The following is a 56670-nucleotide window of genomic DNA, read 5'->3' on the forward strand; positions in this document are numbered from 1 at the left end:
ACTTTGTCGACTGGTCGCCGACCGCGCCGCCTGTCTTTTTGGACGCACAAAGGACGCTGTAGAATTTTGATCTGCCGCATGATCGCCTCCGAAATCGGCCGCGGCCTTTGGGTTATCCGCCGGCGCTGCGGCATAAAGTTCCAAGCCCAGAACGCTCTTGCGTGGTGAGGCGGCTATCGATATAGAATTGACGTAAACGTAAATGAGCGCATTACGCCGTTTGCGATTTGTTTGTTGAAACCACGAGTGGAAGCACGCCCCCGCTTTCACTCAGGCGACGCAAGGTCCGCGACCGCGACGCCGCCAGACGGGGAAGCCAGTGACCATGAAACTTATTTCGCCCGGCCAAGCCGCGGCCAACACCAACGATATGTCGAGCGAAGCCGGTGAAGAGCTTGTCCGCATCGGCGAAATGGCCAAGAAATACGGAGTGACGCTGCGTACGCTGCGTTTCTATGAGGACAAGGGTCTACTCAACCCGCAGCGTGACGGATCGACCCGTCTCTATACGCGCCGCGACAGGGCCCGGCTGAAGCTGATCCTGCTTGGCCGCAAGGTCGGGTTCTCGCTGCGCGACGTCAAGCAGATGATGGACCTCTACGATCCGAACGGCTCCAACACCAAGCAGTTGCGGCTGGCGCTCGACAAGTCGGAGAAGCAGCTTGCCCGTCTGCAGAAGCAGCGGGCGCTGATCGACGACGCCATCAGCGAACTGAGTGCTTCGATGTCGACCGTCCGGCAAATGCTGATCGAGCGCTCGGCGCCGCAGGCCAGCGTGGCGAGCTAAACTAACCTGTCGATTTCCGACGAATGAGAACCGCGTGGCTTTCGCTGCGCGGTTCTTCGTCGTTTGCCGTCTTTCGTCGTTTGCCGTCTTTCGTCGTTTGCCGTCTTTCGTCGTTTGCCGTCTTGGCGCGCGGCAGAAAATTTGCCGCACCGCAGAATTGACGTTTACGCAAACGTCAATATTTGTTATCTCGACCGTAACGTTGGTCCGCCTGCCATCCTCATATGCTGGGGCTGATTTCGGGGCCAAGACCGCATGGTGGAGGAAACGCATGCCGATCTACAGAGCGCCGGTCCGGGACACGCTGTTCGTGCTGAACGAAGTGCTGGGATATCAGCGTTATTCCAATCTTCCCGGATTTTCCGACGCGACGTCGGATGTGCTCGAGGCCATCCTTGCCGAGGGCGCGAAGCTCGCCGAAAACGTGATGCAGCCGCTGAACCGTGTCGGCGACGTGGAAGGCTGCGTGCACAATGACGACGGTTCGGTAACGACGCCGAAAGGCTTCAAGGAAGCCTTCGACCAGTATCGCGAGGGCGGCTGGATGGGGCTCGCGGCACCTGTCGAGTTTGGCGGGCAAGGCTTGCCCTACGCGGTGCACACTGCGGTTGCCGAATATATGGTGTCGGCCAATATGTCGCTGATGATGTATGCCGGCCTGACGCAGGGCGCGATCGCTGCGATCATCACCCATGGCACCAAAGAGCAGAAGGCAACATGGTTGCCGAAGCTGGTCGAGGGCGCCTGGACCGGCACCATGAACCTGACCGAGCCGCACTGCGGAACCGATCTTGGCCTGCTGCGCACCAAGGCCGTCCCAAATGGCGACGGCACCTACAGGATCTCCGGCCAGAAGATATTCATCTCGGCCGGCGAGCATGACATGTCGGACAATATCGTCCACCTCGTGCTGGCCCGTATCGAGGGCGCGCCGGATGGCGTGAAGGGCATCTCGCTGTTCATCGTGCCGAAGCTCAAGCTCGATGCCTCAGGCAATCCGGGCGAGAAGAACACCGTCTCCTGTGGCTCGATCGAGGAGAAGATGGGTATCCATGGCAATTCGACCTGCGTCATGAATTACGACGACGCTGAAGGCACGCTGCTCGGCGAGGCCAATGGCGGCCTGAAAGCAATGTTCACCATGATGAATGAGGCGCGGCTTGGCGTCGGCCTGCAGGGGCTCTCACTGTCGGAGGTTGCCTACCAGAATGCGGTTTCCTACGCCAAGGATCGTCTGCAGGGCCGCTCGCTGTCAGGGCCGATGGCGCCGGACAGGAAGGCCGATCCGATCATCGTCCATCCGGACATCCGCCGCAGCCTGATGACCATGAAGGCTTTCAACGAGGCCGGCCGCGCGCTGGCGCTGTGGACGGCGATCAAGTCCGACATCGCTCACCGCTCCAGTGACGACAAGGATCGCCAGGCGGCCGACGACTACACCGGCCTGATGACGCCGGTGGTCAAGGGCGTGCTCACCGACAAGGGTTTCGATCATGCGGTAATGGCGCAGCAGGTGTTCGGCGGCCACGGCTATATAGAAGAGCACGGCATGAGCCAGTTCGTCCGCGATGCTCGCATCGCCATGATCTATGAGGGTGCCAACGGCATCCAGGCGCTCGACCTCGTCGGCCGCAAGTTGGCCTTGAATGGCGGTCGCGCGATCCAGGCTTTCTTTAAGGAAGTCGGCGAGTTCTGCGAGGAAAACCGCACCGACGAAAAGATTGCGCCCTTCACCAAGGCGCTGAAGAAGGGCCTCAACGATCTGCAGGCGGCGACGATGTGGCTGGTGCAGAACGGCATGGCCAAGCCCGACAATGCCGGTGCCGCCTCGACCGACTACATGCATCTCTTCGGCCTGGTGGCGCTGGGCTATATGTGGGCCCAGATGGCCAAGGTGGCCGCAGCGAAATTGACGAATGGCGCCGACGGCGCTTCGTCTTTCTACGACAACAAGCTGGTGACGGCGCGCTTCTTCATAGAGCGGATCATGCCGGAGACGTCGGCGCATCTTGCCCGCATCTCCAGCGGTGCCGACACATTGATGGCACTGCCGGCGGAAGCGTTCTAGGTTCGGCGTTCCCCTCCCCCTCGAGGGGAGGGTGGCCCGAAGGACCGGGAGGGGTCCTGCGTGCAGTGCGCCGACCTCCATTCTGGTGCATGCCTTGGGAGGAGAACGATCGCAATGCCGTGGCACGTAGCGCAGGTTGTAAAAGATAAGGTCGAGCACGTCATCGGCGACCCCACCCGGCCGCTTCGCGGCCACCCTCCCCTCGAGGGGGAGGGGAACGTCGGCGCGAGGGAGAAAGCATGACCAACCCCGCCGAAATCCTTGGCCTTCCCAAGCCCGCCTGGGCGGCGGACGAGGTCGGCATGCTTTACGACATGGCGCACCGCTTCATGTCTGAAGAGATCGCGCCGCGTTACGACGAGTTCGAGAAGAACGAGATGGTCGACCGCGAAAGCTGGCTGAAGGCGGGTGCTGCCGGCCTGCTCTGCGCCTCGATGCCGGAGGAATATGGCGGATCGGGCGGCACCTTCGCGCATGAGAGCGCCATCATCGAGGCGATCGGCCATGTCGGCGTCGACGGGTTCGGCATTGGCCTGCACAATTCGATCGTTGCCCCCTATATCCTCCACTACGGCTCGGAGGAGCAGAAGAAGAAGTGGCTGCCGAGGCTGGCGAGCGGCGAGCTGATCGGCGCCATCGCCATGACCGAGCCGGGTGCGGGCTCCGACCTTCAAGGCGTCAAGACGCGCGCCGAAAAGGACGGCAACCGGTACAAGCTCAACGGCTCGAAGACCTTTATCACCAACGGCCAGCTCGCCAATTTCATCATCGTCGTTACCAAGACCGATCCTGAGAAGGGCGCCAAGGGCATCTCGCTGATCGTCGTCGAGACTGACGAGGTGGAGGGTTTCGAGCGCGGCCGCAACCTCGACAAGATCGGCCTCAAGGCCAACGACACGTCGGAACTGTTCTTCAACGACGTGCGTGTGCCGACCTCGAACCTGCTCGGCAACGACGAAGGCCAGGGCTTCGTCCAGTTGATGCAACAATTGCCGCAGGAGCGGCTGCAGATCGGCACCACTGCTATCGCCATGGTCGAGCGGGCCCTGGCGCTTACCATCGACTACGTCAAGGAGCGCAAGGCCTTCGGCAAGGCCATCATCGAATTCCAGAACACCCAGTTCAAGCTTGCCGAATTGAAGACCGAGGCGACCATCGGCCGCGTCTTCTATAATGACTGCGTTGCCCGCCACATTAACGGTGGCCTCGACCCGGTGACGGCTTCGATGGCCAAATACTGGCTGTCAGACCTGCAAGGAAAAGTCGTCGACGAATGCCTTCAATTGCATGGCGGCTATGGCTACATGAATGAATATCCGATAGCGCGCATGTTCCGCGACGCCCGCGTCCAGCGCATCTACGGCGGCACCAACGAGATCATGAAATTGCTGATCGGGCGCTCGCTCTGAGCGAGTTTCAGCAAACCCAAGGAGCAGGAAAATGGCCGAAGCTTATGTCTATGATGCGGTGCGCACGCCGCGCGGCAGGGGCAAGAAGGATGGCTCGCTGCACGAAGTGCCGGCGGTGCGGCTCGGCGCCAAGGTGCTCGAGGCCATCCGCGACCGCAACGGACTGGACACCGCCGCTGTTGACGACATCATCTTCGGTTGTGTCGATCCGGTTGGCGAGGCGGGTGCGGTCATTCCACGTGCCGCTGCTTTCGAGGCCGGCTACGACACCAAGGCGCCTGGCATGCAGATATCGCGCTTCTGCGCCTCGGGCCTCGACGCCATCAATTTCGGCGCCGCCAAAATCGCGCAAGGCGCCGACGAGATCGTCATTGCCGGTGGCGTCGAATCGATGTCGCGCGTCGGCATGGGCGCCTCCGGCGGCGCCTGGTTCATGGACCCGTCGGTCGGCCTGCCGGGCTGGTTCGTGCCGCAAGGCATATCCGCCGACCTGATTGCCACCAAATACGGCTTTTCGCGCGACGATGTCGATGCCTACGCGGTCGAAAGCCAGAAGCGTGCCGCCAAGGCGTGGGGCGAGGGCCGCTTCAAGAATTCGGTGATCTCGGTCAAGGACCAGAACGGCCTGACCATCCTCGACCACGACGAACATATGCGGCCTTCGACCGACATGCAGTCACTGGCCGCTCTCAACCCGTCCTTCGTCATGCCCGGCGAAATGGGCGGCTTCGATGCCGTCGCCGTGCAGAAGCATCCGGAGGTGGAAGAGGTCAACCACGTCCACCATGCCGGCAATTCGTCCGGCATCGTCGACGGCGCGGCGGCCGTGCTGCTCGGCTCGAAAAAGGCGGGAAAGACGCTCGGTCTCAAGCCGCGCGCGCGCATTCGCGCCTTCGCCAACATCGGCTCGGAACCGGTGCTGATGCTGACCGGCCCGGTCGACGTCACCGAGAAGCTGTTGAAGCGGGCGAAGATGAAGCTGTCGGACATCGACCTGTTCGAGCTCAACGAGGCATTCGCTTCGGTGGTGCTGCGCTACATGCAGGCTTTCGACATTCCCCATGACCGGATCAACGTCAATGGCGGCGCCATCGCCATGGGCCATCCGCTCGGCGCCACCGGTGCGATGATCTTCGGTACGGTGCTGGACGAATTGGAACGCCGCGACCTCAACACCGCGCTGGTAACGCTTTGCATCGGCGCCGGCATGGGCACCGCGACGATCATCGAACGCGTCTGACGGAGAAAGATGATGAGCTACACCAATTTCACCGTCGACATCGACGCCGACGGCATCGCGCTGGTTACCTGGGACATGCCGGACCGTTCGATGAACGTCTTCACCGAGGAGGTGATGCTCGAGCTGAACGCTATCGTCGACAAAGTGGCGAACGATGCAGCGATCAAGGGCGCGGTGATCACCTCCGGCAAGGATACGTTCTCGGGCGGCGCCGACATCACCATGCTGCAGAAGATGCTGGCGACCTTCGCCGCCGACAAGGCCAAGGACCCTGAGAAGGCGACCAAGGCGCTGTTCGATAATGCGGGCACTATGAACGGACTGTTCCGTAAGCTGGAAACCTCGGGCAAGCCGTGGGTTTCGGCGATCAACGGCACCTGCATGGGCGGCGCGTTCGAATTGTCGCTCGCCTGCCATGGCCGTGTCGCGGCCGATTCCGACAAGGTGAGGATGGCGCTTCCCGAGGTGAAGATCGGCATTTTTCCAGGCGCCGGCGGCACCCAGCGCGTGCCGCGGCTGACCGACCAGCAGCAGGCGCTGCAAATGCTGACCTCCGGCCAGACGCTGTCGCCTCAGAAGGCCAAGTCGATGGGCTTGATCCATGAGATTGCCGAGCCGCAGAAGCTGGTCGAAACTGCCAAGGCGATGATCAAGAACGGCTTGAAACCGGTGGCGCCATGGGATGAAAAGGGCTTCAAGCTGCCCGGCGCCCCGGTCTATTCGGTGGCCGGTGCCAATCTGTGGCCGCCGGCCATCGCCATTCTGCGCCGCGAGACCTATGGCAATTATCCCGCCGCTGCCGCCATCCTGAAATGCGTCTACGAGGGCCTGCTGGTGCCGTTCGACACCGCCTTGCGGATCGAGCAACGCTATTTCACCGAGATCATGCAGACCAGGGAAGCGGCAGCGATGATCCGTTCGCTGTTCGTGTCGCTGCAGGAACTGAACAAGGGCGCGCGCCGCCCGGCCGGAGTGCCGGAAACGAAGTTCAAGAAGATCGGCGTACTCGGCGCCGGCTTCATGGGCGCCGGTATCGCCTATGTGACGGCCAAGGCCGGCATTCCGGTGGTGCTGCTCGACCGCGACATGGAATCCGCGGCCAAGGGCAAGGCGCATTCCGACAACCTGATCTCGGATCAGGTAAAGAAGGGCCGTGCCAAGCCACAGGACAAGGACCAGTTGCTATCGCTGATCACGCCGACGGCCGACTATGCGGATCTCGCCGGCTGCGATCTTGTGGTCGAGGCGGTATTCGAGGATTCGGCCGTAAAGAAGGCTGCCACCGAACAGGCCGAGGCTGTACTCAAGCCGTCGGCGATCTTCGCCTCGAATACGTCGACCATACCGATTACATCGCTGGCCAGGAATTCGGCGCGGCCGAAGAATTTCATCGGCATCCATTTCTTCTCGCCGGTCGACAAGATGATGCTGGTCGAGATCATCCTCGGCAAGAAGACCGGCGACAAGGCGCTGGCAACCGCTATCGACTTTGTCCGTGCCATCAAGAAAACGCCGATTGTCGTCAACGATACGCGCGGTTTCTATGTTAATCGCTGCGTGCTGCGCTACATGTCGGAGGCCTACAAGATGCTGATCGAAGGTGTTCCGGCGCCAATGATCGAGAACGCGGCCAAGGCCGCCGGCATGCCGGTCGGTCCTTTGGCGTTGACCGACGAGACGGCGATCGACCTTGCCCAGAAGATCATGAAGCAGACCATGCGCGACCTCGGCGACAAGGCGGTCGATCCGAAGCAGATGGCGCTGATCAACACGATGGTCGACACGCATGGTCGCTTGGGCCGTAAGAACAGCAAGGGCTTCTATGACTATCCGGCAAAACCGGCCAAAAAGAAGCTGTGGCCAGGCCTCAGGGATCTCTACCCGCAGCTGGCGCCGGAGCAGGTCGACTATGAGGAACTGAAGCAGCGGCTGCTGGTCACCATCGCGCTTGAGGCGGTACGGGTGATGGAAGAGGGCATCGTTACCGACCCACGCGAGGCCGATGTCGGCTCGATCCTGGCCTTCGGCTTCGCGCCTTATACAGGCGGTGCACTATCCTACATCGACGGCATCGGCGCGAAGAAATTCGTCAAACTCGCCAAGCGCCTGCAGAAGAAATACGGCACCGAGTTCAAGGCGCCGAAGCTGCTGCTCGATATGGCGGAGAAGGGCGAGACCTTCTACGAGCGCTTCGATCCCTATACCAGGGACGAGGCCAAGGAGGCAGCGTGACGCCGTCTTCGGCGGTGGACAAGATGGCGGCCAAGGGGTAGAACAGGGAAGGTATTTTTTCCTGTTTCGAAGGAAGAGCAAGGTGCTCTCGCACGACCGCGTTTGGGCCGCCATCGACGCTCTTGCCGAGCGTTATTCGCTTTCGGCCTCCGGACTGGCCAGGCGCGCTGGCCTCGACTCGACCGCCTTCAACAAATCGAAGCGGCTGTCCTCAGATGGACGGCCGCGATGGCCGTCGACCGAATCGCTGGCCAAGATCATCGAGGCGACCGGCGCCTCGCTGGATGAATTTGCGGGGCTGGTCGAGGGTCGGGGTAATTCCGGCGCACTGCCCGTGCAGAGATCGTCGGTGCCGCTGCTCGGCTTCGCCCAGGCGGGCGCCGGTGGCTTCTTCGACGACGCCGGGTTTCCGGCGGGGCAGGGATGGGACCTGATCGAGCTTCCGGCACGGGCAACCGAAACCTCCTATGCCTTGAAGGTCCAGGGCGATTCCATGCTGCCGCTCTACCGCAATGGCGATGTCCTGATCGTCGAACCGGGGGCTACCATACGAAAGGGTGATCGCGTCGTCGTCAAGACCAATGCCGGCGAGGTGATGGCCAAGGTGCTCGACCGCCAGACACCGAGGTCGATCGCGCTGGTCTCCCTCAATCCCGATCACCCTGACCGCGACATCCCCATGCGCGATGTCGAATGGGTGGCGCGGATTGTCTGGGCAAGCCAGTAGGCGCGGGGCCGGTGCGTCTGCCTCACCTTGCCTTGGCTGTTCTGGCGATCCCGGCGATGGCCACGGCAATTGTCGCCGGCGGCCGCGCCGTCCAGAGCGAAAGCGGCGGCCCTTGGGAGCAAATCCAGGTCGGCCCTGAACCGCACCCCGCCGCGCCGGCTACGTCGGCCATCCCGAAACCAGTGCCGGCCAAGCAGGCGGCGCATTCGAGGGCAATCGATCCAGAAATCGTGGTGCCGCCGCAGCTCGGTTCCAACGAGCTTGAACGGATAGAGCCGCGCGCCCCGTTGAGCGATCTGGCATTGGCCGGACCGCCCAAGCCGCCAAAAACGAAAATGCCCGACGACTGGAAAGGCACGAAACTATTCCAGCCCGTCGCGTCGGCCGCCGGGGTCATCGAAGCAAAGGGCTATTCGATTGCGGTTTCCGGTATCGACATCGTCAAGCAGGAGGAGACTTGCACCGACGGCGGCGAGTCCTGGAATTGCGGCATCCGGGCCCGAACGGCCTTCCGCGCCTTTCTCCGCAGTCGTGCGGTGGTCTGTGCCGTGCCGCCCGAAGGCGGTCGTGATCTGATCGCCGCCGAGTGCCGGATCGGCAATCAGGATATCGGCCAATGGCTGGTCGAAAATGGCTGGGCGCGCGCCGCCAAGGGCGGCCCTTACGTGGAAGCCGGCGAGAAGGCGCGTGCAGCAAAAAAAGGCGTCTTCGGGCCGGCGCCGAGCGTTTCAGGCCTGCCGCCGCTCCCGGCTGCGTCGCGATCCGCGCCTGTAGCGCCTAGCTCGATCCTGCAGGAGCAAGACGGCGTCCTCATGCCGCCAGCTGACCAGCCAGCGCCCGCTGAATGAGCTCGCGCGTTTCGGCGATGCCGTAGAGCGCGGCGAAGGAGCCGAAGCGCGGCCCGCGTTCCTGACCTATCAGCACCTGATAGATCATCTGGAAGAAGGCGACGGAGACTCCGGGTCCGCCCTCCGGGCTCTGCTTGGAATGATCCTGGTACCGCTCGATCTTGCGCGCAACATTGAGGGCAGCGTTCTGGATCGCCTCGCTGTCGGCATCGGCCGGCAGCGCGGCGAGCGCTTCCGAAAGCTTGGTCAGCGCCTCGCGCTCGACCGCGTCGGCAGCACGGTACACTTTGGCCGGCTTCACGAAATCGTCGAAATAGCGGATGGCATATTCGGCCAGCCGGTCGAGCTCGGGATGGGTCGTCGGCGTCACACCCGGCGCGTGGCGCGAAATGAAACCCCACAGCACGCTCCTGTTTTGGGCATTCGAAGCGCTGACCAGGTTGAGCAGCAGCGAGAACGGAACCGGCAGGTCGACTGCCGGGGGATTGCCGTCATGCATGTGCCAGACCGGATTGCCCAGCCGCTCCTTCCAGTCCTGCCGCTGATAGGCAGAGAGGAACGTGTAATATTCGTCTACCGCCTTCGGGATGACGTCGAAATAAAGCTTCTTCGCGGTTCGCGGGCGCTGGAACATATAAAGGCTAAGGCTCTCGGTTGGCGCGTAAGTCAGCCACTCGTCGATGGTCAGCCCATTGCCCTTCGACTTCGAGATCTTCTGGCCGTGCTCGTCGAGGAACAGCTCATAATTGAAGCCCTCCGGCGCCGGAGCATCAAGCGCGCGGCAAATCTGACCGGCGAGCTTGACGGAATCGATCAGATCCTTGCCGGACATCTCGTAGTCGACGCCGAGTGCTGCCCAGCGCATCGCCCAATCAGGCTTCCATTGCAGCTTGGCATGGCCGCCGGTCACCGGCGTCTCGAAGCGCTCGCCGGTGTCCGGGTCGCGCCACACGATGGTGCCGGCGTCGAGCTTGCGCTCGTCGATCGCGACTTGCATGACGATGCCGGTCTTGGGATGGATCGGCAGGAAGGGCGAATAGCTCAGCGCCCGCTCCTCGCGCAGCGACGGCAGCATAATTGCCATCACCTTATCGAAGCGCTCGAGCATCTTGAGCAGCGTCGCGTCGAAGCGGCCGGAAGTATAATAGTCGGTCGAGGAAGCGAATTCGTAATCGAAGCCGAAACGGTCGAGGAAAGCGCGCAGCCGTGCGTTATTGGCGGCGCCGAAGGACGGATACTCATTGGAGAACGGGTCCGGTATCCTGGTCAGCGGCTTGCCGAGATAGGCGCGCAGCATGTCCTTGTTAGGCACATTGTCCGGCACCTTGCGCAATCCGTCCATGTCGTCGGAGAAGCACAGCAGCCGCGTCTTGACCTTGTCTTCGGTCAGCACGCGGAAGGCGTGGCGCACCATAGATGTGCGCGCCACCTCGCCGAACGTGCCGATGTGCGGCAGGCCGGACGGGCCGTAGCCGGTCTCGAACAGCACCGTTTCCGGGTAGCCGCTGCTCGCGTAGCGGGCGACGATCTTTTTCGCTTCCTCGAATGGCCACGCCTTGCTTTCGGCGGCGGCGGCGAGGACTTCCGGGCTGAGATCGATCGGCTGTTGTTCGGCCATGATGCTATTCCTGCAACTTTGCCAGCATCCATGCCGGCAGCCGCATGCTCTAGACCATGATCCCGAAAAGTGGAACCCGGTTTTCGGGCAGGACCGTGATCAGGCAAGAAGATTAAGAGCCCCCGTCCCGATAGTCAGGATGGATCAAGTTCCAACGCGTGACCGGAGCGCCAACGATCGCGGCTGTTTTTCCTTGCGGCGCCGGTCCCTCGTTCCTAACTTCGGGACCATCTCAAGGAGTTGTAAATGCCATTGTCGCCACACGAAGCCATGATCTACCTGATGGTCATCACCTCGGCGTCAGACCGCGACATGACCGACGTCGAACTAGCGCGGATCGGCGACGTCGTTCGATCCTGGCCGGTGTTTGAGGATTTCAACCAGGAGCGGCTGGTCGAGGTCGCCCAGGCCTGCCAGAAAATGCTGCAGGAAAAGGACGGGCTGGAGGGCGTCCTGGCGCGCGTCGCCGAGGCGCTGCCCGAACGCCTGCGTGACACCGCCTATGCGGCCGCCTTCGAGGTCGCAGCCGTCGATCTCGAGATGCGCCTGGAGGAGGTGCGCGTCCTGCAGCTCGTCCGCCGGGAACTCGACCTCGATGCGCTGACGGTCGCCGCCATTGCGCGAGCCGCCAAGGCCCGCCTTCGCACGCTGACCTGAGCCGGCGGCCAAGCTCAGAAAAAACTGACGGGAAAATAGCGCAGATAGAACTCGGCGAACGTGCCTTTCACCGAGATTTCCTGCAGCGCGTAGTCGAAAGCGGCGGCCAGTGCCGGATCGTCGGCCCTGGTGGCGATTGCCATGCCTGAGCCGAGATATTCGGGCGCCAGATAGGGGCCGCCGGCAAAGCGGCAGCAGCCCGCTGCATCCGAACCGCCGAGCCAGAAGGCGAAACGCATGCCGTCGCCGAAGGCGGCGTCGATCTTGCCGGCTTTCAGCTCGCCATAAAGCTCCTCCGGCTTTGCGAAGGGGACGATTTGGACGTCGCCGAAATAATCGCGCAGCATCCGCTCGTGCGCGGAGCCGGCGATCACGCCGACACGCTTGCTGCGCAGCTTGTCGAACATTGGTTCGGTCAGCGCCTGTGTCTTCAGCATGATGAAGCGTGCCGGAAATTGCAGGTAGGAGCGTGAAAATGCGTATTTCGACCGCGACTCCGGCGTCGCGGCGATGCCGGCAATGATCGCTTCGCCCTCGCCTTTCCCGAGCGCACCTTCGAGCTCGGCCCAGGGCAGCGCCTGGATCTGGCATTTTTCGGCAATGCCGAGCTCGGCGCAGATGGCGCGCGCCAGGTCGACATGGAAGCCCGACAGCCGGCCTGCCCCATCGAGGAAATTGAACGGCGGGAAATCCGTGGTGGTCAGGAATCGCAGCCGCGGCAGCATAGAAAGGTCCGGCTTTGGCAGCCGCTCCTTGGCGTCCCAAAACACCGGCACCTGCGGCTCCGCGGCGAGCGCAGCAGCCGCAAGCGATTGCGCTCCGATCAATATCGAGATCAATGAAATGGATATGCGCCGAAATGCCACGCGACGACTCCGTCCGGTCTTGCCCCGGCTTTCGTACGAAATAACACAGGTTTTTGTACGAAAAAAACACAGGTACAACGGTTTTTGGTTTCATCATTGCAATTTAGGGATATTGTTTAGTGAGTTTGCAAGTGACTGCGTGATGCCGGCTGAAGAGGAGCAGTAGGACGCACAGGGGAAGCAGCTTTGCAGTCCGGGGTTGATGGCGTGGTGCGGGTTGATCACTGCCATTGGCCTCAAGAGCGGAAGGCAACATGGGGTAGATGTTGCGATGGGTCATTTCGATCGTACCCTGGAGTTGATAGATCAGTTGCAGCACGCCGGCACAGCCGCCGCCGTCTGCGAAAAGCTGCTGGGGGTAACAAGCGGGTTCGGGCTGACGGCGCTGATGGCCGGGACGGTTCCGCAACCTGGCACGCCGAGAAACCAGCAAAAGGACCATGTGCTGCTCTGCGACTGGCCGGCCGAATGGCTTGAGCGCTACGTCGCGCGTAATTACGTCGATCACGACCCCGTCGTCAGTCACATGAAGCAGCTTCAAGCGCCATTCCAGTGGCGGGAAGCGTCTCAGGGCATCCGCATCGGCAAGAGCGGCGGCGAGGTGATGGGCGATGCCGGCGAATTCAAGCTGCGCGACGGGCTGGCCTTCCCGCTGATCACGCTCGATGGCCAGATCGTCATGGTGTCGCTGGGCGGCGAGGCTGTCGAATTGTCGGGCGCCGAATTCGGGCTGGTGTCGCTGGTCTCGACTTATGCGATTGGCCGCGCCATGCAGCTCCACACCATGGCAGGCAAAACCATCGACCATGTCGAATTGACGCCGCGTGAGCGCGAATGCCTGCAATGGGCCGCCGTTGGCAAGTCGGAATGGGAGATTTCACAAATTCTCGGCATTTCGGAACACACGTCAGAGAAACACCTTCTTAACGCCAAAAGCAAACTCGGTGCCGTCAACCGGGTCCAGGCCGTCGCGGAAGCGATAAGGCGCGGCTATATTAACTAGGTCGGCCGCGCCGGCCTAGAAATTCTTGCCTACGCGATCGCGTAATTTTTTCGGGAAAGCACGGCCGTATCTTCCTATTGAAACTAGGAGACGGCAAATGCTTTTTTCCCTCACGACCCAGGAATTGATGGAACGGCCCGACCTCTGGGAGGCAGTTCATCGTTTGCGTTACAGAGTTTTCGTCGAAGAGATGGGATGGACCGATCTGCAGCGCCCCGATGGCCTCGAGATCGATCAATTCGACCACGACGAGGCAGTGCACCAGATCGTCATCCGCAATGGCGAGCTCGCCGGTTACCAGCGGATGTTGCCGACGACCCGGGCACATCTTCTAACCGATGTGCTGGCGGACCTTTATGAGGGAACCCCACCGTCGGGCCCGAATGTCTATGAACTGACCCGCTATGCGGTTGCGCCGGGATTCCGCGACGGTCGGCGCGGCGTGTCGACGGTCGGCACCGAGCTGATCGCCGGCTTCGTCGAGTGGGGTCTGAAGCGCAACGTCAACCAGGTGATCATCGAATTCGAGCCGATGTGGGTGCTTCGCGCGCTGCAGCTGCATTTCCTGGCAACGCCGCTCGGTTACCAGCGTACCTATGGCAACCAGCAGGTGGTTGCCACACTGCTCACCTTCAACGAGCACACGCTCGACGTGGTGCGTTCGCGCCGCAACCACTTTGCGCCGGTGCTGGCCAGAGGGTACCCGGACATGCTCGGACAGAGACGCGCCTCGTGAGATTGGAGAGAGGCCATGAACGTTCACTCAAAAACAGAATACCGCAATCACACGCTGATCGTCACGGTGTCGTCGGGTGACGGCCGCCCGGTGCTGGACAGGCGGGCCTATGAAAGCCTGGCCAGGACATTCCACGAAGCCGCTGTCGACGACGACGTCCGCGTTGTGGTCCTTCGCGGCTTGGCCGGGTGCTTCTGCCTCGGTGCCGATTTCTCCGAATTTCTCGACGCCACCAAACATCGGCGACTGATCGCCGCCGTCACCGATATGTTCCGCACGCTGGCGACGTTCCCGAAACCGGTCCTTGCCTGTGTCGACGGCGACGCCGTCGGCGTCGGCTGCACCATCCTGTTCCACTGCGACATGGTGATCGCCTCGAGCAAGAGCACGTTTCGGGTGCCGTTCGTCGATTTCGGCCTGGTGCCGGACGCGGCGACCAGCATCCTGGCGCCGCAGAAGCTCGGCTATGCCGGGGCGTTCCGCTTCTTCTGCCTGGGCGACACGCTCGCCGCCGAAGATGCCAGGGCACTGGGCCTTGTCGGAGAGATCGTGACGGACGGGAGCGTCGAGGAAGCCACGCTGGCAAGAGCCAGGCAACTCGCCAAGAAGCCTGTCGCGGCGCTGCTGCAGACGCGCGACCTGCTCAGGGGGGACACCGGCGCGCTCTGCGACCGCATCGACCAGGAGATCTCGCTTTTCCAGCAGGCGCTGCAGGACGACACCACGCTGAAGCGACTGCAGCGGATTGCCCGGCTGGCGGCATGAAAGCCGCGTATCGATGAGGTGAGCTTATTTTTCGAGTAAAGTCGGCCCTTCGCCGATGATCTTCTTGTCCTCCTTGCCGATGACGTCGAGGTCGCGGCCGTCATAGGGAAGCGAAAGGAGAATGCGCTGCATGACGGCCAGCCGCGCGCGCCGTTTGTCGTTCGCCCGCACAATGATCCAAGGCGCGAACTCCTTGTGCGTGCGCTCGACCATCAGGTCGCGCGCTTTGGTGTAGTCGTCCCATTTGGTGATGCCGGCGATGTCGATTGGCGAAAACTTCCAGCTCTTCAGCGGGCTCCAGCGGCGGTCATGGAATCGCTCGAGCTGCGTTTCCCGGCCGATGTTCAGCCAGAATTTGAAGAAATGTATGCCCTCGTTGCGGATCATCCGCTCGAAATGCGGAACCTCGTCCAGAAATTGCTCGTGCTGCTCGGGCGTGCAGAATCCCATCACCGGTTCAACGCCGGCGCGGTTATACCAGGAGCGGTCGAAAGTGACGAATTCGCCCGACGTCGGGAAGTGGTCGACGTAGCGCTGGAAGTACCATTGTCCAAGCTCGGTGGGTGTTGGCTTGGTCAGCGCCACGTTGCGCGCCGTGCGAGGGTTCAGATACTGGCGCAAAACGAAGATCGTGCCGCCCTTACCGGCAGCGTCGCGCCCCTCGAACAGCGACATTACCCGCTTGCCTGTCGACTGCAGCCACGCCTGCGCCTTGACCAGCTCGATCTGCAGCTTCTCAAGCCTCTCGTCATACTCCTCGCTCTTCATCTTCTTGTCGTAGGGATAGCCGCCGGCGGTCAGCTTGCGGTCCTCGACCCAGTGGGGAAGCGTGGGGGCCTCGATGTCGAACTCCCGCTCCTTGCCGTCGATCATGATCTTCAGCGGCCCCGATGAGGGTGCGGCGGGGATTTCCTTCGCGTTTTTCATCGAGGCGAACCTTTCCAGCTTCCGGACTCATGCTATTGGGAGCCTTACTGCATCGGCCCGAAAATCGGAATCGATTTTCGGAAAGAACGATGCAGCATATAAAGTGGTAGAGCGTCCTTTGTGCGCCCAATTGGACGCACTGTGCTCTAGCGCCGGTCCAGCAGGAAGTTCTTGAAGTGGCCGCAGACGGAGCGCAAATGGCCGACATCGGCACAGAGCGGAAAGGCAGGGCGCAAGCCGTCGCCATGCGGCTGTGGAACAGCCGCTGGCTGCTGGCGGCTGCCTTAATTGCGGTGCTGATGGTCTATGGTTTTGCCGGCATGTCCGGCTATGTGGTGCTCCTGGCAGGCGTCGTGCTGGTTGCCGCTGCGATGCTGCCGGCCGGCGTCGCGCGTCAATCGACCCAAAATGCCGCGGCCATCGAGGCGAGCGGTCTGCAACGGCTTTCCGGCGAATATCTCGCGGCGGCGGTTGCCGATCCGCTGATCATTTTCGATCGCTCCGCCGCCATCGTCCACGCCAACGCCGCCGCCTTTGCCGCCTTTGGCGGAATTGCCCCCGGCATGTCGCTGTCGCTGAAATTCCGCGCGCCGGAAATGCAGGCCTTGCTGGATAGTATCTTGGCGGGCAACGTCGCTTCGGACAGCGTCGACTACATAGAAAAGCTGCCGGTCGAACGAGCCTATCGGGTGAGCGCGTCTTCTGTCGGCCATGCCACGGATCTCTACGTGCTGGTGTTCAAGGACCAGAGTGAGGCGCGCCGGATCGACAGAATGCGTGCCGATTTCATTGCCAATGCCAGCCACGAGCTGCGCACGCCTCTCGCCTCGATCACCGGCTTCATCGAGACGCTGCGCGGGCCGGCCCGCAACGACCCCGTGGCGCGCGAGCAGTTCCTGCAGATCATGCAGAACCAGACCAGCCGCATGGCGCGCCTCATCGACGACCTTCTGTCGCTGTCGCGCCTAGAGATGAAGCCCTATCTCAAGCCGGGAACCGAGGTCGACCTGCGCCAGGCCATCGACAGCGTCATCGATTCGCTTGGGCCGCTCGCAAAGGAAAACGGCGTCGTCATCGAGCGTGATTTCGCGGAAGGGCCGCTCGACGTGCCCGGCGATCGGGACGAGCTTTTCCAGGTCTTCGAAAATCTGCTGGAAAACGCCTGCAAATACGGTCAGTCGGGCGGACGCGTCGTGGTGTCGATCACGCGCAGCGATAGCGATCCCGAACCGGGCATCGACGTCACCATCAGGGATTTCGGCCCCGGCATCCCCGAAGAACACATCCCGCGCATCACCGAGCGCTTCTACCGCGTCGACGTAGAGAACAGCCGGACCCAGAAGGGCACCGGCCTTGGCCTGTCCATCGTCAAGCATATCCTGACCCGCCACAACGCCAGGCTCTCCATCAGGTCGGAGGTCGGCAAGGGCGCTGCGTTCACGGTCCATTTGCCGGCTCGCTGACGCGGTACTATCTCTAGCACATAATGGGCCGTTTCTTTTTTCTGTCATCCGGCTAGCGTATCAGCGGGGATTCGAGGGAACGACTCAACCACGAGATCCCGGGAAGGCATTTCGTCCATGCAGTCCGTGCATATCGTCAGCGCCTATGACGAGGAGCTGAAATATCTGTCGAAGCGCATCGCGGCGATGGGCGGGCATGCCGAGCGCATGGTCGAGCAGGCGGTCGCGGCGTTGGTTAATGCGGATCCGGGGCTTGCCCAGAAAGTCATTCGAGACGACCTGGTTCTGGATGAGGGACAGCGCGAGATCGACGACAAGGCGATCATCATCATCGCCAAGCGCCAGCCGATGGCGACGGATCTGCGCGAGATCGTAGGCGCGATCCGCATCTCGGCGGACCTCGAACGGGTAGGCGACCTCGGCAAGAACGTCGCCAAGCGGGTGGTTGCGGTCGCAGACGGGCGCCAGCCGAACAGTCTGTTCCGCGGCCTCGAGGCTTTGGCCAATCTGGCACTGACCCAGCTCAAGGAAGTGCTCGACGTCTATGCGTCGCGGTCGGTGGAGAAAATCGGTTTCGTGCGCGACCGCGACGACCAGATCGACGCCATGTACACGTCGCTGTTTCGCGAATTGCTGACCTACATGATGGAAGACCCACGCAACATCACCCCCTGCACACATCTCCTGTTTTGCGCCAAGAACATCGAGCGCATCGGCGACCACGCCACCAACATCGCCGAGACGATCTACTATATCGTCACCGGCGATCAGATGCCGGCCGATCGTCCAAAGGGCGACAAGACGGACAAGATTATTCTTCCTGCAACGCCACCGGCGAAGTGAGTTCTCCCGACACCGATGCGAATTTCGGATTCGCCACCTGACAGAAAATTGCGCTAAGCTTTCGACGCGCCGACTTCTCAGTTCCGCGATGAAGGCCCCGCCTTCAGGAGGCTGCGATGGAATATGTCCGCGAGTTTGCTCCTGCGCCGCCGCTGTCGGGCATAATCGCCTGCGGTGTCTATACGGCTGGGCGGCGCATCGCCGACATACCGATCGAGGAAGCCGGTGAATGGGCCGGGAAGCCGGGCCACGTGGTCTGGATCGGACTGCTGGAGCCCGACCGCAATTTGTTGCTGCGCGTCCAGGCGCAATTCCATCTGCATGAGCTGGCGATCGAGGACGCCGAGCATCCGCACCAACGGCCGAAGATCGAGCAATATGGTGATGCCCTGTTCATCGTTGCCCGCACGGCGCAGTTGATCGACAGCCGTGTCACCTTCGGCGAGACACATTTGTTCGTCGGCGCCGGCTATATCGTCAGCGTCAGGCATGGCCCGTCGACCTCCTACGCCGCCGTTCGCCAGCATTGGGAAAGCTGCCCGCATTCCCTTGCCAAGGGCGAGGATTTCGTCCTCTACGCCATTCTCGATTTCATCGTCGACAACTACATGCCGGTGCTCGAGCAGATCGAAAACGAGGTCGAGGCGATCGAGGACAAGGTTCTGCTGAAACCGATGACCGGCTCCGATATCGAACGGCTTTATATGCTGCGCCGCGATCTCTTGCGCCTGCGTAATGCGGCCCTGCCGCTGGTGGAGGTCTGCCGGCGGCTCACCAGCGCCGATCTGCCGCAAATCCACACAGCCATGCACCCGCTGTTTCGCGACGTCACCGACCACATCCGCACTGTCCAGGAAAAGATCGACAGCCTGCGTGAGGTTCTCGCCTTCGCCTTCGAGGCGAGCCTTCTGGTCGGTCAAAGCCAGGAGACGGCGATCTCCAAGAAGCTTGCCTCATGGGCCGCCATCTTGGCCGTGCCGACGGCATTCGCCGGCATTTACGGCATGAATTTCAGCGACATGCCGGAACTGAGGATGGAGTATGGCTACCCGGCCGTCCTGGCGGCAATTGCCCTGATCTGCACGTTTCTTTACTGGCGGTTTCGCAAGAATGGGTGGCTATGAAGTGGGGTGAATGGTGAATAGTGAATAGGGCTAGACAAGAGCCTTGCTTCTTACTCCAAGCTCAACCCGCTACCATTCACCATTCACCATTCACCTGCTCCGCCGCCGCTCGGATGCCGGCTGAAACGCCACGCGGGCATGATACTTGCAGTAGGGCCCGGTTTCGGCGGCGTCGTTGCCGCAGAAATGGAAGTCTTCCGAAAGCGGATCGCCATTCGGCCATTTGCAGGTGCGCTCGTTCAGCTCGACGAGTTGCAGATGCCGCGAGATCGGCACGACGACGTTCTCGACCGGGCGGATATAGTGGCGCGCCACCGGTTCGGCATCGAACTGCGCCTTGAGCGCGGTCGCACCGATCGACATCGACGTGGTGGCATGGCGCGTGGCGCTTGCTGCCCGCGACACCGATTTCTGGATCGTCGATCCCTGTACCGTCTTCTTCTGGCGTGCCGGTGAGGCGGTCGTGCGTCCGCGACCGGACAGTTTCAGCCGGTGCACTTTGCCGATGACCGCATTGCGGCTGACCCCGCCAAGCTGCGCGGCGATCTGGCTGGCGCTGAGGCCCTCCGACCACAATTTTCTGAGAAGTTCGACTCGCTCGTCAGTCCAGTTCATGAGACCGCGCTCCTGCTGAAACGTGCGGCAATCGGAATCCATTCCCGACCCGGCTTCTGCCGGGCAGACACCACATATATCGGGTGATTAGGTCCGCCGCACGAAATCTAGTTATTTCTCTACTACAATTACCTTATGCGCTGACTCGGTGACAAGAGTCCCAAGGCCAACACGAATCGGTTTTTTCGGTTTTCCCCAACTTGCCCGGTCACTTACGAGCCGGCGTTGTGCTGGAGGGCTTGCCGCACGTCCTTACGCGACCTTTTCGTTGACTTCACGGCCGAAAAACACGATAAGCCACAAGGGCCGCCGCTTTGGCGGCTTTTTGATTTTTCCGGTTCCGGAGACGCATATAATGAGCGGTTCGGCGCTTTTCGAGACCTTTGTTCGCGCACCCCTGGCTTTCGACCACGGTGAAGGCACCTGGCTGGTCACCGATAAGGGCGAGCGATATCTCGACTTCGCCGGCGGCATCGCCGTGAATTCGTTGGGCTACAGCCATCCGCATCTGGTCGCGGCCCTCACCGAGCAGGCCGCCAAGCTCTGGCACGTCTCCAATCTGTACGAGATTCCGGGACAGAGCCGGCTCGGCGAGCGGCTGGCCGACGCCAGCTTCGCCGACAAGGTGTTCTTCACCAATTCCGGCGCAGAGGCACTCGAATGCGCCATCAAGACGGCGCGGCGCTACCACTTCGTCAAGGGCCATCCCGAGCGCTACCGCACAATCACCTTCGAAGGCGCGTTCCACGGCCGCACCCTGGCGACCATCGCCGCCGGCGGCCAGTACAAATACCTGGAAGGTTTCGGCCCCAAGGTCGACGGCTTCGACCAGGTCGGTTTCGACGATATCGACGCCGCCGAAAAGGCGATCACGCCTGAAACCGCGGCGATCCTGATCGAGCCGGTGCAAGGCGAGGGCGGCATCAGGCAAGTGCCGACGCAATCGCTGAAGCGCCTCCGGCAGCTCTGCGATCAGCACGGGCTGCTCCTGATTTTCGACGAGGTCCAATGCGGCGTCGGCCGCACCGGAAAGCTGTTCGCGCATGAGTGGGCGGGTGTCACACCCGACCTCATGGCGGTGGCCAAGGGCATCGGCGGCGGCTTTCCGATGGGTGCCTGCCTCGCCACCGACGAGGCAGCGGTCGGCATGACCGCCGGCGTGCACGGCACCACCTTCGGTGGCAATCCGCTGGCGATGGCGGTCGGCAACGCCGTGCTCGACGTGGTGCTGGAAGACGGCTTTCTCGAGGACGTCCGGCGCAAGGCGCTGCTGTTGAAGCAGGGGCTTGCCGGTGTCGCCGACGAATTTCCGGATGTTATCGAAAGCATCAGGGGCACCGGCCTGATGCTCGGGCTTAAATGCGCGATGCCCAACACCAAGGTCACGGTGGCACTGCGTGACCAGCATCTCTTGACGGTTCCGGCCGGCGACAACGTTATCCGCCTGCTGCCGCCTCTCACCGTCACCGACGCCGAGATCCACGAAGCGCTCGAGCGCATTCGTGCCGGCGCCAAAAGCCTGGCGGATGCCATCGTCGCTGCCGCCGCGAAGTAATCCTGGAATTCCTGATGTCCCTTCGCCATTTCACCGATCTTTCCGCCGTTTCCGAAGGCGATCTGCGCTTCATGCTCGACGACGCAGCTGTGCGAAAGGCAAGGCTCAAGGCCGGCGAACGCACCAAGCCGCTCGAAGGAAAGGTGCTGGCAATGATCTTCGACAAGCCGTCGACGCGCACGCGCGTGTCGTTCGACGTCGGTATGCGGCAGTTGGGTGGCGAGACGATCATGCTGACCGGCACCGAGATGCAGCTTGGCCGTTCCGAGACCATTGCCGACACGGCCAAGGTGCTGTCGCGCTATGTCGATGCCATCATGATCCGCACCACCTCGCATGACCGGCTGCTGGAACTGACGGAAAACGCTACGGTCCCCGTCATCAACGGGCTGACCGACGAGACCCATCCCTGCCAGCTGATGGCCGACATCATGACCTTCGAAGAGCATCGCGGTCCGGTGGCCGGCAAGACGATCGCCTGGACCGGCGACGGCAACAACGTGCTGCATTCGCTGCTGGAGGCTTCTGCGCGGTTCCGCTTCAAGCTGAACGTCGCCGTGCCCGAGGGCAGCGAACCGGCTCAGAAACATGTCGACTGGTCGAAAGCCAATGGCGGCAAGCTGAAATTCACCCGTTCGCCCGAGGAGGCCGTTCACGAGGCCGACTGCATCGTCACCGACTGCTGGGTGTCGATGGGCCAGGAGCACCGTGCCCGCGGCCACAATGTCTTCTTGCCCTATCAGGTCAATGCGGCACTGATGGCGAAAGCCAAGCCGGACGCGCTGTTCATGCACTGTCTGCCGGCGCATCGCGGTGAGGAGGTTACCGACGAGGTCATCGACGGGCCGCATTCGGTGGTGTTCGATGAGGCCGAGAACCGGCTCCATGCCCAGAAGGCGGTCTTGGCCTGGTGCCTGGGCGCTTGATACGGGCCGCGGTGATCCGGGCCGGCCTGATCCGCGCCGCCTTGATCTGCGCCGCCTTGATCCGGGCCGCCTTGATCCGGAAGTGGGTGGTGCCTATCTCAGGCGCATCACGCAAATCGAGCGCGTCTCGTCGCATGCGCCCCGGAGGGCGGCATCGCCGCGCCCCGGAGCTTTGTCATGTTGGAAACTCATCAATTGGCTGAACATAAACCCAAGCTCGGCGAATTCGGCTACGCCGGCGACGACCATGTCGTGCCGTTCGAGGTCGGCCCGCTCGACGTGCGCGGCCGCACCGTCCAGCTCGGGTCGATGCTCGACGCTATTCTCAGCCGCCACGACTATCCCGAGCCGGTCGCCCGGCTCCTGGCCGAAGCCTGTGTGCTGACGGTATTGCTCGGAACTTCGCTGAAGTTCGAGGGTAAGTTCATTCTGCAGACCCGCACCGACGGGCCGGTCGACATGCTGGTCGCGGATTTCTCCACGCCGCACGCGCTGCGCGCTTATGCCCGCTTCGATGCCGACCGGCTGCAGGCTTTGACTTCTGCCGGCGAGACGTCACCGCAGACGCTACTCGGCAGCGGCGTCCTGGCGCTGACCATCGACCAGGGCGCTCACACGCAACGCTACCAGGGCATCGTCCAGCTCGACGGCGTCACACTGGAAGATGCCGCACGCACCTATTTCCGCCAGTCGGAGCAGATTCCGACCGACCTCCGGCTTTCGGTTGCCAAGCTTCTGACGCCCGGCGTCGGCGGTGCCCGCGAGCAATGGCGGGCCGGTGGCTTGCTGGCACAATTCCTGCCGCAGTCGGCGGAGCGCATGCGCGTACCCGACCTTCCCGGTGGCGACGGCGATCCGCGTGAGGAAATCCACGACCCGACCGACAATTCCTGGCAGGAGCTGCTGGCGCTGCTTGGTACCATTGAACCGACCGAGCTGATCGATCCGACGATCGGCGCCGAACGGCTGCTTTACCGGCTTTTCCACGAGCATGGCGTCCGCGTCTTCGGCGGGGTGCCGGTCGCCGACCAGTGCTCATGCTCGAGGGAGAAGATCCGCGGCATCCTCGAAGGCTTTTCCGCCGAGGAGATCAGGGACAGCACCGAGGATGGCAGCATTCACGTCGCCTGCGAATTCTGCTCGAAGCAATATGACTTCGACCCGGCGGAGTTTGCAGCGGCTGGATGACGAGCCTCAATTGACGGTGCGCCGCGTGCCTGGCAAATCGAGCGAGAAGGCGGGGATGGCAACGTCGAACGTCTCGCCCCGTTTGTTGCGCATTGTGTAGTGCCCGACCATGATGCCGGACGGGGTCGAGAGCGGGCATCCAGACGTATACTGATAGCTGTCGCCGGGGTTGAGTCCGGGTTGCTCGCCGACGACCCCGGGACCGCGCACTTCCTCGACCTTGCCGGTGCCGTCGGTAATGTGCCAGTAGCGTGATAGAAGCTGCACGAACTCATCCGACTGATTGTCGATGGTCACCTGGTAGCCCCAGACATAGCGGTTTTGCGGCGGGTCGGAGTGATCCTCCAGATAGAACGGCCTGACCTGCACTTCGATGTTGCGGGTGACGGCGCTGTACATGAACTGCTCCAAAGCAATGTAGATGGAACTTTCGATGCTCAGCGCAGTTTGGTCAACGATGCGCGGCATCTTCTTGCCCGATCTCAAGCGCAGGTGCCGAAAAACAATGTCATTTGAGTGACACATGACAATGATGGTGTGCAGGCTTGTGCTGGGCGACTCAGCGTTTTGTCGAATTGTTGAAAACGGCCGTCATGCGGCCGGCATTTCTGGAGTGACCAGATCTCGATGGAACCGACATTCGCAGCCGCCCTCCTTTCCATAGCCCTCCTTCTTTCAAATCTCGCCAGCATCCTGTTAGCTTCGCTGAAGCTGAAGCGACCAGCCAGGATTGCACCGCCCGCGGCCGACGCGCCGCCGGTATCGATCGTCGTCCCGGCGCGCGGCGTCGAGCCGTTTGCCGAAGAGACTCTGGAGCGCGCCTTCTCCCTCGACTGGCCGCGCTACGAACTCATCTTCTGCGTCGCCCATACCGATGACCCGGTGGTCAAGCCGATCACCGCCGCAATGGCGCGGTTTCCAGCTATTCGCGCCCGCCTTCTAGTCGGTGACGACCGCATCAGCGGCAATCCAAAACTCAATAATTGCGTGAAGGGTTGGGAGGCGGCCCATTATCGCTGGGTCATCCTTGCCGATTCCAACGTGCTTATGCCGAGCGATTATGTCCAACAGCTGATGGCGGCATGGCGGCCCGATACCGGCCTCGTCTGCTCGACGCCGATCGGCTCGCGGCCGGACGGGTTTTGGGGGGAGGTCGAATGCGCCTTTCTCAACACGCTGCAGGCACGCTGGCAGTACGCTGGAGAGGCGCTCGGCCTCGGCTTCGCGCGGGGCAAGAGCATGTTGTGGAACAAGCCGATGCTCGATGCCAATGGCGGCATCCGCGCGCTTGCTGCCGAGATCGCCGAGGACGCCGCCGCGACCAAGCTGGTCAACGGGCTCGGACTGCGGGTCAATCTTGTCGCCTCGCCCTTCGAACAGCCGCTCGGCCGGCGCACGCTTGGCGAGATCTGGTCGCGGCAGGCGCGCTGGGCGCGGCTGCGCCGCGTCACCTTTGCACTGTTCTTTGCCCCCGAAATCCTGATCGGCGCGGCGCCGCCGCTGGTGCTTGCGCTGATCGCCGCGGCTGACGCCGGCGGCAGCCTGCCGGCAACCGCCATCGCCGTGCTGGTCGCGGCCTACCTGCCGGAATGCGTCTTGGCCTCGGCCAAGGGATGGCACCTGTCGCCGCGCACGATCCCGGCGATGATGGCGCGAGACCTGATGCTTCCCGCCATTTGGGCGCGCGGATGGCTGAGCGGCGCCGTCGACTGGCGCGGCAACGTGATGACCATCCAGACCAAGGCCGTCGCGGAGCTGGAAGAGACCCCGTCCGGCGCCTGATCGGCGCATCCCCGCTCGCCTCTGTTCGGCCAGTCCTTATCCGGCAGCTCTCAGCGCTTGCTCGATATCTTCGAGCAGATCGTTGGCATCTTCCAGGCCGACGGAAAGCCTGAGCGTTCCCGGTCCGATACCGAGCTCGGCGCGAGCCTCATCGGTCAAGTTCTTGTGCGTCGTCGTCGCCGGATGGGTGATCAGGCTCTTGGCATCGCCGAGATTGTTGGAAATCAGCACGATCTCGAGTGCGTTCTGGAAGGCAAAGGCCGCCTGCTTGCCGCCCTTCACATCCAGGCAGATCAGCGTCGAGCCGCCCGACATCTGCTTCTGGACCACGGCCGCTTGCGGGTGGTCGGCGCGGCCGGGATAGATGACGCGGGCGATTTGCGGGCGCTCGGCGAGGAAATCCGCGATGCGGCCGGCACTTTCCGTCTGCTGACGTACGCGCAGCGGCAGCGTCTCCAGGCCTTTCAGCAGCGTCCAGGCATTGAAGGGCGAGAGGCTGGGGCCGGTGTGGCGGAAATAGTCGTGCAGGTTCTCGTCGATCCATTTCTTGTCCGACAGGACGATGCCGCCAAGACAGCGCCCCTGGCCATCAATATGCTTGGTCGCGGAGTAGACGACGATGTGGGCGCCGAGCTGCAGGGGTTTCTGCTGCAAGGGCGTGGCGAAGACATTGTCGACGATCAGCCTGGCGCCAATCGAGTTGGCAAGTGCGGCGACGGCGGCGATGTCGACCACCTCCAGCGTCGGATTGGTCGGGCTTTCCAGGAAGAACAGTTTGGTGTTCGGCTTGACCGCCTTTTCCCAACTGGCGATGTCTGTGCCGTCGACCAGTGTTGCCTCGATGCCGTATTTCGGCGCCAGCGTCTCGACCACCCAGCGGCAGGAGCCGAACAGCGCGCGCGCCGCGACGATATGGTCGCCCGCCTTGGCGCTGCACAGCAGTGCTGCCGTCACCGCCGCCATGCCGGATGCCGTGGCGCGCGCGTCCTCGGCGCCTTCCAGCGCGCACATGCGTTTTTCAAACATGTCGACGGTCGGGTTGGCATAGCGCGAATAGATGAAGCCCGGCTCCTCGCCCTTGAAGCGGGCTTCCGCCGCTTGCGCCGTCTCGTAGACATAGCCTTGGGTGAGATACATCGCCTCGGAGGTCTCGCCGAAGCCGGAACGCAGCGTCCCGGCATGCACGAGTGCGGTCTGAGGCTTCCAGTCGCGCTTCTTGTTCATCATTCTATCCAACACCAAAAATGGTCCAAACAACAAAAAACCGGTCGCGAAAGTCGCAACCGGTCCATATGGCCTTGCGGCCCGACGGTCCTTTAGCGACTTGTTTAACGTGGCTGCAAGCCGACCGGCCAAATCACCACGGGATAACGACCTTTAGACCCGCGCCACGCTTGCGTCAATTGCCGGCATGATTAAGAGGGTTGTACCAAGCAGGTGCCAAAGGCGTCCACGGTCGGACCTGCGACAGAACAAGACCTCGCCCGGCGTTCGAACGGAGCCAGACCCTTGCGGCAGACAGGCATTCTTCCCGATCAGGATATTTCCGCGCTGTTCCAGTCGGGCGCGCTGAAATCGCCGCGCACGCTCGATGCCGATCAGATCCAGCCGGCCAGCCTTGACCTCAGGCTCGGCGACAAGGCCTGGCGGGTGCGTGCTTCCTTCTTGCCCGGCCCGGACCACAGGGTTGTCGATAAGCTCGACCGGCTGAAGCTGCACGAGATCAACCTCGCCGATGGTGCCGTGCTGGAAACCGGCTGCGTCTACATCGTGCCGCTGCTCGAAAGCCTGGCGCTGCCCGTGCATATTTCCGCCTCCGCCAACCCGAAAAGCTCGACCGGACGGCTCGATATCTTCACCCGGGTAATGACCGATCGCGGCCACGAGTTCGACAAGATCGCCGCCGGCTATGAAGGCCCGCTCTATCTGGAGGTCAGCCCGCGCACCTTCCCGATCGTGGTGCGGACCGGCTCGCGGCTGTCGCAGATCAGGTTCCGCACCGGCAATGCGCTTTTGTCGGAAAGCGAGCTGCACGAGTTGCACCGCGCCGAAATGCTGGTCGCCACCGAACCACCCAATATCTCAGGCGGTGGCATCGCGCTGTCGATCGATCTCGACGGCGACAAGGACGGGCTGGTCGGCTATCGCGGCAAGCACCACACCGGCCTGGTCGACGTCGACAAGCGCGCCGCGCAGGATGTCGTCGATTTCTGGGAGCCGCTCTACAAGAGCGGTGCCGGCGAGCTGGTGCTCGATCCGGACGAATTCTATATTCTGGTGTCGCGCGAGGCGGTGCATGTGCCGCCGCTCTACGCCGCCGAAATGACGCCCTTCGATCCGCTGGTCGGCGAGTTCCGCGTCCATTATGCCGGTTTCTTCGACCCGGGTTTCGGCCATTCGGCGTCGGGCGGCACCGGCAGCCGGGCGGTGCTCGAGGTACGCAGCCATGAAGTGCCGTTCATCCTCGACCACGGCCAGATCGTCGGGCGGCTAGTCTACGAGCACATGCTGAAACGGCCGCAAGCGCTCTACGGCACAGATCTCGGCTCGAACTATCAGGCGCAGGGCCTGAAACTGTCCAAGCATTTCCGCGCCGCGCGCTGAGCTTGTTCGCAAGCCGTCAGCCGCGAACAAGCCGTCAGCCGCGAAACAGATATTCTTTCGCGGCGCCAAGGCAGCCATGAAACTGACCGATAAAGAGCAGTTCTCGCACTGCCAATCGCTTCTTCCCCCAAAATCCTCTGGTTTGCTTCTCGTCAAGTGAGGCGCTTGAGCTGGACTGCAAGGGGAACAACTGCTTGCCGAGACATCCCAGCACATGGGCTCTGGCGGAGTCGATACCGCAGGCTCTGCCATTGTCGTTCATTCTGTCAGCGCGGAGTGCGGACGTCATGCGATCCGCGTTGCGCATCAGAAAGCTCACTTGCGATTTCGAATAGCCGGTGGCCAGAAGCCGGTTAGTCATCGACATCCGGGCTTCGCGATAGGATTTTGCGCTGCATTGTCCGGCGCTGTAAGCCGCTGGGGAGAAATAGGCGAGGAACAGGACTAAACTTACGAACACAGTGCCAATCCGCAGGCCGTTCATCTTTCGCCCCTGAATTCTGTCACCAGTTTACAACGCCTTCACCGCCACCTTCACCGGCTGCTCGATTTCAAGCGGGTTGCGCAGCGGCAGGCCGAAATCCTGGGCCTCGATTTCGAACACGTCGCCGGCCTCGGTCCTGATGCCGTCGGCGAAGGACAGCGTCGCCGTGCCGAACATGTGCACATGCACGTCGCCCGGCTGGCGGAAGGCCGAGTATTTGAAGTGGTGATGCTCGAGATTGCCAATGGTGTGCGACATGTTCGCCTCGCCCGACAGGAACGGCTTTTCCCAAAGCAGCTTGCCGTCACGCAGGATGCGTGAGGCGCCGCGGATGTCGGACGGCAGATCGCCGATCAGGATTTCGGGCCCGAACGAAGCGTTGCGCAGCTTGGAATGGGCAAGGAAGAGATAGTTCACGCGCTCGGTGACGTGGTCGGAAAACTCGTTCGACAGCGTGAAGCCGACGCGGAACGGGGCGCCGTCGTCGCCGATCACATAGATACCGGCGATTTCCGGCTCCTCGCCGGCATCCTGGGCGAAGGCCGGCGACATAAGCGGCGCCCCGGGCGCCACTGCCATGGTGCCATTGCCCTTGTAGAACCATTCCGGCTGCACGCCAGTCTGGCCCTTCGCCGGCTTGCCGCCCTCAAGCCCCATGCGGAACATCTTCATGGAATCGGTCAGCTGTTCCTCGCCGTCCGTGCTGAGCTTCTTATGCATGGAATCGCGGGTCGCGGCGGAGCCGAGATGCGTCAGCCCGGTGCCGGTGAGATGGAGATGCGCCGGATCGGGATGGTTGATCGGCGACAGCAGCCGCCCCTTCTTGTAGGCTGCGTCGAGATCGACGGTTTCGCCAAAGCCCTTGCGCTCGATCAGGGCGACAAGCCCGCTGCCGGTGCGCGCGGCCTCCATCGCCAGCGAATAGACGCTGCGGGCGCCGTTGATGACGCGGGTCTTGCCGCCGTTGCGGGCAACGACGCGGATCGTCTCGGCGTCGTCGAGGATCTGTGAGATCAGCATGGTAACCCTCTCTGAATTGCGGGCTGGCCTGCCTTTCTCGGCAAACCCTACCCTGCGCGGCCCGGACCCTGTCCTCGCCTCGGTTGAAATTCTTCGTCCGGATTGCGCTCGCGGATCAGGTCCTTCGGGGGACTTTTTCGCGTCGCCCGGCAGCGCCGCGATATGACCCGTATGCCTCCTGGTTGCCTCTCAAGCCTTGTTCTTGTTGTAGACGTCGAAGACGACGGCGCCGAGCAGCACCAGGCCTTTGACCACCTGCTGCCAGTCGACATTGACGCCCATGATCGACATGCCGTTGTTCATGACGCCCATGATAAAGCCGCCGACCACCGCGCCGATGACCTGGCCGACACCGCCCATCGCCGAAGCGCCACCGATGAACACCGCGGCGATGACGTCAAGCTCGCTGCCGAGGCCCGCCGCCGGCACAGCCTGGCCCAGGCGCGCAGCGATAATCAGGCCGCCGAGTGCCGACAGCACGCCCATATTGATGAACACCATCAACGTCAGCCGTTCGGTCTTGATGCCCGATAGCTGGGCTGCCTTGGCATTGCCGCCCATCGCATAGATGCGACGGCCGATCGTCATGCGTTTGGTAACGAAGACGAACAACGCGATCAGCACGCCCATCACCATGAGAACGATGGGGAGACCCCTATAGGTGGCGAATTGGTAGACGAGAAACAGCGCCAGCGCGCTGATCACCAGGGTCTTGACGACGAACAGCGAGAAGGGCTCGGCTTCGTAGCCATGCTTCTCGCGGGTGCGCCGTGCCCTGAGTCCGAAATAGGCATAGGCGAGCACGGCGACGAGGCCGATCACGATCGTCGTCAGGTGCAGCGTCAGGCCGCTGCCGACAATGGTTTTGCCGGCGGCGTTCACGGTTGGCGGTATCAGCGTCAATGGGCCGATCAGGTCCGGAATGAAGCCGGAACTGAGCGCCTTGAAGCCGACGGGGAGCGGCCCCACGGAAGACCCGCCACCCAGCAGCGCCTGGCAGATGCCGCGGAAGATCAGCATGCCCGCCAGTGTGACGATGAAGCTCGGTATTCGATGATAGGCAATCCAGTAGCCTTGTGCCGCGCCGATCGCGCCACCGACGATCAGGCAGATGATCGACACCACCAGCGGATTGCTCAACGGGCCAAGCGGCCAGATGACCATCATCATCGCCGCCAGCGCGCCGATGAAGCCGGCGACGGAGCCGACGCTGAGATCGATGTGGCCCGAAACGATCACCAGAAGCATGCCCAGCGCCATCACGATGATGAAGCTGTTCTGCTGAACCAGATTGCTGAGGTTCACCGGCTTGAACAGCGTTCCGGACGTGGTGAACTGGAAGAACACCATGATTGCGATCAACGCCAGCACCAACCCGTATTCGCGCAGGTTGGTGACCAGCGCCGAGACGGCAATGCGAGGTCCCTGTTGTAGGTCCTGGGCAACGCCGGTCTGCGGCCCGGGAGCGCTTTCGGTGCTCATGATGCTTTTCCTTCTCCGCGGACGATGGCGCGCATTATCTTTTCCTGGCTGGCGTCGCTCGCCGCCATTTCGCCGACGATGCGTCCTTCGTTCATGACGTAGATGCGGTCGGTGATGCCGAGCAGTTCGGGCATTTCCGACGAGATGACGATGATTGCCTTACCCTCGGAGGCGAGACGCGCGATGATCGTATAGATTTCATACTTGGCACCGACGTCGATACCGCGTGTCGGCTCGTCGAGAATCAGCACTTCCGGATTGGCGAACAGCCATTTCGACAGCACCACCTTCTGTTGATTTCCGCCAGAAAGGTTGCCGGTCATCTGGTAGACGCTCGAGGCTCGGATATTGGTCCTGCCGCGATAATCATTGGCGACCGAGAGCTCGCGCAAATCGTCGATCACGCCGTGGCGCGACACGCCGGGCAGGTTGGCCAGCGTGATGTTGTGCTTGATGTGGTCGATCAAGTTGAGACCGTAGGTCTTGCGGTCCTCGGTAACGTAGGCGATGCCGTGCTCCACCGCCTTGCTCACCGAAGAGACATCGATCGGCTTGCCGTTAAGGAACGCCTCGCCGGTGATGCGACGGCCATAGGACCGGCCGAACAGGCTCATGGCAAACTCGGTCCGGCCGGCGCCCATGAGCCCGGCAATGCCGACCACTTCGCCCTTGCGGGCGTTGAGGTTGATGCCCTTGATGACCTGCCGCTCGGCATGGATGGGGTGGTAGACCGACCAGTTTTTCACTTCGAGGACGGTCTCGCCGATCTTCGGCTCGCGCGGCGGATAGCGGTCGTCGAGCGAACGGCCGACCATCGAGGTAATGATGCGGTCCTCCGAGATGTCCTTCTTGGCCAGCGTCTCGATGGTCCGGCCGTCACGGATGATGGTGACCTTGTCGGCGACCCGGTTCACCTCGTTGAGCTTGTGCGAGATCAGGATCGAAGTGATGCCTTGCCGCTTGAATTCGAGCAGCAGATCGAGCAGCGCCTGGCTGTCCTTTTCGGACAGGCTCGCGGTCGGCTCGTCGAGAATGAGCAACTTCACTTCCTTGCTGAGCGCCTTGGCGATCTCGACCAGCTGCTGCTTGCCGACGCCGATATTGGTGATCAGCGTGTTGGGGTCTTCCTTGAGGCCGACCTTCTTGAGCAGGGCGCTGGTGCGCGTCTCGTTGGCATTCCAGTCGATGACGCCGTATCTGGCGTGCTCGTTGCCGAGAAAGATGTTTTCGGCAATCGACAACATCGGCACCAGCGCAAGCTCCTGATGGATGATGACGATGCCCTTGCGTTCGCTATCATGGATGCCTTTGAAATGGCACTCATCGCCGCGATAGATGATCTGGCCGTCATAGGTGCCGGACGGATACACGCCCGACAGCACCTTCATCAGCGTCGACTTGCCGGCGCCGTTCTCGCCGACCACGGCATGGATCTCGCCTTCCTCGACCATGAGCTTGACGTTCGACAGCGCCTTGACGCCGGGAAACGTCTTGGTGATGTCGCGCATCTCCAAAATCGTCGATGCCATTGAGAATACCACTCCTGCGAGGTCCGCAAACAATACCGGGCTGGCTCGCCAACGAAAAGGGGCCCTGCCTGCGCAGGACCCCAGGCTTTGTAACCGCGATTACTTCAGTTCTTCGGCCTTGATGTAGCCGGAGTCGACCACCAGCGCCTGGTAGTTCGACTTGTCGACGTCATGCGGCGTCAACAGGATCGAGGGAACGACCTTGACATCGTTGTTGTAGGTCGTGGTGTCGAGGCCTTCCGGCTTGCCGCCCGAGAGCACCTTGTCGACGAGTTCGACCGTCGCCTTGGCGAGTTCGCGGGTGTCCTTAAACACGGTCGAATACTGTTCGCCGGCGATGATCGCTTTGACCGAAGCGGTCTCGGCGTCCTGTCCGGTGACGATCGGCCATGGCTGATCGGCAGTACCGTAGCCTACGGCGCGCAGCGAAGCGATGATGCCGCGCGACAGGCCGTCATAGGGCGAGAGCACGCCATCGACGCGGCTGCCGTCCGAGTAGTTGGCGGAGAGCAGATTGTCCATGCGGGCCTGGGCGGTTGCCGCCAGCCAGCGCAGCGTGCCGACCTTGTCCATGCCCATCTGGCCGGACTTCACGACGAGGGTCTTATCGTCGATCAGCGGCTGAAGAACCGACATGGCGCCGTTATAGAAGAAGAACGCATTGTTGTCGTCCGGCGAACCGCCGAACAGCTCGATGTTGAACGGACCCTTCTTCTCGGGATAGCCGAGGCCCTTGAGCAGCGATTTGGCCTGGATGACGCCGACGCCGAAATTGTCGAAGGTGGTGTAGTAGTCGACATTTGGCGTCTTCTTGATCAGGCGGTCGTAAGCGACGACGACAACGCCTGCGTCATTCGCCTTCTGCAGCGCATCGCCCATCGTGGTGCCGTCGATCGAAGCGATGATCAGCGCCTTCGGGCCCTTGGTGATTTCGTTTTCCAGCTGGCTGAGCTGGTTCGGAATGTCGTCCTGCGCATATTGCAGGTCGACGGTGTAGCCCAGAGCCTCGAGCTGGGACTTGACGGCGTCGCCGTCGTTGATCCAGCGCTGCGAGGTCTTGGTGGGCATCAGCACGCCGATCAGGCCTTCGCCCGCCTGCGCCGGCAGCGTCATGGCCGCGATGCCTAGGGCCGCGACGGCGGCCAGTGTCTTGATAATCTTCACATTAACTCTCCCTGGTTGATGGACGCGTACCCTTGGGTTTCGTGGGCCGCGCAATCGTGCAGGAGCGCCAAACGCGCCGCTGCCGTCAATCGATCTCCGGTATCCTCCCAATCGGCCCCGAAACTCTGGTTTCAATCGATACGAATTTTCCCTCGTCACCGATCGTCAAGTCTCAGGACGCGCGAAGGGTGTGTCGCTTTGCCATAACTGTCAAATGCGATCTTTGATGGTTGCTATATCGAGACTGATATGGCTTAGGCTAGTGACGACGCTGCCGGATTCAGCCGGGGCGCCGGGCGTAGGAGTAGGGAAAAAATCATGGCGGCGCTGCGAAATCCTGGCGGAATATCAGCCGGTTACGATGAGATTCCGGGTGATGGCGGAACCTTGCTGCGCAGCGGCTTGAGCCTGCGTCACATGCGCATGATCGCGGCCCTCGACGAGCACGGCCGGGTGAGTGCCGCGGCCCAGGTCATGAACATCTCGCAGCCGGCCGCCTCGCGCATGATCGCCGAGATGGAGGCCGTGCTCGACGTCAAGCTCTGCGAAAGGCTGCCGCGCGGCATCACGCTGACGCCTTATGGCAAGGCGTTGGCACGGCGCGCGCGATCGATCCTGCTCGAGATGCGCGAGGTCGACCGTGAGATATTCGAGCTCAAGGCGGGCAAGGGTGGCTCGGTGTTTCTGGGCGCGGTGACAGCACCGGCGATCGAGCTGGCAGTGCCGGCGATCCGCGAGATCCGGCGCCTCTATCCGCGCATCGAAATCACCATGCAGGTCGAGACCTCGAACGTGCTTGCGCGCGAGCTGATCGCCTCGCGCCACGATTTCATCATCGCCCGCATCCCCGACGATCTCAATCCGCGGCTGTTCGAAGCGCGAGTCATCGGCGTCGAGAAGGCCTGCCTGATCGTGCGCCGCGGCCATCCGCTGACCAAGGGCAAGGCAGTGCGGCTGGAAGACACCGCCGCCTATGACTGGGTCTTCCAGTCGGGCGGTTCGCCGCTGCGCCAGGCGATGGAGAGCAACTTCCTGAACCGAAACATCGCCCTGCCGGACCGCATCCTCAACACCAGCTCGCTGCTATTGACTCTGGTCATGGTCGCGCAATCCGACGCCATCGCGCCGGTGTCGATCCAGGTCGCGAAGTTCATCCAGAACCCGGAAGGCCTGGCCGGCGCCATCGATGTTGTCCAGACCGAATTCGACATCGAGGTCAGGCCCTACAGCCTGATCACGGTAAAGAACCGCGCGCTGTCGCCGGCAGCCAAGATGCTGCACGATTTTATTCTGCGAGAGGTGGGCTGAGGGTTGGAGCGGGTAGCGGGCGCATCCCGTGGTCGGCCAGACGACCAGACAGGCCCGCCAGCAGCGGCGCCGATGCACGTCCGCCCCTATTGCGTGATGCTTAAAAAAGCCCGCCAGCAGAAGCCAGCGGGCCAAGGGTAGACTTTCCGGTTGGGGTCATTCGAGGCCCCGCCGACCCTCAATGTGAGATATTCCACGAACTGGCACATCGGCCAAACAGATGAAAGACGGCCAGCCGGGCTATAAAAAAATTGCCTGTGAATTTCGCTGGTTTTCAGCCTGGCCAAAACAAGTTTAATGCAGTGGGGCAGAAGCTGGAGCGGGTAGCGGGAATCGAACCCGCGCGTTCAGCTTGGGAAGCTGACAAGCTACCATTACATCATACCCGCGCTGTTCCTCCGATATCATGGCCCGGCGCCGATGCGCAATCCGATTTGAGGCGCCGCCTTGATGCAGCGCGGTCGACTGCGTATTTCTGGGCATGTGCCCGAATCGCGGCACCCGACTGTGGAGACAGGCCTTGTCCGCACTGAACCGCTTTCTCGGCGATACGCCGCTCCGGGTGATCTTGAAGCTGCTTGTGGTGTCGTTCCTCGTCGGCCTGGTCATGAACGCTTTCGGCTGGTCGCCGATGGACGTGCTTTATGGCATCCGCAAATTCTTTATCGACCTGTGGAATTTGGGCTTCCACGCCATCGACCGCTTCCTCGGCTACATCCTGCTCGGTGCTGCGATCGTCGTGCCGGCGTTCATCCTGCTCAGGATCGCTAACTACCGGAAGTGAATTTTCAGTCGTAGGCAGCGGCCACCTCGAACAGGATGGCATGGCGTGCGGCAAGTGCTGCGACATCCGTTGAATAGCCGCCGCCGATGACGCCGCACACCGGTATGCCAAGCGTAAGGAAATGGCGGATCACCATATCGTCGCGGGCGCGCAGCCCGTCATCCGTGAGCGACAACCTGCCGAGCCGGTCCTCGGCATGGACATCGACCCCGGCATTGTAGAAGACGAGGTCCCAGCGCCTTCGCGCCGACAGCTCCGGCAGGGTGGCGTCCAGCCGCTCCAGATAGGCTGCATCGCCGGCGCCGTCGGGCAGGGCGACATCGAGATCGGAGGCGATCTTGCGCGCGGGGTAGTTGCGGTCGCCATGCATGGAGAAGGTAAACACGCGCGGCTCGTCGTTCAGGATATCCGCCGTGCCGTCGCCCTGATGCACGTCGAGATCGACCACCAGGATGTTTTGGACAGCAGCTTCGGCAAGCAGCACCAGCGCAGCCACGGCCACATCGTTAAAGGTGCAGAAGCCGGCGCCTTGCGCGCGCCGCGCATGATGGGTACCGCCGGCGGTGTTGCAGGCGATTCCGTTCAGCAAAGCCAGCCGCGCCGCCAGCACCGTGCCGGCCGTTGCGAGCTGCGCCCTCAGCGAAACCCGCGGTCCAACGGGAAAGCCGATCTCGCGCTCGATCCCCACCGGCACTTCGCAGGCAAGCACCTGATCGACATAGTCGGCCGCGTGGGCAAGCTTCAGCCATGATGGCCGCGCCGCCGCTGGCATGTTGAGCGCTTCGGGCCGCGCCAGGCCGCGTGCCCGCAAGGCGTCCATCAGCAGCGGATATTTGCTCATCGGGAAGCGGTGGTTGACGGCGAAGCCGGCGTCGTAATCGGGATGATGAACGATCTGCAAGGGCATGGGACGGCCGGTGCGCCAGAGGCGGGTTTCGGTTGACCATAGCGGGGTGGATGGTTGCGCGAGGTCCGCAAACTGGGGCACATCGGCTAGCCGATCAAGCGGCAACAGGAAGCAACACGCGTTTGGAGCAGGCTTTACCCACCGAAGCCCACGCCCCCGAAGCCAGGGCCTTCGTCGTCACCAACCGCTCGGTGCTCGCCATCGCCGTGCCGATGACGCTTGCCTATCTGACGACGCCGTTGCTCGGAATTGTCGACACGGCGGTGGTCGGACAGTTCGGCGACGCCGCCCTTCTCGGCGGCCTGGCGGCCGGCGCCCTGATCTTCGATGTCGTCTTCACCACCTTCAACTTCCTGCGCTCCGGCACCACCGGCTTGGTCGCCCAGGCCTTCGGGCGCGGCGATGCGCTGGAGGAGCAGGCGGTGTTCTGGCGCGCCGTGCTGATCGCGGTCGTCGCCGGCATTGTGCTTGCCGCACTTGCGCCGCTGGTCTCCACCGCCGGGCAATGGTTCATCGGCGCCGAGCCGCGCGTCAGCGCGGCGATGGACGTGTATATCCACATCAGGATGCTCGCAGCACCGTTCTCGCTGATCAATTACGCCATCCTCGGTTACGTGCTGGGGCGCGGCGAAGGCGGGCTCGGGCTGATGCTGCAATTGATACTGAACGGCATCAACATCGCCCTCTGCTTCCTGCTTGGCCTGGAGCTCGGCTGGGGCGTTGCCGGCGTTGCCTGGGCAACGGTCACCGGCGAATTCGTCGCCATGCTGCTTGGTCTCGCCATTGTCGGCCGGCGCTTTTGGGCGGCGCCCAGGTTGCCGCGCCACCACGTCCTCGATCTGCCGGCATTCCTGCGCATGATGTCGCTCAATGGCGATATCATGATCCGCTCCTTTTCGCTGCTCGCCGCCTTCGCGCTGTTCACGCGCCAAGGGGCGCAATTCGGCACGCTGACCCTGGCCGCCAACGCCGTGCTGATGAACCTCTTCCTGATTGCCGGCTATTTCCTCGATGGTTTCGCCACCGCCGCTGAACAGCTCGCCGGGCGCGCCATCGGTGCTCGTGCCGCCACGGCGTTCGACCGGGCGGTGCGGCTGACGCTGCTTTGGGGGCTCGGGCTGGCGGGCACGGCGACGCTCTTCCTCCTGCTGGAGGGCACCGATCTCGTCGCCCTGATCACGACCTCGACGGACGTCCGCGCCATTGCCGACATCTACTTGCCCTGGGCGGCGTTCACCGCGCTCAGCGGCGCGCTGGCTTTCGAGATGGACGGGGTTTTCATCGGCGCGACGTGGTCGCGCGACATGCGCAACATGATGCTGGTGTCGTTCCTGGCGTTCAGCGCCGCGCTGCTGATCCTGTCGCCGGCCTTCGGCAATCACGGCCTATGGGCGGCGTTGCATGTGTTCCTGCTTGTACGCGGCTTCAGCCTGCTCGCCATATTGCGGCTGCGGATGCGCACGGCCTTTGGCTGATCGCTAAAGCGGTTTCGCTGCCCAGTGATCGAGGCGGCTGTCGCGAAGCTCGCGCAGCGACTTCAGCCCATGACTGTCCATGAAACGGGCCATGCCGGAAAGAATGCGTCCCGGCAGCGCAGGCCCGGCATAGATCATGCCGGTATAGAGCTGCACGAGATCGGCGCCGGCACGAATCTTTTCCAGCGCCGTCTCGGCGGAATCCACGCCGCCGACGCCGATGATGGCGCGATCCGGCCCAAGCAGTTTTCGCATCTTAGCCAGCACGATCGTCGAGCGTTCGAACAAGGGTTTCCCCGAAAGCCCGCCGGCCTCGCCGGCAAGGCCGGCGCTGCTCAGGCCGGCTCGCGCGATCGTGGTGTTGGAGACGATGACGCCGTGTATTTGCTTCTCAGTGACCTCGGCGGCGATATCCTCCAGCTCGGCCTCGACCAGATCCGGCGCGATCTTGAGGAAGACGGGCGGTCTTGCCGGTGCCGCCGCACGCGCGGCCATGACCCGCGACAGGAGCTCGCCAAGCTGTTCGCGCGCCTGCATGTTGCGCAGGCCCGGCGTGTTCGGCGAGGAGATATTGATTGTCAGATAGCTGGCATATCGCGCGAACCGGATCACGCCGCTCTCAAAGTCACTGACGCGGTCGGCGCTGTCCTTGTTGGCCCCTATGTTGATTCCGACGATGCCGGCGCGGCCCTTACGGGTGGCAAGGCGCTTTTCCGCGGCGGCGTGGCCCTCATTGTTGAAGCCCAGCCGGTTGATCACTGCCCCGTCCGAAGGCAGCCGGAAGATGCGCGGCTTCGGATTGCCCGTCTGCGGCAGCGGTGTGATCGTGCCGACCTCGGCGAAGCCGAAAGCGAGGCCGAGCAGCGCGTCCGGCACTTCGGCATTCTTGTCGTAACCCGCGGCCATGCCGAGCGGGTTCGGGAAATCGAGCCCGCAAAGGCTGACCTTTAGCCTGTTGTCCTGCGGCGGACGACCGGCGACCGGCAGCCCGCATCTCAGCGCGGCGATCGACAGCCCATGCGCGGTTTCCGGATCGAGCGTGAACAGCAGTTTCTGGCCGATCCGGTCGAACGCGCTCATTCGGCCTCCAGCGCCGGGAATTCATGCCGGCCGTCGGCGCCGAGCGGCAATGCCTGCACCGAAACGACCGCATCGAGGCCGAGCGCGCCGTAGAGATGCGGGAACAAGGCGCCGCCGCGCGAGACCTCATATTTCAGCGCATCGCCGAGACGCGCCCCGTCGACGGCGACCAGCAGCAACCCGCTCCGGTCGGCGAAATGTCTGGCCGCCGTTTCCCGAACCTGCCCGGCGGTGGAAAAATGGATGAAGCCGTCGGTGACGTCGATCGGCGCGCCGGTGAAGCGGCCTTCTCTTTCGGCCTCGCGCCAAAGCGCCTCGGGAACTATCTTGTAGATGATCTCGGACATGGTTGCGCTATAGTCCGAACAGATCATGCGGGGAAGGGGCAAGCGGGTTTCGGAGGCTCCGAACTCTTCCCCATTTCAGGCGCAAACATGTGATACATTGAGCCAACTGGCTCATGGAGGAAAACATGCGTCTGAAACACGTCTTGATCCCCGCAGCACTGGTGTCGCTTGTCGCGGCGTCGGCCTTTTCCGAGGAAGCCGATCGCTACCGGTTGGAAAAATCGGCCAATGGCTATGTCCGCATGGATACGCAAACCGGCGCCATGTCGCTCTGCGAGGAGCGCTCCGGTCAGCTCGTCTGCAAGACGGCGGCCGACGAACGTGCCGCCTTCCAGGATCAGGTCGACCGGCTGCAAAATTCGGTGAAGGCGCTCGACGAACGCGTCGCCAAGCTCGAAAATTCGCTTGCCGCGCGTTTCGAATCGACTTTGCCCAGCGAGGAGGATTTCAACAAGACGATGGGCTATATGGAGCGCTTCCTGCGCAGCTTCATGGATATCGTCAAGGACATGGACAAGGACGAAGACGGCGCCAAGCCCAATTCGCAAAAGACCTAGGCAATTCGCAAAAAGACCTGGGGCGGGAATAGCAAGCCGGCCACGCCGAACAGCAGGCGAAGCGTTATAATCGTTCAGATCCTGCAAGGCGGAAAATCGCCAATGGGAGTCGGGGAGGGATATCACTGTTGGGCTACACATTCGTCATTGCCGACGATCACCCGCTTTTTCGCGGTGCATTGAGGGAGGCACTCGCGGGCATCGGGGATGTTGCCGCCATTCACGAGGCCGGCGATTTCGAAAGCGCCAAGGCGCTGGTCCTGGCCAATGAGGATGTCGATCTGGTGCTGCTCGATCTCTCGATGCCGGGGGCAAGCGGTCTTTCCGGCCTGATTTCGTTGCGCGGCATCCATCCGGCGGTGCCGATGATGGTGGTCTCGGCGCATGACGATCCGGTGACGATCCGGCGCGCGCTCGATCTCGGCGCCTCCGGCTTCATCTCCAAATCGGCCAGCATGGAGGAGATCCGCAATGCGGTGCAGTCGGTGCTCGCAGGTGATATCGCGGCACCCGCCGGGGTCGATCTCGGCGTCGAGCGCGATCCCGAGATTTCCGACCTGATCAAGCGGCTGCAGGCGCTGACCCCACAGCAGACGCGCGTGCTCGGCATGCTGGCCGAGGGACTGCTCAACAAGCAGATCGCCTATGAGCTCGGGGTCTCTGAAGCGACGATCAAAGCGCATGTCTCGGCCATCCTGCAGAAGCTCGGCGTCGACAGCCGCACCCAGGCGGTGATCCTTTTGTCCAAAATCGGCAGCGACCCGTTGCAGACGGCCGGCTGATTCCTATTCGGCCGCCGGCGCCAGCGGCCTGACCCTGGCCATCATCGAGCGCAGCATCGCCGGTTTCAGTGGTTTGCTGATCACCGGCACGTCGAGCCTGCCGGCGGCGGCGCGAACCTCGCTGGAGCGGTCGGCAGTGACCAGCACGGCCGGCAGGTCCTCGCCATGGATCGCACGCAACTCGGCGATCAATTCGAGGCCGGTCTTGTCGTCGAGATGATAGTCGGCAAGCACGATGTCCGGCCGATGCATACCGGACCTGTCGAGATCCTCCGCGCCGGAAAGCGTGTCGACGCTGCAGCCCCAGCCCTCGAGCAACAGCCGCATGCCGTCGAGGATGCGGCCGTCATTGTCGATGCAGAGCACATGCAGCCCGGCAAGCGAGGCCGCGGCACGGGCAGGCGGCTTCGCCTCGGCCTCGCGCCGCGGTGCCTGCACGGCCACCACCGGCAGCAACACGGAAAAGCGCGTGCCCTTGCCGGGATTGGAGAATATCCGGATTTCGAGGCGCAGGACGCGGGCGATGCGGTCGACGATGGAGAGCCCCAAGCCGAGGCCTTCCGCCTCGCGCATGCCCTCGTCGAGCCGGGTGAATTCGCGAAACACGGTGTTGAGCTTGTCGCCGGCAATGCCGATGCCAGTGTCGATAACCTGGATCTCGGCCAGTTCGCCGCGCCGCCGCACGCCGACCAGGATACGGCCACGGCGCGTATACTTGATGGCGTTTGAGACCAGGTTCTGGATCAGCCGGCGCAGCAGATTTCGATCCGTCATGACGCTGAGCGACGACGGCATGATCGAGAGTTCGAGTTTCTTTTCGGCGGCAAGCGGCCGGAAGTCGTTGCCGATCTGGCGCAGCAGCCCGTCGAGGCCGAAGCTCGTATCGTCCGGCTTCATCGCGCCGGCATCGAGGCGCGAAATGTCGAGCACCGCGCCGAGGATGGTCTCGACCGATTCCAGCGACGATTCGATGTTCATCGCCGCCTTGCCGGCAGGTCCCTTGCCGGTCTTCTCGATCAGCGACGAGCAATAGAGGCGGGCGGCGTTCAGCGGCTGCAGGATGTCGTGGCCGGCGGCGGCGAGGAAGCGGGTCTTGCCGAGATTGGCCTCCTCGGCCAGCATCTGCGCCTGCGCCAGCTCCTCGTTGACGCGGGTGAGCTCGGCGGTGCGGTTCTTCACTCGCTGTTCCAGTGATTCGTTGGCGCGCTTCAGCGCCAGATCCTGCTCGACGCGTCCGGAAATGTCGGCATAGGTGGCGACGATGCCGCCGTCCGGCATCGGATTGGAGCGCAATTCGAGAATGCGTCCGCTGGTCTTCAACTCCATCTGCCAGGGGCTGACGAAGCTGGTCAGGCGGTTGAGCATGGTAACGCGCTGGTCTGCCGGTATATCACCGCGCTCGGCAAGGTGGCGCAGGATACGATCGAGCGAGACGCCGACCTGGCCCATCTCGTCGGGCAGGTCGAACAGCGCCCGGTACTGGCGGTTCCAGCAGATCAACCGGAAATCGCGGTCGAAGACAGTGATGCCCTGCTCCATCTGATCGAGTGCGATCTGCAGCAGGTCGCGATTGTGCTGCAGCGCCTCGGTGGCGTCGTCGAGCAGGCGGAAGGCGTCCTTGGATTCGCGGTCGTTGCGGCGCAGCAGCAGCGACAGGATCAGCCGCGCCGAAGAGGAGCCGACGGCACTGGCCAGAAGCTGCTCGGAGAAGCGGATAACATCCATGCTGGCCTGTTCGTTGCCGTGCAGTGAAGTGCCGCTGCTCTTCTCGAACGACTGGAAGGAGCGCTCGGTGCGTTCGACACCGAGATAGCGCGCAATCGTGTCCTTCAGGTCGTTGACGGTGATGGTGGTGCGGAAGCGGCGCAGGCTCGGCAGCGGCCCCGCCTCGCGCGGCACGAAGATCGATGCCTGGATGCGCTCCAGCGGCACCGACGCGCGCGACAGTGAGCCGAACACAAAAAACAGCGTGTTGATAGACAGGCTCCACAGCACGCCATGGTTCAGCGGCTCGGCGACGGTGCCGAACAGGGATTGCGGCCGCAACGCATCGAAGCCGAACAGCCCGTGGACGAGGATGCCGGTATCGGCCGCGGCGAGCGATGGAAGCAGCAGCGTGTAGCTCCAGACGACGATGCCGGCGACCATGCCGAGTGCCGCCCCCCTTCCGTTGGCGCCGCGCCAGACCAGGCCGCCGATCATTGCCGGCGCGAACTGCGCGATCGCCGCGAACGACATCAGGCCGATCGAGGACAGCCGCGCGCTGTTGGTGCTCTCGCGGTAGTAGAGGAAGGCGATGAACAGCATGATGAAGATCGCCGCCCGTCGCACATTCAAGATGAGCGTCGACCAGTCCTCGTTCTCGGATGTCGTAGTCCGCAGCAATCGCCTCACGAACAGCGGAATGACCAAGTCGTTGGAGATCATGATCGACAGCGCGACGCTTTCGACGATCACCATCGCGGTCGCCGCCGACAGGCCGCCGATGAAGGCCGCCATCGCCAGCACGTCGTGGCCGCTGAACAGCGGCAGCGACAGCACGTAGAGGTCGCTGCTGGTCCTGGTGCCGACCAGTTCCAGGCCGGCCAGCGCGATCGGCAGCACGAACAGGTTGATCGCCACAAGATAGAGCGGAAACACCCATGTCGCGGTGCGCAGCTCGGCCTCGCTGCGGTTCTCGACGATGGTGACGTAGAACTGGCGCGGCAGCATGAGAATGGCAAAGCCGCTCAGGCATGTCAGCACAAGCCAGGTGGCGAGTGAGGTGTTGTAGCCCATCGCCTGGCGCACCTGCGTGTTTTCGGCGAGCCGGTCGAACATATCGCCCGGCCCGCCGAAGATCAGAAACATGACCATCAGGCCGATCGCCAGGAAGGCGGCCAGCTTGACCACGGTCTCGACCGCCACCGCCAGCACCAGTCCGTCCTGGTGCTCGGTGGCATCCGCATGGCGCGTGCCGAACAGCACCGCAAACAGCGCCAGCAGCATGGCCACGACCAGCGAGATGTCGCTGACGAACGGATCGAACGACGGGGGCGAGCCGGTATAGTGCTCGACCATCAGGCTGACCGAGCCGGAGATCGCCTTCAATTGCAGCGCGATATAGGGCACGGCGCCGATGGTCGCGATCAGCGTGGCGATCGCCGCGACAGCGAAGCTCTTGCCGTAGCGGGCACCGAGAAAGTCGGCGATCGAGGTGATCTTCTCGGTCTTGGCCAGCCTGACGATGCGCTGCAGCAGCGGAAAGCCGAACACGAACACCAGGACCGGTCCGATATAGATGCCGAGGAACTCGAGACCGCGCTCGGAGGACAGCCCGACCGAGCCGAAGAAGGTCCAGGAGGTGCAGTAAATGGCGAGGCTGAGCGCATAGATGAACGGCCGGGCGCGGCCGGGCCCGGATGAAGTCGAGCGGCGGTCGCCCAGGCTGGCGATGACGAACAGCAACGTCACATAGGCGATCGCGATGATGACGATGAACCAGCCCTGCACGCCTCGAACTTCCTCCCTGCGCCGGCTTTTTCATCCGGCCTTGCAGACGCAATCACAGCTTGGCGATCGAGTCCATCGCGGCTTTCGGCGTATCATATCGATTGCGTCGGGCAATCGTGACCGGCTGAAACCAGCTTTTGTTCCTGTTGCAACCGCAGGTTTTTGCTATTCTGCCTGCCGGTCGATGCCGGAGGAGCGGACGGCAGAACGGCCGGTCAGGACAAGGAGGAGTCGAATGCTGAAAGAGTTTCAGGAATTCATTTCCAGGGGCAATGTGGTGGACCTGGCCGTCGCCGTCATCATTGGCGCTGCCTTCGGCAAGATCGTCACCTCGCTGGTCGACGACATCATCATGCCTATTGTAGGTGCGATCTTCGGAGGACTGGACTTCAACAACTACTTCATACCCCTGTCTTCTGCGGTGAATGCAACCTCGCTGGCTGATGCAAAGAAACAGGGTGCGGTCTTCGCCTATGGCAGCTTCATCACCGTGGCGCTGAATTTCCTTATCCTCGCCCTCATCATCTTCCTGATGGTCAAGGCGGTGAACAATCTGCGCCAGCGTCTGGAGCGCGAGAAACCGGCCGCCCCGGCCGCTCCGCCGCCAGCCGACGTCGCGCTGCTCACCGAAATTCGCGATCTCCTCGCCAGAAAATAGCGCCTGCGAGAACCTTTCTGGACCAAAACCCCGGTCGCTTGCGGCCGGGGTTTTCTGTTTTCGTCCGCCCTGAAACACGCTAGCAGTCGAGCAAACGAAAACGGATCCATCCATGACCCTGATCGATACTCTGCGCGCCGAAGCGCGGGCGGCGCCTGAAAGCGGCATTGTCGCCGTCATGAACCGTGGCCGCGGCCGCGACGGCATGATCCCGCTCTGGGCCGGCGAGGGCGACCTGCCGACGCCTGCCTTCATCACCGATGCCGCCGCCAAGGCACTCGCCGGCGGCGAGACCTTCTACACCTGGCAGCGGGGCATTCCTGAACTCAGGCAGGCGCTCGCCCGCTACTACACCAGGCATTTCGGCAAGACTTTCGCCAACGAAGAATTTATCGTCACCGGCTCCGGCATGCACGCTATCCAGTTGGCCATCGATGCGGTGGCCGGCAAGGGCGACGAACTCGTCTACCTGTCGCCGGCATGGCCGAACTTCGCCGCCGCCGCCGGGGTGGCCGGCGCCGTGCCCGTCGCGGTCACGCTCGACCAGTCGGGCAATGGCTGGTCCTGCGATGTCGACAAGATCGCAGCGGCGATCACGTCGCGAACCAAGGCGCTGTTCGTCAACACGCCGTCCAACCCGACCGGCTGGACCGCCGACAAGGAAACGCTGCAGGCGATCCTCGATCTCGCCCGCGAGAGGGGCCTGTGGATCATCGCCGACGAGATCTACGCGCTGTTTCATTACGGCCATGGCCGCGCGCCGTCCTTCATCGACATCATGGCTGATGAGGACCGCATCCTGTTCGTCAATTCCTTTTCCAAGAACTGGGCGATGACCGGCTGGCGCATCGGCTGGATCAAGATCCATCCCGCCTTGCAGCAGGTGTTCGAGAACCTGGTCCAGTATTCGACCTCCGGCGTTGCGCAGTTCATGCAGCGCGGCGCCGTCGTCGCGCTCGACGAGGGCGATGCCTTCATCGTCGAACAGGTAGAGCGGGCGAGGGCGGCGCGCGACTTGGTCTGCGGCATTCTCGCCGAAACCGGCAGGGCCCGGTTCACCGTACCGCAGGGCGCATTCTATCTGTTCTTCGCCGTCGACGGCATCACCGATTCCCGCGCTGCCGCCTTCGACATGGTCGACCGCGCCAATGTCGGCCTGGCTCCCGGCACCGCCTTCGGCCCCGGCGGTGAAGCCTTCCTCAGGCTGTGCTTCCACCGCCGTCTCGACCAGCTCGAGGAAGCCGCGCACCGGCTGGCGAAATTGATGAAGAGTGTGTGAGGTGTGTTGAGGTTCGCGCCAGGCATCGCAGCACTGAAAAATGAGGCGGCACCGATAGGCGGCTACCGCAATGATGCCCGTGGCGGCGGAGTTACCCGCCCGACTTTGGCACCAGCAACGGAATGACGCGGTCGCTCTTGGCGACCGACGGTCGGCCCGCCGAACCGTAGGAAATCCCCAACGCGTCCCATGTCTCGACCAGCGCGTCCTGCAGAGAGGCGATCAGCGCGTCCGAATGGAACGGTGTCGGCGTGATGCGCAGCCGCTCGGTGCCGCGCGGCACTGTCGGGTAGTTGATCGGCTGGATGTAGATGCCGTGCACACCGAGCAGGCGGTCGCTGGCCATCTTGCAGAGCTCGGGATCGCCGACCAGAAGCGGCACGATGTGGGTAGGCGACTCCATCACCGGCAGGCCGGCCGCGGCCAGCACTTGCTTGGTCCGTGTTGCCTGACGCAGCTGCGCATCGCGCTCGGCCTGCGAGCGCTTGAGATGGCGGATCGAGGTGGTTGCCGCGGCAGCGATCGCCGGCGGCAACGCCGTGGTGAAGATGAAGCCCGGCGCATAGGAGCGCACCGCGTCGATCACCGCAGTGTTGCCGGCGATGTAGCCGCCAAGCGTGCCGAACGCCTTGGCCAGTGTGCCCTCGATGATGTCGATGCGGTCGGCCAGCCCTTCGCGCTCGGTGATGCCGCCGCCGCGCGGCCCGTACATGCCGACGGCGTGGACCTCGTCGATGTAGGTCATGGCGTTGTAGCGCTCGGCGAGATCGACGATCTGCTTGATCGGCGCGATGTCGCCGTCCATCGAATAAACGCTCTCGAAGACGATCAGCTTGGCGCGCTCGCGGCCGGCCGTCTGCAGCAGGCTTTCGAGATGCGCGACGTCGTTATGGCGGAAAATCTTCTTCTCGGCGCCCGAGCGCCGCACGCCTTCGATCATCGAAGCGTGGTTGAGCTCGTCCGAGATGATCAGGCAATTGGGAAGCAGCTTTGCAATGGTCGAGATCGACGCCTCGTTGGAAACGAAGCCGGAGGTGAAAACCAGTGCGGCTTCCTTGTCGTGCAGGTCGGCCAGCTCCAGTTCGAGCTCGACCAGCGGGTTGCTGGTGCCGGAAATGTTGCGGGTGCCGCCAGCCCCCGACCCCATCTTGCCTGCCGCCTTCTGGAACGCGGCAATGACGTCCGGATGCTGGCCCATGCCGAGATAGTCGTTGGAGCACCAGACGGTAATTTCCTCGGCGCGGCCATTGGCGCGCCAGATGGCGCGCGGGAATTTCCCTACGATACGCTCAAGGTCGGCGAAGACGCGGTAGCGACGCTCTGCATGGAGCTGGTCGATCGCTTCCTCGAAAAACCGCTGATAGTTCATGTCGCCTTCCCAGTTTTGCGCGGGATCATAGTCATTGGCCCATTCGTCGTCCACCTGGCCTTTTTGGTCAAAATGCCACGCCCCGAGCCTGTTCCTAACGACCACGGAACGTGGCCTATTCCCTTGATGTGGATCAATCTTGTTTCAGGACAATGCCACGCGCCGATGAGACCGGTTACCGCAGGTTCTAATGGCTTGGCGGCAGGTTTTCCAGTAAGGCGACGATTGAGACAGTGCCGATAAATCATGAATAGCGAGGATGCGGATGACGGTTTTGGTGACAGGCGGTGCCGGCTATATCGGTAGCCATATGGTCTGGGAATTGCTGGACACGGGTGACAGCGTCGTCGTCCTCGACCGGCTTTCGACCGGCTTTGAATGGGCGGTGGCTCCGGAAGCAAAGCTCGTCGTCGGCGACGTCGCCGACAGGGAACTGGTCGCCTCGATCATTCGCGACAATAAGGTCGACGCGATCATCCATTTCGCCGGCTCGATCGTGGTCCCCGAATCGGTCGCCGACCCGCTTGCCTATTACGAGAACAACACCTGCAAGACACGCACCTTGATCGAGACCGCGGTGCGCGAAGGCGTGCCCAATTTCATCTTTTCCTCGACCGCCGCCGTCTATGGCGGCGCGGGCCTGGAGCCGGTGCGCGAGGATGCCCAGCTTGCGCCGGAATCGCCGTACGGCCTGTCCAAGCTGATGAGCGAATGGATGCTGCGCGACGCGGCAATTGCCCATGGGTTGCGCTATACGGCGCTGCGCTATTTCAACGTCGCCGGCGCCGACCCGAAGGGCCGCACCGGCCAGTCGACGCCCGGTGCCACGCATTTGATCAAGGTCGCTTGCGAGACGGCGCTCGGCAAGCGCCCCTTCATGCAGGTGTTCGGCACCGACTATCCGACGCCGGACGGCACCTGCATGCGCGACTATATCCATGTCAGCGACCTGGCGGCGGCGCATCGGCTGGCGCTGCAGCGGCTGCGTGCCGGCGGATCGAGCCTGGTCGCCAATTGCGGCTACAGCCACGGCTATTCGGTGCTCGAGGTCATCGACAGCGTACGCCGCGTCTTCGGCCATGATTTCGAGGTACGGATGGGCGATCGCCGCGCCGGCGACGCCGCCGCGGTGGTCGCCAATTCGGAGCTGGCGCGCGGCGAACTCGGCTGGGTTCCGCAGCGCGACAACCTCGACCAGATCGTTGCCGATGCGCTTGCCTGGGAGCGCATCCTGACCAGCAAGAATTCGGCTCTGGGGTGATATGGCCTCTCCGCAAGGACTCGTTCAGCGCGCTGGGGGCGGAATGAAAATCCTGGTGCTTGGAGCCGGCGTCGTCGGCACGGCGGCGGCCTATTGTCTGGCCAGCGACGGCCATGAGGTGACGGTGATCGAGCGCCATCCGGCGGCGGCGCGCGGCACCAGCCGGTCGAATGCTGGCCTGGTGTCTCCTGGCGATGCCACCGCCTGGGCCTCGCCCGCCGCACTTAAAACGTTCCTGCGCGGCCTCTACAACCACGATCTCGGCATCAAGGTGCGGCTGCGCTTCGATCCGTATTTTTTCGCCTGGAGCCTGCGCTTCCTGCGCCAGTGCACGCATAAGCGCATGCGCGCCAACACCGACGTCAAGCTGCGTCTGGCGCTCTATTCGCGCGACTGCATCAACGCCGTCTCCGCCGAAACCGGCATCCATTATGACGAGCGCAAGAAGGGGATTCTGTATTTCTTCCGCTCGCAGCAGAGCTTTGATACCGGCACCGACAATTACCGCTATCTCGGCGAACACGGCCTGCCGATCGAGATCGTCGGCCGCGATCGGCTGGTCGAGCTCGAGCCAGGCCTCGCCGGCGCCAAGGACAAGATTGCCGGCGGCGTCTATTCGCTGATCGACCAGACCGGCGACTCCAGCCAATTCACGCAGGGCCTCGCTACCTATGCCGCCGAGAAACTCGGCGTCCAGTTTCTCTACGGCACCACTGTCGAAGGCCTCGACATCGACGGCGGCCGCGTGCGCGCGGTGATGACCTCGGCCGGCCCCGTGGCCGGCGATGCGGTGGTCATCTCGATGGGGCCGGAGAGCGGTCTGCTCGGCCGCCGCTACGGCATCGACCTGCCCGTCTATCCCGTGAAGGGCTATACCGTGACCGTTCCGCTAGAAGATGAAAGCAAGGGGCCGATCATGGGCGGCGCCGACGAGGACCGGCTGATCGGCTATTCCAGGCTGGGAAATCGGCTGCGGATGTCCTCGACGGCGGAGTTCACCGGTTTCGACCGCACGTTCAAGCCGCGCGATTTCAACTCGATCCTGAACACCGGCAAGGACCTGTTCCCCGGCACCTTCGACGAGAGCAAGGCCGAGCTCTGGGCTGGACTTCGCCCGATGATGCCGAACTCCGTGCCGGTCATCGGCCGGGCGCGGTACGACAATCTCTACCTCGACACCGGCCACGGCCATCTCGGCTGGACCATGGCCTGCGGCTCGGGAAAGTTCCTCGCCGACGTGGTTGCCGGCCGCAAGCCGGAGATCGATCCGCAAGGATTGCTTTACGGGAATTGATCAATCGTCATGTCGATCCAGTATCCACTCGCCCACGACCCATTCCGCGAGCCAGCCGGGTTCAAGTTCGACAACCTGCGCTAGGTTGTCTTGCCTGGCAGCAAGATGTCCGAAGCCGACAACTTGGAAATCAGAACAGTTAGCGGGATGATCATACTCCCCGCATGTTAGCTGCCACTCGCCGTCGAAATGGCGAATGGCCAATTTTATCGATCTCTCCGCCCGAAGGACGTGCCCACATACGATAGTTCTTGTGTCCGGCTTTGAAGCTGCCATGGCGGATTGCCCGTCGATTGTCGTCCTCGCCCACTCTCAATCGCACGGATCGATCATGGTGCGCCATGCCCGAACATAATCGAGCCACGCCGGATCGGCCGGCGGGTCAGTCCGCTCGCCATGGTTCTTTGCCGCAGCGCCATCCGACGCCAGCAAGGCGGCGCCGATGCTGGTGCCTGTCGCGGCCTCGGAGGCAATGACGGCGCGCGCCGTCGCCGCAGCCAGCATGCGGGTGAACTGCCGGTTGCGGGCGAAGGGTCCTTCGACGATGGTTGACCCCTCGCCGCCGATCAGGTCGAGGCAGGTCGCGGTCATCAGCGCCAGGTAGAACGAGATGGCGACAAAGCGCTGGCCGGCGCTCATACCGTCCGCGTTAACCCATGATGCGGTATGATGTGGAAACGGCCCCGAACCCTGTTGGGTCGAGGGCAACAGGGACGTCTTCCGCGCCAGCACCGTGGCAACATCGTCGTCCGTCCAGTTCTCCGATTGGCCCTCGGTCAGCACGGAAAACTCGCGGCCGCCCATGAAGCGCGCCGAGGGCACGGGATCGCCGAGCGCGTTGACATTGACCAACGTGTCGCGTGCAGGATCGAGCGTGACCTTGCTGCCACCTACCGCCATCGACACCACCCAGGTGCCGGTCGAGACGACGGAGAAGGGCGGCTTGTCGGACAGGAGATGCGGCAGCAGCGAGGCGTTGGAATCGTGCAGGCCGCAAAACACCGGCGTTTGCGGGTCGAGGCCGGTTTGCCGCGCGAGAGCGGGCAGGATCGGGCCCAAGCGGTCCTTGGCCTGCCGCACCGGCGCCATTAGCCGGCGCCATTGCAGCCGGTCGACCAGTGAGGAAAAATCCGCTTTCCACGGGTTCCACAGATCGGTGTGGCAGCCGAGCGAAGTCACCTCGCTGGCGGCGACGCCGGTCAGGCGCAAGGCCCAGTATTGCGGATACATCAGCATCGCGGCGGTTCTGGCGAAATCCGCCGGAAAGCGCTTCTGCTGCCAAAACAGCTGCGCGCCGAGATTGAGGCCGGCCGGCAGGCGTGGCGTGCCGGTCTCGAAGAATGCCGGACGGATCGTGTCATAGTCCCCGGCAAGGGCATCCGGCCCGTCGAATTCGTAGTCGAGCACCGGCAGCGCCAGCTCGCCTGATGCGTCGACCAGCACGCCCGTTGCGCCATGGGTGGTGATCGATATCGCATCGATGCGCTGCTCGCGATCGATCTCGGCCAGGCTGCCGAGGATAAACGCCCATAACCGCTCGACGTCATGGTGCGGGTACTGGCCTTGCCGAACCGGCTCGTTCGCCACCGTGCGCAGGGCCACTTCGCTCGATGTGGCGAGATCGACCAGCGCCACCTTGGCGTTGGTCTTGCCGATATCGATAACGGCGACGTAGCGGGTCATTCCATATGGAACATTGTTTCCAGCGGCACCGCCACCGGCTCGTTGTTCGGCTTGGTTTCCATGATGTCGGCCATCTCGGCCCACCAGCGCTGCATCACCGGATGCTTCGGCAATTCGTCCATACCGTGGTCATCGCGTCGCCACAGCACGCCGAACAGTATGTTGGTCTCCTCGTCGAGATGGATCGAGTAATCGGAGATACCAGCCTGTTTTAGCAACGCGACGAGTGACGGCCAGATGTCGTCGTGGCGCCTCTTGTACTCGGCCTTCATGCCGGGATTGAGCTTCATCTTGAACGCGTATTTCTCCGGCATCAGGCAAAGCGCTCCCGCCGCACGCGCCGCCACAGGATCGGCAGCGCGATGACGATGATCAGCAGCAGGCCGATGAAGATCGACATGACGATCCCGGGCACATTGAGCAGGCCGAGGCCGAAGGTCACCAGTCCCATGATAAAGGCCGCCAGCACCACGCCCAAAATGCTGCCGGCGCCGCCCAGGATGCTGACGCCGCCGAGCACCACCATGGTAATGACTTCGAGCTCGTAGCCCTGCGCGATAGACGGCCGGGTCGAGCCGAGCCGCGATGTGATCAGCACCGAGGCGATGCCCGCCATCAGTCCGGTCAGGCAAAACAGGATGAATTTGATGCGGCCTACGCGTACGCCGGAAAACCGCGCCGCGACCGGGTTGTTGCCGATGGCAAAGACCCGGCGGCCGAAGCTCGTGCGGTGCAGAAGGAACCAGTAGATAACTGCCGCGATCAGGAACAGCGTCAGTTCGAACGACACGACCCACCAAACATAGCCCTGGCCGAAGAAGGCGAAACTCGCGGGGTAGCCCTTATAGGCACGGTCGCCCAGGATGATGAAGGCAATGCCGCGAAACAGGCTCATCGTGCCGATTGTGACGACGATCGACGGCAAGCCGAGCCTGGTGACGAGCAGGCCGTTGAATGCGCCGCAGCCGAGCCCGACGACGAGGCCGATTGCCACCAGCACCGGAGTGCCGGCGCCGGCCTGCACCGCCATGCCCATCATCGTTGACGCCAGCGCAATGATGGCGGCGACCGACAGGTCGATTTCGCCGGAGATGATCAGCAGCGCCATGGCCAGCGCGATCAGCGCCTTTTCCGTGAAGTTGAAAGTCAGGTCCGACAGCGACCACGCGTCGAGGAAATAGGGCGAGGCAAAGCTGTTCACGGCAAAGATAGCGATGGCCACCGCGATTAGCAGCGCCTCCCATGAGAAAATCGCCGCAGTGAAAGGCTTGTCGAGCCGATCGGGAATGTGGCGTGTGGCAGGGGTGTCGGTCATGCCGCTTCCGCCTTCTTGAGAATGATGCGGCCTTGCCGGCGTTCGCCGCGTGCGTTGAGCACTACGGCCAGGATGATGGCGCTGCCTGAAATCGCCATTTGCCAGAAGGGCGAGATGTTGATGACCGGCAGCGCGTTGGAGATGATGCCAAGGAACAGCGCACCGAGCACCGCGCCGCCGACCGAGCCGATGCCGCCGGCAATCGAAATGCCGCCGATGACGCAGGCGGCGATGATGTTGAGCTCATAGCCATTGGCGACCTCGACCGAGGCGATGACGTAGCGCGAAATCCAGAGATAACCGCAGAGGCCGCCGATCATCCCCGAAATGCAGAAGACGATGAACTTGGTCCGGCCGACATCGATGCCGGCATAGACCGATGCGGTCGGGTTGACGCCGATGGCATAGATCGAGCGGCCGAGCGCGCTGCGCGTCATCACGAGGAAAAACAATGCAATGACCAGCAGGGCGATCCACGACAGCACCGGAATACCGAGGAACGCCGCGCGCTGCAGGCCGATGAAATCAGCGCTCATCTGGTCGGCATTGACCCAGGCGCCGCCTGATATGACAAAGGTGGCGCCGCGGTAGATGGTGAGCGTGCCGAGCGTAACCACGATCGAGGGAATGTTCAGCCGCCATACCAGCAGGCCGTTGATAGCGCCGAGCACCAGGCCGACCAGAAGTGCGATGACGATCAGCAGCGGGATCGGGATTGCCGGATGCGCGGCGTTCAGCATCGCCACCACCATGCCGGTGAAGCAGAGATTGGAAGCCATCGACAGGTCGATCGAGCGGGTCAGGATGACGACCATCTGGCCGAGCGCCAGGATCATCAGGATCGACGTGTCGTTGAACACCTGGCGCAGATTGGCCGGATCGGCAAAACCTGGAAAACGCGTTGAGATCAGCCCGATCAGCACGACGATTGCCGCCAGCAGCCAGACCTCGCGATATCTGAGAAAAGCCTTCATGCCGCGATCCCCGCTGCCGTCTTGACCAAGGTTTCGGCGTCGAGCCCCATATTGTCGTAGACCGCGGCAATGCGGCCCTCGCGCATGACGACGACGCGGTCGGACATGCCGAGGATTTCCGGCAATTCGGACGACACCATGATCACCGACAGACCTTGCGCGACGAGCTCGGCCATGAAGCCGTGCACGGCCGCCTTCGAGCCGATGTCGATGCCCTTGGTCGGCTCGTCCAAGATGATCACCTTGGGCGCGGTCGCCAGCCATTTGGCGATGACGATCTTCTGCTGGTTGCCGCCCGACAGCGTGCCGACGTCCTGGCTGAGCGAGGAGGCGCGCAGGTCGAGCCGCTCGGTGTAGGCGCGGGCCAGGGCAAACTCCTCCGCCAGCCGCAACATGCCGGACTTGGAGGTACGCTTGAGCGAGGGCAGCGAGACATTCTGGAAGATCGGCAGGCCGATCACCACACCTTGCTTGCCGCGCTCCTCCGGCACGTAGACGATGCCGGCATTGATCGAATCGGCCGCCGATCTCGGCGCGATCGCCTTGCCTTCCAGCGTGATTGTGCCTCCGCTGGTGCGGGTGATGCCTGATATCGCCTGCATCACCTCGCTGCGCCCGGCGCCGACAAGGCCGTAGAAGCCGAGGATTTCGCCCCTGTGCAGCTCGAAGCCTATGTCGTCGAACTCGGTCGGATGCGACAGGCCGGAGACAGTGAGCACCGGCGCGCCGATCTCGGCCTTGCGCTGCGGAAAGATATGATCGACGGCGCGGCCGACCATCATGCGCACGATCTGGCTCTGGCCGGCATCCCTAATCAGGCCTTCGCCGACCATCTCGCCGTCGCGGAACACCGTATAGCGGTCGGCGATGCGGTAGATCTCGTCGAACTTGTGGCTGATGAACAGGATCGCCTTGCCTTCGCTCTTCAGGAATTCGATCAGCAAGAAGAGCTCTTCGATCTCCTTCAGCGATAGCGCTGCGGTCGGCTCGTCCATAATGACGATTTGGGCATCAATCGACATGGCGCGGGCGACGGCGACGAGATGCTTGTTGGCGATGCCGAGGTCCTTCAGCCGCGCATCGGCGTCGATGTGCCCGGCACGCATCGTGTCCAGCACCTCGCGGGCGTTCTTGCGCATGGTGCGCCAGTCGATGGTTTTGAAACGCGTGCGCGGCGCATGGCCGAGGAAGATGTTTTCGGCCACCGTCAGGTCGTCGAACAGCACGGTTTCCTGGTGGATGGCGGTGATGCCATGCCCGAACGCGGCGTGGGCGCTGGGCAGTGTGACCGGCTGGCCGTCGATGCTGATCGTGCCAGCATCAGGCTGGTAGATGCCGGTCATGATCTTGACCAGCGTCGACTTGCCGGCGCCGTTTTCGCCGATCAGCGCGGTTACCTGGCCGGGATAGAGCGACAGGCCGACATCGTGCAGCGCGCGCACGCCGGGAAAGCTTTTCGAGATGCCGGACAGCGTTAGGCGCGGTCCGGGTGACAAAGGCGCTTCATTCGCCACTTCGTGTTGGGCTGTCGTGTCCATAATCGTATCAAGCCCTGAAACAAGGTTCGTTTGAAAGCGCGGCGGGACCTGAGCCCCGCCGCACCAGTTCGAAGGCTCCAGGATCAATAGATCTTGGAGAACTTTTCGATGTTCGACTTGTCGAACTGGAAGGGCGGAGCCATCGCGGCCGAGTTGGTGTCATCGAGCGTGACTTTGCCGACACGGCCGATCGACAGCGTCGCGCCGGGCTTCGCCTCTTCCTTCTTCACCGCCAGGTCATGGGCGAGGTAGACGGCGGAGTAGCCGAGATCGATCGGGTTCCACAGCGCAACCGCTTGGCTGGCGCCATTGTCGATGAACTTCTTGAACTCCGACGGCAGCGCCAGGCCGGTGACGTTGACCTTGCCGATCAGGCCTTCATCGGTCACCACCTGCGCGGCGGCAACGACGCCGACCGTGGTCGGTGCGATGATCGCCTTGAGGTTCGGATAGGACTTCAAAAGACCCTTGGCCTCGTCCGTGCTCTTGGCCGAGTCGTCGTCGCCATAGACGGTGGCGACGAGCTTGATCTTGGGGAACTTCTCCGGCAGCACCTTCTTGGCCGCGTCGATCCAGGCATTCTGGTTGGTCGCGGTCGAAGAAGCCGACAGGATGGCAACATCGCCGCCTTCCGGCAGGTAGTCGGCGGCAAGCTTGATGATGGTCTCGCCGATCAGGTTGGTGTCGGAGGGGTTGAGGTGAAGCTGGCGTCCTTCCGGCGCGACGCCTGAATCCCACGAGATGACGGTAATGCCGCGCTCCATTGCCTTCTTCAGCACCGGCACCAGCGCGTCGGCGTCGTTCGCCGAAATGGCGATGGCGTTGACCTTCTGTGCGATCAGCGAATTGACCACTTCGATCTGCGCTTCGGCGGTCGCCTTGGTCGGGCCGGTGTAGATGATGTC

51 protein-coding genes, 1 tRNA gene and 1 riboswitch (1 of these 53 cut by a window edge) are annotated in these 56670 nt (G+C 62.8%); of the genes, 28 read left to right on the plus strand and 24 right to left on the minus strand.

Annotated elements, in window-relative coordinates; translation table 11 throughout:
* Window positions 1-325: 325 nt before the first annotated feature.
* From NKH70_RS16690 to NKH70_RS16720, 7 genes are all read left to right on the plus strand, one after another.
* Window positions 326-787, plus strand: coding sequence for a MerR family transcriptional regulator (locus NKH70_RS16690; protein ID WP_023719513.1), 462 nt, complete (start codon window positions 326-328; stop codon window positions 785-787).
* Window positions 788-1058: 271 nt separating this feature from the next.
* Window positions 1059-2855 (plus strand): acyl-CoA dehydrogenase, encoded by a 1797-nt coding sequence (locus NKH70_RS16695; protein ID WP_352715717.1) that lies wholly within the window; start codon window positions 1059-1061, stop codon window positions 2853-2855.
* A gap of 239 nt (window positions 2856-3094) precedes the next feature.
* The gene (locus NKH70_RS16700) at window positions 3095-4264 is read left to right on the plus strand and encodes an acyl-CoA dehydrogenase family protein (protein ID WP_352715714.1); all 1170 of its coding nucleotides are present in this window, start codon (window positions 3095-3097) and stop codon (window positions 4262-4264) included.
* A gap of 31 nt (window positions 4265-4295) precedes the next feature.
* Window positions 4296-5504: an acetyl-CoA C-acetyltransferase gene (locus tag NKH70_RS16705; protein WP_352715712.1), complete on the plus strand. Its 1209-nt coding sequence runs from the start codon at window positions 4296-4298 to the stop codon at window positions 5502-5504.
* Between the two features lie 12 nt (window positions 5505-5516).
* Window positions 5517-7736 carry a 3-hydroxyacyl-CoA dehydrogenase NAD-binding domain-containing protein gene (locus tag NKH70_RS16710; protein ID WP_352914289.1) on the plus strand — a complete coding sequence of 740 codons (2220 nt, stop codon included), beginning with the start codon at window positions 5517-5519 and terminating at the stop codon, window positions 7734-7736.
* Window positions 7737-7818: 82 nt separating this feature from the next.
* Window positions 7819-8463 (plus strand): S24 family peptidase, encoded by a 645-nt coding sequence (locus NKH70_RS16715; RefSeq protein WP_023677336.1) that lies wholly within the window; start codon window positions 7819-7821, stop codon window positions 8461-8463.
* 11 nt (window positions 8464-8474) lie between these two features.
* Window positions 8475-9311 (plus strand): thermonuclease family protein, encoded by an 837-nt coding sequence (locus NKH70_RS16720; protein WP_352715707.1) that lies wholly within the window; start codon window positions 8475-8477, stop codon window positions 9309-9311.
* Here NKH70_RS16720 and NKH70_RS16725 read toward each other — a convergent pair.
* On the minus strand, window positions 9274-10929 hold the full coding sequence (locus tag NKH70_RS16725) for a lysine--tRNA ligase (RefSeq protein ID WP_352715706.1): 1656 nt from the start codon (window positions 10927-10929) through the stop codon (window positions 9274-9276). The two genes, NKH70_RS16720 and NKH70_RS16725, sit on opposite strands and share 38 nt — an antisense overlap.
* Before the next feature lie 246 nt (window positions 10930-11175).
* Here NKH70_RS16725 and NKH70_RS16730 point away from each other — a divergent pair, with 246 nt between their 5' ends.
* Window positions 11176-11586 (plus strand): tellurite resistance TerB family protein, encoded by a 411-nt coding sequence (locus NKH70_RS16730; RefSeq protein ID WP_292659499.1) that lies wholly within the window; start codon window positions 11176-11178, stop codon window positions 11584-11586.
* A 14-nt stretch (window positions 11587-11600) separates the two neighbouring features.
* Here the strand turns inward: NKH70_RS16730 and NKH70_RS16735 are convergent, their stop codons facing one another.
* Window positions 11601-12452 carry an ABC transporter substrate-binding protein gene (locus NKH70_RS16735; RefSeq protein ID WP_352914284.1) on the minus strand — a complete coding sequence of 284 codons (852 nt, stop codon included), beginning with the start codon at window positions 12450-12452 and terminating at the stop codon, window positions 11601-11603.
* Window positions 12453-12723: 271 nt separating this feature from the next.
* On the opposite strand from NKH70_RS16735, the gene NKH70_RS16740 reads away from it, so the two are divergent.
* The 3 genes from NKH70_RS16740 (at window position 12724) to NKH70_RS16750 (ending at window position 14956) form a co-directional block, all read left to right on the plus strand.
* Window positions 12724-13455, plus strand: a complete 732-nt coding sequence (locus NKH70_RS16740; protein ID WP_352898518.1) for a helix-turn-helix transcriptional regulator — start codon at window positions 12724-12726, stop codon at window positions 13453-13455.
* A 97-nt stretch (window positions 13456-13552) separates the two neighbouring features.
* Window positions 13553-14191: an acyl-homoserine-lactone synthase gene (locus NKH70_RS16745; RefSeq protein ID WP_023677342.1), complete on the plus strand. Its 639-nt coding sequence runs from the start codon at window positions 13553-13555 to the stop codon at window positions 14189-14191.
* Window positions 14192-14206: 15 nt separating this feature from the next.
* Window positions 14207-14956 carry an enoyl-CoA hydratase-related protein gene (locus NKH70_RS16750; RefSeq protein ID WP_352914282.1) on the plus strand — a complete coding sequence of 250 codons (750 nt, stop codon included), beginning with the start codon at window positions 14207-14209 and terminating at the stop codon, window positions 14954-14956.
* 24 nt (window positions 14957-14980) lie between these two features.
* Here NKH70_RS16750 and ppk2 read toward each other — a convergent pair whose 3' ends face one another.
* A complete protein-coding gene (gene ppk2, locus NKH70_RS16755) occupies window positions 14981-15883 on the minus strand; it encodes a polyphosphate kinase 2 (RefSeq protein ID WP_353025657.1) in 903 nt (300 codons plus the stop codon).
* Between the two features lie 197 nt (window positions 15884-16080).
* Here ppk2 and NKH70_RS16760 point away from each other — a divergent pair, with 197 nt between their 5' ends.
* From NKH70_RS16760 to NKH70_RS16770, 3 genes are all read left to right on the plus strand, one after another.
* Window positions 16081-17346, plus strand: a complete 1266-nt coding sequence (locus NKH70_RS16760) for a sensor histidine kinase (RefSeq protein ID WP_352914278.1) — start codon at window positions 16081-16083, stop codon at window positions 17344-17346.
* Between the two features lie 117 nt (window positions 17347-17463).
* On the plus strand, window positions 17464-18189 hold the full coding sequence (gene phoU, locus NKH70_RS16765) for a phosphate signaling complex protein PhoU (RefSeq protein ID WP_352488223.1): 726 nt from the start codon (window positions 17464-17466) through the stop codon (window positions 18187-18189).
* A gap of 116 nt (window positions 18190-18305) precedes the next feature.
* Entirely contained in the window at window positions 18306-19313 is a 1008-nt protein-coding gene (locus tag NKH70_RS16770) for a magnesium and cobalt transport protein CorA (RefSeq protein WP_352715689.1), read from the plus strand.
* A gap of 90 nt (window positions 19314-19403) precedes the next feature.
* On the opposite strand, the gene NKH70_RS16775 is transcribed toward NKH70_RS16770, so the two are convergent.
* Window positions 19404-19928, minus strand: coding sequence for a GcrA family cell cycle regulator (locus NKH70_RS16775; protein ID WP_023677348.1), 525 nt, complete (start codon window positions 19926-19928; stop codon window positions 19404-19406).
* Between the two features lie 355 nt (window positions 19929-20283).
* Here NKH70_RS16775 and NKH70_RS16780 point away from each other — a divergent pair, with 355 nt between their 5' ends.
* The 3 genes from NKH70_RS16780 (at window position 20284) to NKH70_RS16790 (ending at window position 23597) form a co-directional block, all read left to right on the plus strand.
* Complete coding sequence (locus tag NKH70_RS16780) at window positions 20284-21483, plus strand: aspartate aminotransferase family protein (RefSeq protein WP_352715686.1); 1200 nt, start codon at window positions 20284-20286, stop codon at window positions 21481-21483.
* 14 nt (window positions 21484-21497) lie between these two features.
* The gene (gene argF, locus NKH70_RS16785; protein WP_352914271.1) at window positions 21498-22409 is read left to right on the plus strand and encodes an ornithine carbamoyltransferase; all 912 of its coding nucleotides are present in this window, start codon (window positions 21498-21500) and stop codon (window positions 22407-22409) included.
* 177 nt (window positions 22410-22586) lie between these two features.
* Window positions 22587-23597: an Hsp33 family molecular chaperone gene (locus tag NKH70_RS16790; protein ID WP_352715680.1), complete on the plus strand. Its 1011-nt coding sequence runs from the start codon at window positions 22587-22589 to the stop codon at window positions 23595-23597.
* Between the two features lie 6 nt (window positions 23598-23603).
* Here NKH70_RS16790 and apaG read toward each other — a convergent pair whose 3' ends face one another.
* The gene (apaG, locus tag NKH70_RS16795) at window positions 23604-23996 is read right to left on the minus strand and encodes a Co2+/Mg2+ efflux facilitator ApaG/CorD (RefSeq protein ID WP_254816331.1); all 393 of its coding nucleotides are present in this window, start codon (window positions 23994-23996) and stop codon (window positions 23604-23606) included.
* Between the two features lie 228 nt (window positions 23997-24224).
* On the opposite strand from apaG, the gene NKH70_RS16800 reads away from it, so the two are divergent.
* Complete coding sequence (locus NKH70_RS16800) at window positions 24225-25379, plus strand: glycosyltransferase (RefSeq protein WP_353025661.1); 1155 nt, start codon at window positions 24225-24227, stop codon at window positions 25377-25379.
* 36 nt (window positions 25380-25415) lie between these two features.
* Here NKH70_RS16800 and NKH70_RS16805 read toward each other — a convergent pair whose 3' ends face one another.
* Entirely contained in the window at window positions 25416-26606 is a 1191-nt protein-coding gene (locus NKH70_RS16805; RefSeq protein WP_353025663.1) for an O-succinylhomoserine sulfhydrylase, read from the minus strand.
* A 69-nt stretch (window positions 26607-26675) separates the two neighbouring features.
* A riboswitch (SAM riboswitch) is annotated at window positions 26676-26753 on the minus strand.
* Window positions 26754-26888: 135 nt separating this feature from the next.
* Here NKH70_RS16805 and NKH70_RS16810 point away from each other — a divergent pair.
* Complete coding sequence (locus tag NKH70_RS16810; RefSeq protein WP_353025665.1) at window positions 26889-27983, plus strand: 2'-deoxycytidine 5'-triphosphate deaminase; 1095 nt, start codon at window positions 26889-26891, stop codon at window positions 27981-27983.
* A 34-nt stretch (window positions 27984-28017) separates the two neighbouring features.
* Here NKH70_RS16810 and NKH70_RS16815 read toward each other — a convergent pair whose 3' ends face one another.
* From NKH70_RS16815 to chvE, 5 genes are all read right to left on the minus strand, one after another.
* Window positions 28018-28467: a hypothetical protein gene (locus NKH70_RS16815; protein WP_352914266.1), complete on the minus strand. Its 450-nt coding sequence runs from the start codon at window positions 28465-28467 to the stop codon at window positions 28018-28020.
* Between the two features lie 27 nt (window positions 28468-28494).
* Entirely contained in the window at window positions 28495-29487 is a 993-nt protein-coding gene (gene araD1 / locus NKH70_RS16820; RefSeq protein ID WP_352715665.1) for an AraD1 family protein, read from the minus strand.
* 189 nt (window positions 29488-29676) lie between these two features.
* Window positions 29677-30969, minus strand: a complete 1293-nt coding sequence (gene mmsB / locus NKH70_RS16825; RefSeq protein WP_292659525.1) for a multiple monosaccharide ABC transporter permease — start codon at window positions 30967-30969, stop codon at window positions 29677-29679.
* Entirely contained in the window at window positions 30966-32498 is a 1533-nt protein-coding gene (mmsA, locus tag NKH70_RS16830; RefSeq protein WP_292659527.1) for a multiple monosaccharide ABC transporter ATP-binding protein, read from the minus strand. The genes mmsB and mmsA overlap by 4 nt, the downstream gene beginning before the upstream one ends.
* A 99-nt stretch (window positions 32499-32597) precedes the next feature.
* The gene (gene chvE, locus NKH70_RS16835; RefSeq protein ID WP_254816339.1) at window positions 32598-33662 is read right to left on the minus strand and encodes a multiple monosaccharide ABC transporter substrate-binding protein; all 1065 of its coding nucleotides are present in this window, start codon (window positions 33660-33662) and stop codon (window positions 32598-32600) included.
* A gap of 318 nt (window positions 33663-33980) precedes the next feature.
* Here chvE and NKH70_RS16840 point away from each other — a divergent pair, with 318 nt between their 5' ends.
* Window positions 33981-34970 (plus strand): LysR family transcriptional regulator, encoded by a 990-nt coding sequence (locus NKH70_RS16840; protein WP_352464898.1) that lies wholly within the window; start codon window positions 33981-33983, stop codon window positions 34968-34970.
* A gap of 315 nt (window positions 34971-35285) precedes the next feature.
* On the opposite strand, the gene NKH70_RS16845 is transcribed toward NKH70_RS16840, so the two are convergent.
* Window positions 35286-35359: transfer RNA gene (locus NKH70_RS16845), tRNA-Gly, on the minus strand.
* 92 nt (window positions 35360-35451) lie between these two features.
* On the opposite strand from NKH70_RS16845, the gene NKH70_RS16850 reads away from it, so the two are divergent.
* Window positions 35452-35754 (plus strand): DUF6460 domain-containing protein, encoded by a 303-nt coding sequence (locus NKH70_RS16850; RefSeq protein WP_198030500.1) that lies wholly within the window; start codon window positions 35452-35454, stop codon window positions 35752-35754.
* Window positions 35755-35758: 4 nt separating this feature from the next.
* Here NKH70_RS16850 and NKH70_RS16855 read toward each other — a convergent pair whose 3' ends face one another.
* A complete protein-coding gene (locus NKH70_RS16855; RefSeq protein WP_353025668.1) occupies window positions 35759-36661 on the minus strand; it encodes a histone deacetylase family protein in 903 nt (300 codons plus the stop codon).
* A 50-nt stretch (window positions 36662-36711) separates the two neighbouring features.
* On the opposite strand from NKH70_RS16855, the gene NKH70_RS16860 reads away from it, so the two are divergent.
* Complete coding sequence (locus tag NKH70_RS16860) at window positions 36712-38136, plus strand: MATE family efflux transporter (protein WP_353025737.1); 1425 nt, start codon at window positions 36712-36714, stop codon at window positions 38134-38136.
* Between the two features lie 3 nt (window positions 38137-38139).
* Here NKH70_RS16860 and NKH70_RS16865 read toward each other — a convergent pair whose 3' ends face one another.
* Together NKH70_RS16865 and NKH70_RS16870 are read right to left on the minus strand one after the other, a co-directional pair.
* A complete protein-coding gene (locus NKH70_RS16865; protein ID WP_352715658.1) occupies window positions 38140-39216 on the minus strand; it encodes a quinone-dependent dihydroorotate dehydrogenase in 1077 nt (358 codons plus the stop codon).
* Window positions 39213-39563, minus strand: coding sequence for a DUF952 domain-containing protein (locus NKH70_RS16870; RefSeq protein WP_352715656.1), 351 nt, complete (start codon window positions 39561-39563; stop codon window positions 39213-39215). The genes NKH70_RS16865 and NKH70_RS16870 overlap by 4 nt, the downstream gene beginning before the upstream one ends.
* Before the next feature lie 125 nt (window positions 39564-39688).
* Between NKH70_RS16870 and NKH70_RS16875 the strand changes: the two genes are divergently transcribed.
* Together NKH70_RS16875 and NKH70_RS16880 are read left to right on the plus strand one after the other, a co-directional pair.
* Complete coding sequence (locus NKH70_RS16875; protein ID WP_352715654.1) at window positions 39689-40120, plus strand: hypothetical protein; 432 nt, start codon at window positions 39689-39691, stop codon at window positions 40118-40120.
* Window positions 40121-40248: 128 nt separating this feature from the next.
* Window positions 40249-40902 carry a response regulator gene (locus NKH70_RS16880; RefSeq protein ID WP_254816346.1) on the plus strand — a complete coding sequence of 218 codons (654 nt, stop codon included), beginning with the start codon at window positions 40249-40251 and terminating at the stop codon, window positions 40900-40902.
* A 3-nt stretch (window positions 40903-40905) separates the two neighbouring features.
* Here the strand turns inward: NKH70_RS16880 and NKH70_RS16885 are convergent, their stop codons facing one another.
* Complete coding sequence (locus tag NKH70_RS16885) at window positions 40906-44394, minus strand: hybrid sensor histidine kinase/response regulator (protein WP_353025671.1); 3489 nt, start codon at window positions 44392-44394, stop codon at window positions 40906-40908.
* A gap of 235 nt (window positions 44395-44629) precedes the next feature.
* Here NKH70_RS16885 and mscL point away from each other — a divergent pair, with 235 nt between their 5' ends.
* Window positions 44630-45052 (plus strand): large conductance mechanosensitive channel protein MscL, encoded by a 423-nt coding sequence (gene mscL / locus NKH70_RS16890; protein ID WP_352715847.1) that lies wholly within the window; start codon window positions 44630-44632, stop codon window positions 45050-45052.
* 112 nt (window positions 45053-45164) lie between these two features.
* Window positions 45165-46331, plus strand: a complete 1167-nt coding sequence (locus NKH70_RS16895) for a pyridoxal phosphate-dependent aminotransferase (RefSeq protein ID WP_353025673.1) — start codon at window positions 45165-45167, stop codon at window positions 46329-46331.
* Window positions 46332-46422: 91 nt separating this feature from the next.
* On the opposite strand, the gene hemA is transcribed toward NKH70_RS16895, so the two are convergent.
* Complete coding sequence (gene hemA, locus NKH70_RS16900) at window positions 46423-47700, minus strand: 5-aminolevulinate synthase (RefSeq protein ID WP_352715646.1); 1278 nt, start codon at window positions 47698-47700, stop codon at window positions 46423-46425.
* 265 nt (window positions 47701-47965) lie between these two features.
* On the opposite strand from hemA, the gene galE reads away from it, so the two are divergent.
* Together galE and NKH70_RS16910 are read left to right on the plus strand one after the other, a co-directional pair.
* Window positions 47966-48961: a UDP-glucose 4-epimerase GalE gene (galE, locus tag NKH70_RS16905; RefSeq protein WP_353025675.1), complete on the plus strand. Its 996-nt coding sequence runs from the start codon at window positions 47966-47968 to the stop codon at window positions 48959-48961.
* 43 nt (window positions 48962-49004) lie between these two features.
* On the plus strand, window positions 49005-50255 hold the full coding sequence (locus NKH70_RS16910) for a D-amino acid dehydrogenase (protein WP_353025677.1): 1251 nt from the start codon (window positions 49005-49007) through the stop codon (window positions 50253-50255).
* Here the strand turns inward: NKH70_RS16910 and NKH70_RS16915 are convergent, their stop codons facing one another.
* The 7 genes from NKH70_RS16915 to rhaS form a co-directional block, all read right to left on the minus strand.
* On the minus strand, window positions 50256-50459 hold the full coding sequence (locus tag NKH70_RS16915; protein ID WP_353025679.1) for a hypothetical protein: 204 nt from the start codon (window positions 50457-50459) through the stop codon (window positions 50256-50258).
* A gap of 108 nt (window positions 50460-50567) precedes the next feature.
* Window positions 50568-51938 (minus strand): FGGY-family carbohydrate kinase, encoded by a 1371-nt coding sequence (locus NKH70_RS16920; RefSeq protein WP_353025681.1) that lies wholly within the window; start codon window positions 51936-51938, stop codon window positions 50568-50570.
* Window positions 51935-52252 carry an L-rhamnose mutarotase gene (gene rhaM / locus NKH70_RS16925; protein WP_352715637.1) on the minus strand — a complete coding sequence of 106 codons (318 nt, stop codon included), beginning with the start codon at window positions 52250-52252 and terminating at the stop codon, window positions 51935-51937. Before rhaM ends, NKH70_RS16920 begins: the two co-directional genes overlap by 4 nt.
* Window positions 52252-53253, minus strand: coding sequence for an ABC transporter permease (locus NKH70_RS16930; RefSeq protein WP_353025683.1), 1002 nt, complete (start codon window positions 53251-53253; stop codon window positions 52252-52254). The genes rhaM and NKH70_RS16930 overlap by 1 nt, the downstream gene beginning before the upstream one ends.
* Window positions 53250-54227, minus strand: coding sequence for an ABC transporter permease (locus tag NKH70_RS16935; protein WP_352977907.1), 978 nt, complete (start codon window positions 54225-54227; stop codon window positions 53250-53252). The genes NKH70_RS16930 and NKH70_RS16935 overlap by 4 nt, the downstream gene beginning before the upstream one ends.
* Window positions 54224-55765 carry a sugar ABC transporter ATP-binding protein gene (locus NKH70_RS16940; RefSeq protein ID WP_353025685.1) on the minus strand — a complete coding sequence of 514 codons (1542 nt, stop codon included), beginning with the start codon at window positions 55763-55765 and terminating at the stop codon, window positions 54224-54226. The genes NKH70_RS16935 and NKH70_RS16940 overlap by 4 nt, the downstream gene beginning before the upstream one ends.
* 83 nt (window positions 55766-55848) lie before the next feature.
* A protein-coding gene (gene rhaS / locus NKH70_RS16945; RefSeq protein ID WP_292660985.1) for a rhamnose ABC transporter substrate-binding protein crosses the window boundary here: on the minus strand, window positions 55849-56670 show its 3' portion. The gene runs 174 nt beyond the window's last position; only the last 822 of its 996 coding nucleotides appear in the window; its start codon lies off the right edge, out of view — the gene reads right to left on this strand; it ends in the stop codon at window positions 55849-55851.

The organism is Mesorhizobium sp. M0991 (assembly GCF_040318915.1).
In the GTDB taxonomy this organism is placed as follows: Bacteria; Pseudomonadota; Alphaproteobacteria; order Rhizobiales; family Rhizobiaceae; genus Mesorhizobium.

Excerpts from the sequence above, each read along its gene's own strand:
- hemA (WP_352715646.1), bottom strand. The coding sequence starts at position 47,700 with ATGAACTATCAGCGGTTTTTCGAGGAAGCGATCGACCAGCTCCATGCA.
- NKH70_RS16860 (WP_353025737.1), top strand. The coding sequence starts at position 36,712 with ATGGTTGCGCGAGGTCCGCAAACTGGGGCACATCGGCTAGCCGATCAA.
- NKH70_RS16800 (WP_353025661.1), top strand. The coding sequence starts at position 24,225 with ATGGAACCGACATTCGCAGCCGCCCTCCTTTCCATAGCCCTCCTTCTT.
- NKH70_RS16695 (WP_352715717.1), top strand. The coding sequence starts at position 1,059 with ATGCCGATCTACAGAGCGCCGGTCCGGGACACGCTGTTCGTGCTGAAC.
- araD1 (WP_352715665.1), bottom strand. The coding sequence starts at position 29,487 with ATGCTGATCTCACAGATCCTCGACGACGCCGAGACGATCCGCGTCGTT.
- NKH70_RS16760 (WP_352914278.1), top strand. The coding sequence starts at position 16,081 with ATGGCCGACATCGGCACAGAGCGGAAAGGCAGGGCGCAAGCCGTCGCC.
- NKH70_RS16875 (WP_352715654.1), top strand. The coding sequence starts at position 39,689 with ATGCGTCTGAAACACGTCTTGATCCCCGCAGCACTGGTGTCGCTTGTC.
- NKH70_RS16840 (WP_352464898.1), top strand. The coding sequence starts at position 33,981 with ATGGCGGCGCTGCGAAATCCTGGCGGAATATCAGCCGGTTACGATGAG.
- NKH70_RS16920 (WP_353025681.1), bottom strand. The coding sequence starts at position 51,938 with ATGACCCGCTACGTCGCCGTTATCGATATCGGCAAGACCAACGCCAAG.
- NKH70_RS16870 (WP_352715656.1), bottom strand. The coding sequence starts at position 39,563 with ATGTCCGAGATCATCTACAAGATAGTTCCCGAGGCGCTTTGGCGCGAG.
- NKH70_RS16815 (WP_352914266.1), bottom strand. The coding sequence starts at position 28,467 with ATGAACGGCCTGCGGATTGGCACTGTGTTCGTAAGTTTAGTCCTGTTC.
- NKH70_RS16725 (WP_352715706.1), bottom strand. The coding sequence starts at position 10,929 with ATGGCCGAACAACAGCCGATCGATCTCAGCCCGGAAGTCCTCGCCGCC.
- NKH70_RS16705 (WP_352715712.1), top strand. The coding sequence starts at position 4,296 with ATGGCCGAAGCTTATGTCTATGATGCGGTGCGCACGCCGCGCGGCAGG.
- NKH70_RS16805 (WP_353025663.1), bottom strand. The coding sequence starts at position 26,606 with ATGATGAACAAGAAGCGCGACTGGAAGCCTCAGACCGCACTCGTGCAT.
- NKH70_RS16790 (WP_352715680.1), top strand. The coding sequence starts at position 22,587 with ATGTTGGAAACTCATCAATTGGCTGAACATAAACCCAAGCTCGGCGAA.
- NKH70_RS16690 (WP_023719513.1), top strand. The coding sequence starts at position 326 with ATGAAACTTATTTCGCCCGGCCAAGCCGCGGCCAACACCAACGATATG.
- phoU (WP_352488223.1), top strand. The coding sequence starts at position 17,464 with ATGCAGTCCGTGCATATCGTCAGCGCCTATGACGAGGAGCTGAAATAT.
- mmsA (WP_292659527.1), bottom strand. The coding sequence starts at position 32,498 with ATGGCATCGACGATTTTGGAGATGCGCGACATCACCAAGACGTTTCCC.
- NKH70_RS16865 (WP_352715658.1), bottom strand. The coding sequence starts at position 39,216 with ATGAGCGCGTTCGACCGGATCGGCCAGAAACTGCTGTTCACGCTCGAT.
- NKH70_RS16940 (WP_353025685.1), bottom strand. The coding sequence starts at position 55,765 with ATGGACACGACAGCCCAACACGAAGTGGCGAATGAAGCGCCTTTGTCA.
- NKH70_RS16730 (WP_292659499.1), top strand. The coding sequence starts at position 11,176 with ATGCCATTGTCGCCACACGAAGCCATGATCTACCTGATGGTCATCACC.
- NKH70_RS16895 (WP_353025673.1), top strand. The coding sequence starts at position 45,165 with ATGACCCTGATCGATACTCTGCGCGCCGAAGCGCGGGCGGCGCCTGAA.
- NKH70_RS16750 (WP_352914282.1), top strand. The coding sequence starts at position 14,207 with ATGAACGTTCACTCAAAAACAGAATACCGCAATCACACGCTGATCGTC.
- apaG (WP_254816331.1), bottom strand. The coding sequence starts at position 23,996 with ATGTACAGCGCCGTCACCCGCAACATCGAAGTGCAGGTCAGGCCGTTC.
- NKH70_RS16910 (WP_353025677.1), top strand. The coding sequence starts at position 49,005 with ATGAAAATCCTGGTGCTTGGAGCCGGCGTCGTCGGCACGGCGGCGGCC.
- NKH70_RS16930 (WP_353025683.1), bottom strand. The coding sequence starts at position 53,253 with ATGACCGACACCCCTGCCACACGCCACATTCCCGATCGGCTCGACAAG.
- NKH70_RS16850 (WP_198030500.1), top strand. The coding sequence starts at position 35,452 with ATGTGCCCGAATCGCGGCACCCGACTGTGGAGACAGGCCTTGTCCGCA.
- NKH70_RS16700 (WP_352715714.1), top strand. The coding sequence starts at position 3,095 with ATGACCAACCCCGCCGAAATCCTTGGCCTTCCCAAGCCCGCCTGGGCG.
- NKH70_RS16770 (WP_352715689.1), top strand. The coding sequence starts at position 18,306 with ATGGAATATGTCCGCGAGTTTGCTCCTGCGCCGCCGCTGTCGGGCATA.
- rhaM (WP_352715637.1), bottom strand. The coding sequence starts at position 52,252 with ATGCCGGAGAAATACGCGTTCAAGATGAAGCTCAATCCCGGCATGAAG.
- galE (WP_353025675.1), top strand. The coding sequence starts at position 47,966 with ATGACGGTTTTGGTGACAGGCGGTGCCGGCTATATCGGTAGCCATATG.
- mmsB (WP_292659525.1), bottom strand. The coding sequence starts at position 30,969 with ATGAGCACCGAAAGCGCTCCCGGGCCGCAGACCGGCGTTGCCCAGGAC.
- NKH70_RS16935 (WP_352977907.1), bottom strand. The coding sequence starts at position 54,227 with ATGAAGGCTTTTCTCAGATATCGCGAGGTCTGGCTGCTGGCGGCAATC.
- ppk2 (WP_353025657.1), bottom strand. The coding sequence starts at position 15,883 with ATGAAAAACGCGAAGGAAATCCCCGCCGCACCCTCATCGGGGCCGCTG.
- NKH70_RS16780 (WP_352715686.1), top strand. The coding sequence starts at position 20,284 with ATGAGCGGTTCGGCGCTTTTCGAGACCTTTGTTCGCGCACCCCTGGCT.
- NKH70_RS16710 (WP_352914289.1), top strand. The coding sequence starts at position 5,517 with ATGAGCTACACCAATTTCACCGTCGACATCGACGCCGACGGCATCGCG.
- NKH70_RS16740 (WP_352898518.1), top strand. The coding sequence starts at position 12,724 with ATGGGTCATTTCGATCGTACCCTGGAGTTGATAGATCAGTTGCAGCAC.
- NKH70_RS16855 (WP_353025668.1), bottom strand. The coding sequence starts at position 36,661 with ATGCCCTTGCAGATCGTTCATCATCCCGATTACGACGCCGGCTTCGCC.
- argF (WP_352914271.1), top strand. The coding sequence starts at position 21,498 with ATGTCCCTTCGCCATTTCACCGATCTTTCCGCCGTTTCCGAAGGCGAT.
- NKH70_RS16745 (WP_023677342.1), top strand. The coding sequence starts at position 13,553 with ATGCTTTTTTCCCTCACGACCCAGGAATTGATGGAACGGCCCGACCTC.
- NKH70_RS16775 (WP_023677348.1), bottom strand. The coding sequence starts at position 19,928 with ATGAACTGGACTGACGAGCGAGTCGAACTTCTCAGAAAATTGTGGTCG.
- mscL (WP_352715847.1), top strand. The coding sequence starts at position 44,630 with ATGCTGAAAGAGTTTCAGGAATTCATTTCCAGGGGCAATGTGGTGGAC.